The 56,988-nt window shown below is 50.2% G+C and carries 56 protein-coding genes and 1 tRNA gene (1 of these 57 cut by a window edge); 23 read left to right on the top strand and 34 right to left on the bottom strand.

Annotated features, from left to right (window positions below; all coding sequences use genetic code 11):
- The 3 genes from ACOQOZ_RS16485 to ACOQOZ_RS16475 form a co-directional block, all read right to left on the bottom strand.
- Positions 1–905, bottom strand: the 5' portion of a protein-coding gene (locus ACOQOZ_RS16485) for a DUF3137 domain-containing protein (protein ID WP_420589243.1). Its footprint begins 430 nt before the window's first position; 905 of the gene's 1,335 nt are visible here — the first part of the coding sequence; the start codon lies at positions 903–905; its stop codon lies off the left edge, out of view.
- 149 nt (positions 906–1,054) lie between these two features.
- Positions 1,055–2,257 (bottom strand): enoyl-ACP reductase FabV, encoded by a 1,203-nt coding sequence (gene fabV, locus ACOQOZ_RS16480; RefSeq protein ID WP_420589242.1) that lies wholly within the window; start codon positions 2,255–2,257, stop codon positions 1,055–1,057.
- 214 nt (positions 2,258–2,471) lie between these two features.
- On the bottom strand, positions 2,472–3,011 hold the full coding sequence (locus ACOQOZ_RS16475) for an NUDIX hydrolase (RefSeq protein ID WP_420589241.1): 540 nt from the start codon (positions 3,009–3,011) through the stop codon (positions 2,472–2,474).
- A gap of 314 nt (positions 3,012–3,325) precedes the next feature.
- On the opposite strand from ACOQOZ_RS16475, the gene ACOQOZ_RS16470 reads away from it, so the two are divergent.
- Entirely contained in the window at positions 3,326–5,029 is a 1,704-nt protein-coding gene (locus ACOQOZ_RS16470) for a methyl-accepting chemotaxis protein (protein ID WP_420589240.1), read from the top strand.
- A gap of 123 nt (positions 5,030–5,152) precedes the next feature.
- Positions 5,153–7,159 (top strand): alkyl/aryl-sulfatase, encoded by a 2,007-nt coding sequence (locus ACOQOZ_RS16465; RefSeq protein WP_420589239.1) that lies wholly within the window; start codon positions 5,153–5,155, stop codon positions 7,157–7,159.
- A gap of 2 nt (positions 7,160–7,161) precedes the next feature.
- On the opposite strand, the gene ACOQOZ_RS16460 is transcribed toward ACOQOZ_RS16465, so the two are convergent.
- The 9 genes from ACOQOZ_RS16460 to ACOQOZ_RS16420 form a co-directional block, all read right to left on the bottom strand.
- Positions 7,162–8,166, bottom strand: a complete 1,005-nt coding sequence (locus tag ACOQOZ_RS16460; protein ID WP_420589238.1) for an AraC family transcriptional regulator — start codon at positions 8,164–8,166, stop codon at positions 7,162–7,164.
- Between the two features lie 6 nt (positions 8,167–8,172).
- A complete protein-coding gene (locus ACOQOZ_RS16455) occupies positions 8,173–8,994 on the bottom strand; it encodes a hypothetical protein (RefSeq protein ID WP_420589237.1) in 822 nt (273 codons plus the stop codon).
- Between the two features lie 17 nt (positions 8,995–9,011).
- A complete protein-coding gene (locus ACOQOZ_RS16450) occupies positions 9,012–10,289 on the bottom strand; it encodes a dicarboxylate/amino acid:cation symporter (protein ID WP_420589236.1) in 1,278 nt (425 codons plus the stop codon).
- Positions 10,290–10,568: 279 nt separating this feature from the next.
- Positions 10,569–10,943: an SCP2 sterol-binding domain-containing protein gene (locus ACOQOZ_RS16445; RefSeq protein WP_420589235.1), complete on the bottom strand. Its 375-nt coding sequence runs from the start codon at positions 10,941–10,943 to the stop codon at positions 10,569–10,571.
- Positions 10,944–11,016: 73 nt separating this feature from the next.
- Complete coding sequence (locus ACOQOZ_RS16440; protein WP_420592428.1) at positions 11,017–11,559, bottom strand: DUF1415 domain-containing protein; 543 nt, start codon at positions 11,557–11,559, stop codon at positions 11,017–11,019.
- A gap of 17 nt (positions 11,560–11,576) precedes the next feature.
- On the bottom strand, positions 11,577–11,849 hold the full coding sequence (locus ACOQOZ_RS16435) for an HU family DNA-binding protein (RefSeq protein WP_420589234.1): 273 nt from the start codon (positions 11,847–11,849) through the stop codon (positions 11,577–11,579).
- 127 nt (positions 11,850–11,976) lie between these two features.
- On the bottom strand, positions 11,977–13,128 hold the full coding sequence (locus ACOQOZ_RS16430; protein ID WP_420589233.1) for an FAD-dependent oxidoreductase: 1,152 nt from the start codon (positions 13,126–13,128) through the stop codon (positions 11,977–11,979).
- Between the two features lie 79 nt (positions 13,129–13,207).
- Positions 13,208–13,372: a rubredoxin gene (locus ACOQOZ_RS16425; RefSeq protein WP_068655637.1), complete on the bottom strand. Its 165-nt coding sequence runs from the start codon at positions 13,370–13,372 to the stop codon at positions 13,208–13,210.
- Between the two features lie 43 nt (positions 13,373–13,415).
- Entirely contained in the window at positions 13,416–13,565 is a 150-nt protein-coding gene (locus tag ACOQOZ_RS16420) for a hypothetical protein (RefSeq protein ID WP_420589232.1), read from the bottom strand.
- Here ACOQOZ_RS16420 and ACOQOZ_RS16415 point away from each other — a divergent pair.
- From ACOQOZ_RS16415 to phoR (ACOQOZ_RS16400), 4 genes are all read left to right on the top strand, one after another.
- On the top strand, positions 13,552–14,085 hold the full coding sequence (locus tag ACOQOZ_RS16415; protein ID WP_420589231.1) for a chorismate--pyruvate lyase family protein: 534 nt from the start codon (positions 13,552–13,554) through the stop codon (positions 14,083–14,085). The genes ACOQOZ_RS16420 and ACOQOZ_RS16415 overlap by 14 nt on opposite strands.
- Before the next feature lie 12 nt (positions 14,086–14,097).
- A complete protein-coding gene (ubiA, locus tag ACOQOZ_RS16410; RefSeq protein ID WP_420589230.1) occupies positions 14,098–14,997 on the top strand; it encodes a 4-hydroxybenzoate octaprenyltransferase in 900 nt (299 codons plus the stop codon).
- 146 nt (positions 14,998–15,143) lie between these two features.
- Positions 15,144–15,842 carry a phosphate regulon transcriptional regulator PhoB gene (gene phoB / locus ACOQOZ_RS16405; protein ID WP_420589229.1) on the top strand — a complete coding sequence of 233 codons (699 nt, stop codon included), beginning with the start codon at positions 15,144–15,146 and terminating at the stop codon, positions 15,840–15,842.
- A gap of 6 nt (positions 15,843–15,848) precedes the next feature.
- Positions 15,849–17,213 carry a phosphate regulon sensor histidine kinase PhoR gene (gene phoR, locus ACOQOZ_RS16400; protein WP_420589228.1) on the top strand — a complete coding sequence of 455 codons (1,365 nt, stop codon included), beginning with the start codon at positions 15,849–15,851 and terminating at the stop codon, positions 17,211–17,213.
- A gap of 45 nt (positions 17,214–17,258) precedes the next feature.
- Here phoR (ACOQOZ_RS16400) and ACOQOZ_RS16395 read toward each other — a convergent pair whose 3' ends face one another.
- Both ACOQOZ_RS16395 and cysZ read right to left on the bottom strand, forming a co-directional pair.
- Positions 17,259–18,173, bottom strand: a complete 915-nt coding sequence (locus tag ACOQOZ_RS16395) for a response regulator (RefSeq protein ID WP_420589227.1) — start codon at positions 18,171–18,173, stop codon at positions 17,259–17,261.
- Positions 18,142–18,969 (bottom strand): sulfate transporter CysZ, encoded by an 828-nt coding sequence (gene cysZ / locus ACOQOZ_RS16390; RefSeq protein ID WP_420589226.1) that lies wholly within the window; start codon positions 18,967–18,969, stop codon positions 18,142–18,144. Before cysZ ends, ACOQOZ_RS16395 begins: the two co-directional genes overlap by 32 nt.
- A gap of 156 nt (positions 18,970–19,125) precedes the next feature.
- Between cysZ and trmH the strand changes: the two genes are divergently transcribed.
- On the top strand, positions 19,126–19,827 hold the full coding sequence (trmH, locus tag ACOQOZ_RS16385) for a tRNA (guanosine(18)-2'-O)-methyltransferase TrmH (protein ID WP_420589225.1): 702 nt from the start codon (positions 19,126–19,128) through the stop codon (positions 19,825–19,827).
- Positions 19,828–19,872: 45 nt separating this feature from the next.
- Here the strand turns inward: trmH and ACOQOZ_RS16380 are convergent, their stop codons facing one another.
- Entirely contained in the window at positions 19,873–20,670 is a 798-nt protein-coding gene (locus ACOQOZ_RS16380) for a hypothetical protein (RefSeq protein ID WP_420589224.1), read from the bottom strand.
- Between the two features lie 671 nt (positions 20,671–21,341).
- Positions 21,342–21,662: a DUF3392 family protein gene (locus tag ACOQOZ_RS16375; RefSeq protein ID WP_420589223.1), complete on the bottom strand. Its 321-nt coding sequence runs from the start codon at positions 21,660–21,662 to the stop codon at positions 21,342–21,344.
- Between the two features lie 163 nt (positions 21,663–21,825).
- On the opposite strand from ACOQOZ_RS16375, the gene ACOQOZ_RS16370 reads away from it, so the two are divergent.
- The gene (locus ACOQOZ_RS16370; protein ID WP_420589222.1) at positions 21,826–22,323 is read left to right on the top strand and encodes a hypothetical protein; all 498 of its coding nucleotides are present in this window, start codon (positions 21,826–21,828) and stop codon (positions 22,321–22,323) included.
- 168 nt (positions 22,324–22,491) lie between these two features.
- Positions 22,492–22,788, top strand: a complete 297-nt coding sequence (locus ACOQOZ_RS16365; protein ID WP_420589221.1) for a hypothetical protein — start codon at positions 22,492–22,494, stop codon at positions 22,786–22,788.
- 233 nt (positions 22,789–23,021) lie between these two features.
- Here the strand turns inward: ACOQOZ_RS16365 and ACOQOZ_RS16360 are convergent, their stop codons facing one another.
- The 8 genes from ACOQOZ_RS16360 to ACOQOZ_RS16325 form a co-directional block, all read right to left on the bottom strand.
- Positions 23,022–23,480 carry a hypothetical protein gene (locus tag ACOQOZ_RS16360; protein WP_420589220.1) on the bottom strand — a complete coding sequence of 153 codons (459 nt, stop codon included), beginning with the start codon at positions 23,478–23,480 and terminating at the stop codon, positions 23,022–23,024.
- Positions 23,481–23,489: 9 nt separating this feature from the next.
- Positions 23,490–24,035 carry a Panacea domain-containing protein gene (locus ACOQOZ_RS16355; protein WP_420589219.1) on the bottom strand — a complete coding sequence of 182 codons (546 nt, stop codon included), beginning with the start codon at positions 24,033–24,035 and terminating at the stop codon, positions 23,490–23,492.
- A 286-nt stretch (positions 24,036–24,321) separates the two neighbouring features.
- Positions 24,322–25,014 (bottom strand): Lin1244/Lin1753 domain-containing protein, encoded by a 693-nt coding sequence (locus ACOQOZ_RS16350; RefSeq protein ID WP_420589218.1) that lies wholly within the window; start codon positions 25,012–25,014, stop codon positions 24,322–24,324.
- Positions 25,011–25,349 carry a helix-turn-helix domain-containing protein gene (locus ACOQOZ_RS16345; RefSeq protein ID WP_420589217.1) on the bottom strand — a complete coding sequence of 113 codons (339 nt, stop codon included), beginning with the start codon at positions 25,347–25,349 and terminating at the stop codon, positions 25,011–25,013. Before ACOQOZ_RS16345 ends, ACOQOZ_RS16350 begins: the two co-directional genes overlap by 4 nt.
- A gap of 10 nt (positions 25,350–25,359) precedes the next feature.
- On the bottom strand, positions 25,360–25,569 hold the full coding sequence (locus ACOQOZ_RS16340; RefSeq protein ID WP_420589216.1) for a helix-turn-helix transcriptional regulator: 210 nt from the start codon (positions 25,567–25,569) through the stop codon (positions 25,360–25,362).
- 96 nt (positions 25,570–25,665) lie between these two features.
- Positions 25,666–26,367, bottom strand: a complete 702-nt coding sequence (locus ACOQOZ_RS16335) for a hypothetical protein (protein ID WP_420589215.1) — start codon at positions 26,365–26,367, stop codon at positions 25,666–25,668.
- Between the two features lie 52 nt (positions 26,368–26,419).
- The gene (locus ACOQOZ_RS16330; protein WP_420589214.1) at positions 26,420–27,670 is read right to left on the bottom strand and encodes a tyrosine-type recombinase/integrase; all 1,251 of its coding nucleotides are present in this window, start codon (positions 27,668–27,670) and stop codon (positions 26,420–26,422) included.
- 190 nt (positions 27,671–27,860) lie between these two features.
- Positions 27,861–27,936: transfer RNA gene (locus ACOQOZ_RS16325), tRNA-Thr, on the bottom strand.
- Between the two features lie 187 nt (positions 27,937–28,123).
- On the opposite strand from ACOQOZ_RS16325, the gene phoB (ACOQOZ_RS16320) reads away from it, so the two are divergent.
- Positions 28,124–28,810 carry a phosphate regulon transcriptional regulator PhoB gene (gene phoB, locus ACOQOZ_RS16320; RefSeq protein WP_420589213.1) on the top strand — a complete coding sequence of 229 codons (687 nt, stop codon included), beginning with the start codon at positions 28,124–28,126 and terminating at the stop codon, positions 28,808–28,810.
- Between the two features lie 38 nt (positions 28,811–28,848).
- Positions 28,849–30,117, top strand: coding sequence for a phosphate regulon sensor histidine kinase PhoR (gene phoR / locus ACOQOZ_RS16315; protein WP_420589212.1), 1,269 nt, complete (start codon positions 28,849–28,851; stop codon positions 30,115–30,117).
- A gap of 18 nt (positions 30,118–30,135) precedes the next feature.
- Here phoR (ACOQOZ_RS16315) and ACOQOZ_RS16310 read toward each other — a convergent pair whose 3' ends face one another.
- Together ACOQOZ_RS16310 and ACOQOZ_RS16305 are read right to left on the bottom strand one after the other, a co-directional pair.
- The gene (locus tag ACOQOZ_RS16310) at positions 30,136–30,489 is read right to left on the bottom strand and encodes a VOC family protein (RefSeq protein ID WP_420589211.1); all 354 of its coding nucleotides are present in this window, start codon (positions 30,487–30,489) and stop codon (positions 30,136–30,138) included.
- Positions 30,490–30,614: 125 nt separating this feature from the next.
- Positions 30,615–31,460, bottom strand: a complete 846-nt coding sequence (locus ACOQOZ_RS16305) for a metal-dependent hydrolase (RefSeq protein ID WP_420589210.1) — start codon at positions 31,458–31,460, stop codon at positions 30,615–30,617.
- Positions 31,461–31,631: 171 nt separating this feature from the next.
- Here ACOQOZ_RS16305 and ACOQOZ_RS16300 point away from each other — a divergent pair, with 171 nt between their 5' ends.
- On the top strand, positions 31,632–32,654 hold the full coding sequence (locus ACOQOZ_RS16300; RefSeq protein WP_420589209.1) for a helix-turn-helix domain-containing protein: 1,023 nt from the start codon (positions 31,632–31,634) through the stop codon (positions 32,652–32,654).
- A gap of 8 nt (positions 32,655–32,662) precedes the next feature.
- On the opposite strand, the gene ACOQOZ_RS16295 is transcribed toward ACOQOZ_RS16300, so the two are convergent.
- On the bottom strand, positions 32,663–33,904 hold the full coding sequence (locus ACOQOZ_RS16295; protein ID WP_420589208.1) for a metallophosphoesterase: 1,242 nt from the start codon (positions 33,902–33,904) through the stop codon (positions 32,663–32,665).
- A gap of 66 nt (positions 33,905–33,970) precedes the next feature.
- Between ACOQOZ_RS16295 and ACOQOZ_RS16290 the strand changes: the two genes are divergently transcribed.
- Together ACOQOZ_RS16290 and ACOQOZ_RS16285 are read left to right on the top strand one after the other, a co-directional pair.
- On the top strand, positions 33,971–35,245 hold the full coding sequence (locus tag ACOQOZ_RS16290; RefSeq protein WP_420589207.1) for an AAA family ATPase: 1,275 nt from the start codon (positions 33,971–33,973) through the stop codon (positions 35,243–35,245).
- On the top strand, positions 35,235–35,648 hold the full coding sequence (locus ACOQOZ_RS16285; RefSeq protein WP_420589206.1) for a hypothetical protein: 414 nt from the start codon (positions 35,235–35,237) through the stop codon (positions 35,646–35,648). Before ACOQOZ_RS16290 ends, ACOQOZ_RS16285 begins: the two co-directional genes overlap by 11 nt.
- A 61-nt stretch (positions 35,649–35,709) precedes the next feature.
- On the opposite strand, the gene fusA is transcribed toward ACOQOZ_RS16285, so the two are convergent.
- On the bottom strand, positions 35,710–37,797 hold the full coding sequence (fusA, locus tag ACOQOZ_RS16280; protein WP_420589205.1) for an elongation factor G: 2,088 nt from the start codon (positions 37,795–37,797) through the stop codon (positions 35,710–35,712).
- 353 nt (positions 37,798–38,150) lie between these two features.
- Here fusA and tuf point away from each other — a divergent pair, with 353 nt between their 5' ends.
- On the top strand, positions 38,151–39,374 hold the full coding sequence (gene tuf / locus ACOQOZ_RS16275; protein WP_420588580.1) for an elongation factor Tu: 1,224 nt from the start codon (positions 38,151–38,153) through the stop codon (positions 39,372–39,374).
- Between the two features lie 207 nt (positions 39,375–39,581).
- On the opposite strand, the gene rpmE is transcribed toward tuf, so the two are convergent.
- A complete protein-coding gene (gene rpmE / locus ACOQOZ_RS16270) occupies positions 39,582–39,791 on the bottom strand; it encodes a 50S ribosomal protein L31 (protein ID WP_420589204.1) in 210 nt (69 codons plus the stop codon).
- A gap of 146 nt (positions 39,792–39,937) precedes the next feature.
- On the opposite strand from rpmE, the gene ACOQOZ_RS16265 reads away from it, so the two are divergent.
- The 8 genes from ACOQOZ_RS16265 to ACOQOZ_RS16230 all read left to right on the top strand — a co-directional run bounded on the left by ACOQOZ_RS16265 (position 39,938) and on the right by ACOQOZ_RS16230 (position 47,421).
- Positions 39,938–42,169: a primosomal protein N' gene (locus ACOQOZ_RS16265; RefSeq protein WP_420589203.1), complete on the top strand. Its 2,232-nt coding sequence runs from the start codon at positions 39,938–39,940 to the stop codon at positions 42,167–42,169.
- 106 nt (positions 42,170–42,275) lie between these two features.
- Entirely contained in the window at positions 42,276–43,058 is a 783-nt protein-coding gene (locus ACOQOZ_RS16260) for a CZB domain-containing protein (protein ID WP_420589202.1), read from the top strand.
- A gap of 83 nt (positions 43,059–43,141) precedes the next feature.
- A complete protein-coding gene (locus ACOQOZ_RS16255) occupies positions 43,142–43,666 on the top strand; it encodes a phosphatidylglycerophosphatase A (protein WP_420589201.1) in 525 nt (174 codons plus the stop codon).
- A gap of 25 nt (positions 43,667–43,691) precedes the next feature.
- On the top strand, positions 43,692–44,039 hold the full coding sequence (locus ACOQOZ_RS16250; protein WP_420589200.1) for a NifB/NifX family molybdenum-iron cluster-binding protein: 348 nt from the start codon (positions 43,692–43,694) through the stop codon (positions 44,037–44,039).
- A 40-nt stretch (positions 44,040–44,079) separates the two neighbouring features.
- A complete protein-coding gene (locus ACOQOZ_RS16245; protein ID WP_420589199.1) occupies positions 44,080–44,598 on the top strand; it encodes a TRAP transporter small permease subunit in 519 nt (172 codons plus the stop codon).
- A complete protein-coding gene (locus ACOQOZ_RS16240) occupies positions 44,591–45,967 on the top strand; it encodes a TRAP transporter large permease (protein ID WP_420589198.1) in 1,377 nt (458 codons plus the stop codon). Before ACOQOZ_RS16245 ends, ACOQOZ_RS16240 begins: the two co-directional genes overlap by 8 nt.
- A gap of 163 nt (positions 45,968–46,130) precedes the next feature.
- Positions 46,131–46,547, top strand: a complete 417-nt coding sequence (locus ACOQOZ_RS16235) for an acyl-CoA thioesterase (RefSeq protein ID WP_420589197.1) — start codon at positions 46,131–46,133, stop codon at positions 46,545–46,547.
- A 73-nt stretch (positions 46,548–46,620) separates the two neighbouring features.
- Positions 46,621–47,421 (top strand): class II glutamine amidotransferase, encoded by an 801-nt coding sequence (locus ACOQOZ_RS16230; RefSeq protein WP_420589196.1) that lies wholly within the window; start codon positions 46,621–46,623, stop codon positions 47,419–47,421.
- Positions 47,422–47,438: 17 nt separating this feature from the next.
- Here the strand turns inward: ACOQOZ_RS16230 and ACOQOZ_RS16225 are convergent, their stop codons facing one another.
- The 5 genes from ACOQOZ_RS16225 to ACOQOZ_RS16205 are packed head-to-tail and all read right to left on the bottom strand — an operon-like array spanning position 47,439 to position 56,974.
- Complete coding sequence (locus tag ACOQOZ_RS16225; RefSeq protein ID WP_420589195.1) at positions 47,439–48,131, bottom strand: hypothetical protein; 693 nt, start codon at positions 48,129–48,131, stop codon at positions 47,439–47,441.
- Between the two features lie 10 nt (positions 48,132–48,141).
- The gene (locus tag ACOQOZ_RS16220; protein WP_420589194.1) at positions 48,142–48,615 is read right to left on the bottom strand and encodes a chemotaxis protein CheW; all 474 of its coding nucleotides are present in this window, start codon (positions 48,613–48,615) and stop codon (positions 48,142–48,144) included.
- Positions 48,596–49,630 carry a chemotaxis protein CheB gene (locus tag ACOQOZ_RS16215; RefSeq protein ID WP_420589193.1) on the bottom strand — a complete coding sequence of 345 codons (1,035 nt, stop codon included), beginning with the start codon at positions 49,628–49,630 and terminating at the stop codon, positions 48,596–48,598. Before ACOQOZ_RS16215 ends, ACOQOZ_RS16220 begins: the two co-directional genes overlap by 20 nt.
- 1 nt (position 49,631) lies before the next feature.
- Positions 49,632–56,090 (bottom strand): Hpt domain-containing protein, encoded by a 6,459-nt coding sequence (locus ACOQOZ_RS16210; RefSeq protein WP_420589192.1) that lies wholly within the window; start codon positions 56,088–56,090, stop codon positions 49,632–49,634.
- Entirely contained in the window at positions 56,087–56,974 is an 888-nt protein-coding gene (locus ACOQOZ_RS16205) for a CheR family methyltransferase (protein WP_420589191.1), read from the bottom strand. Before ACOQOZ_RS16205 ends, ACOQOZ_RS16210 begins: the two co-directional genes overlap by 4 nt.
- Between the last annotated feature and the right edge of the window lie 14 nt (positions 56,975–56,988).

Genomic DNA, 56,988 nt, shown 5'->3' with positions numbered 1-56,988 from the left:
TAGGTTTTGGTGGTCGTACGAGTACGTAAGTCACCGTTCGAGTTGGTGTAGGTGGACGAGGTGCGTACGCTGTAGCGGTACTGGCAAACCCGGTAAGCAAAGCCCTGCTGCTCACCATCAAAGTAACCGTGGAACAACTTCATCACTTTGCGATCATCGTTACCGCGACGGAAATCCTGAAAGCGTTTTAATAACGACGCGGCTTCCTGAGTGCCATTAATATCCATCTCGGTCAGGCCGTTGTTAAATAAAGCATCACGCTCACTGATTCGGTCCGACAGACGGTCACGCCAGTTGGCCTGTCGGCGCAATGTATAAGCCAGCCAACCTGCTGCAATCAGCATCATCAGAGTTAGCGCGGAACCCGGATCGCCGTAGCCCGACAACGAATCAAACGGCGATATCCAGGCCGCCAGCGTTTGTAATCCCACCCAGTAAAAATATTGCCACTGTGGAATAAAAGTTAATGCCAACACCACGCAGCCAACCAGCAACGGTCCCTGCCAGGCAGCACTGAAGGAACTAAAAACCTGAAACGGACGGCCCTGCTCACTGTTCCAGAAAGCAATGCCAGCCACCAGCAAGGCCGGAGCCCAATGCCCTGATAACTGCAATGGCAGCAACCAGGGTTCGAGCTGCGCCCCCGCCAGTGGTAATGAATAAAAACCCATGGAATAGGCAAGCACGGTGAAAAATGCGTAGCCCGCCAGCAATCCACATACGGTCAGAAAACCCACCAGTATCCACCAGTGCCTGAAGCGATAGTCCAACGGACCCGGGTGGTGTTTTACCTTGTTGATTAATGCCAGCAAATCATCCTGCGATCCGGCATTCTCAACGTCGTTAGCCAGGGCTGAAATATTCTGCCCGACTTCAAGGTTGTGCATATCAAAATCCAACTTCATTAATGACCTGATACATTTTAGTCAGGAATAAAAATAACGATGGGATAATGCACCAAAACCTGACCATCTGAACAGTCAAACAGACACAAAAAAGCCCCGGTTGGATTACAGCCAGGGCTTCTTCAGGTGCTGGTCAGATATCAGCTATCTCAGATCTCAACGACATCAAATGGTACCAGCGGATTTACGTCCGCGTCGTAGTCGATACCTTCGATACCAAAGCCAAACAGTTTCAGGAACTCGTCTTTGTATTCCTGATAGTCGGTTAACTCACGCAGGTTGTCGTCGGTCAGAGTTGGCCACAGCGCTTTGCAGTGGGTCTGAACATCTTCACGTAATTCCCAGTCATCCAGACGCAGACGGTTATTGTCGTCCACTTCCGGCGCAGCGCCGTCAGTACGGAATAAACGCTCGCGGAACATACGGTTGATCTGTTCGATACAGCCTTCATGAATACCCAGCTCGCGCATTTTCTTAAACGACATAGCGATGTACAGCGGCATCACCGGAATCGCTGAACTGGCCTGGGTCACCACACTCTTCAGTACTGCAACGTTGGACGAACCACCGATCTTTTTCATCTCGGCATCAATCGCATGAGCGGCACGATCCAGATCTTTTTTCGCTTCACCTAAAGCACCGTTCCAGTAGATCGGCCAGGTGATTTCGGTACCGATATAGCTATAGGCGACGGTCTTACAACCTTCCGCCAGTACACCAGCTTCTGCCAGGGCTGACATCCACAGTTCCCAATCCTGACCGCCCATGACGGTTACGGTATCCGCAATTTCTTGCTCGGAAGCCGGTTCTACTTCGGCTTCGAACAGGGTGTCTTTGTTGGTGTCGACGGCGGTGGCTTTGTACACATCACCCATTGGCTTCAGCGCCGAGCGAATCACTTCACCGGAATCCGGCAGCTTACGTACCGGGGATGCCAGCGAATACACCACCATATCCACCTGACCCAGATCTTCTTTAATCAGCTCGATGGTTTTGGCTTTGGCTTCGTGGCTGAAGGCATCGCCGTTTAAGCTTTTGGAATAAAGGCCCGCTTCGTGCGCCAGCTTGTCGAACGCCGCCGAGTTGTGCCAACCGGCGGTACCGGCTTTTTTCTCAGTCGCCGGTTTTTCGAAGAACACACCAATGGTGGCGGCACCGGAACCAAATGCTGCGGTGATACGCGAGGCCAGGCCGTAACCACTGGAAGAACCAATCACCAGCACCTTCTTCGGGCCGTTAGCCACTTCGCCCTGGGCTTTGGTGATATTAATCTGTTCCTGAACGTTGGCTTCACAGCCCACAGGATGAGTGGTGGTACAAATAAAACCGCGAATCTTTGGCTTAATAATCATGCTATGTCCTTGTGAAACTAAATTGCTGACACTCATTGGGTAAAAGTGATGGCTGGCAGTGTAACGCCCAGCTGTGACAGTTTTTCATCAATGCGGCCAGCTTATAGCAGACATGAGCCGACGAGAAGTCCAAACAACTGTTCCCGCACGTCAATTGTGGATAGGAACCGGCGATGCGATTTTATCGTTGATCAGTCCGCCCGGTCGCAACGAGTCAGCCGGGCAGCAGTTCTTCCGCAATCACCTTCAGCATAAAGGTCTCACGGTCGATCGACAGACCCTTCTTCGGGCTGCTGGCAATCACGTCTTCGTTATGGGCGATCGCCTCATGGATATTCACCCACACCGGCTTCATGCCGTTGCTGACTTCGTGGGACTCAAACGCGGTATCCCCTAACTCATCATCGATTTCACAGGTAAAACAGTGAGAAATCATATGGATGATATCGGCATCGGATTTATACCAGGGACGGTATTCATCGTAACGCGCATAGTGCTGAACATTACGGATATTCTGCGCACCGGTTTCTTCCTGCAGCTCACGGATTAAGCCCTGAATTTCATCTTCGCCGTCATCGATACCACCGCCGGGCAGGCTGTAGTCGTGATAACGCTCTGTGTATAACAGCAGGATGTCATCACCACGCAGAACGATGGCTCGTGCTGCGTGGCGTTCAATCAGGGTTAACTCGGAGGATTGTGATATATCCGCAGGTGATATCTCTGGGTGGAAAGCGGTTTTCAGCAGGCGCATGGTTCGGGTGTCACGACAATTTAATTAAGCCAAATATTATATTCGTTCGAACATGCCTGAACCAAAGGGCATACAAGTCCTTTATGAAAAACCACAAATTCCATGATGGATCTGACTAGATATCTACCGCTCAAAAGTCGACCAAATTGTCGACTTTGTCCTTGTGCAACTAAGAAGCTCATCTATAGTTTCTTTATCAATAAGTAAAACCTTTGACGTAACCCCTGCACCGGGATGTGCTGCGCCAGCCTCAGATTTACTGTCTCCGCTCCCCCTGTACGTTTACTGCAAAGCTAAGTTAACGAGAAACAATTATGTTAAAGAACAAGGTCATAACGCTGTTCAGCAGCATATTTATTACCATGCTGATCGCTGTCTGGGCATCGGAACACGCGGCAACGTCGAGTCAGGAACTGGCCGCCACAGCGAAGCAGCGCTACCTGTCTTTCCAGCTGGCCGATGAGTTTCGGCACTCGTCGATGAACCTGACACGTCTGGCCCGTACTTACGTATCGACCGGTGATGACCGCTACCGTCAGCAGTACTGGGATATCGTGAAATGGCGTAATGGTGAAATCCCTCGCCCGGCGACGGTAAATAAAGATCTGTACCCGGGTGAAAGCCGCAAGCAGCGCGACATCATGAAAGAGCTGGGCTTTACCGATGCAGAATTTGCTCTGCTGAACGAAGCAAGCAATAACTCCGATGCGCTGATTGCCACCGAAAGTCAGGCAATGGCCATCATCGAAAAAAATCAGATTGTTAATGGTCCTTTTCAACCCCAAGCCGGTGAGAGCTTAAACGCCTTTGCGTTACGCATTCTGTTTGATTCGAATTATCACAACGAAGTCAGCAAAATCATGACGCCGGTAAAACGCTTCTTTAATGAACTCGATAACCGCACCAGCGCTCAGGTTGCCACCGCTCAGCAAGACGCCGAACGCTGGGCAGCCATCGCCACCTGTTTACAATTATTGGTGGCTGCGGCCACCGCATTCGCTGCGTTTCTGGCGGTAAAAATGATCTTCGCTCCGCTGCAGCAGGTGGTGGATGCGATGCAGGATATTGGTCGTGGCAAAGGCAGCTTAAACAGCCGCTTACAGGCTAATGGTCAGAACGAGCTGGCGATTCTGGCAAAAGGCTTCAACCGCTTTGCTGAAAATATTTATCAACTGGTGATAAAAGTGCGCGACACCACTCAGGGGGTCAAAAGCACTTCTGAAACCATGACCTCGATGACCAGTGAAACCCGCACCTCGATTCAGGATCAGCAGCGTATTTTATCCGGTTCCGCCGACGCCATGGCCAGCCTGGTGGATATCTCACAAAACGTTGCCGGTAATGCCTCCAGTGCAGCCGAAGCCACTACCGATGCGGATCAGAAATCCAAGCACGGTTTATCAGTGGTACAAAGTGCGATTAATGGTATTGATCAGTTATCTCAGGATATTGAGCAGGCCTCCGATGCAATTCGCACGGTGGAGAACGATTCCAATACCATCGCCACCATTCTTGATGTGATTCGTGGTATCGCCGACCAGACCAACCTGCTGGCATTAAACGCAGCGATTGAAGCCGCGCGTGCGGGCGAACAGGGTCGAGGTTTTGCCGTGGTTGCCGACGAAGTACGCTCTCTGGCTTCGAAAACTCAGGAATCCACCACCGAAATTCAGACCATGATTGAGCGCCTGCAGGCTGGTGCGGTTTCCGCCGTAAACACCATGCAGTCGAGCACCGACCAGGCCGAGATCTGCGTCAGTAAAGCACGTGAAGCCGGTGATGCACTGAACAGCATTTCGGCCTCCGTTGGCGACATTAATCGTATGAATTCTGATATCGCCAGCGCCGGTCGCCAGCAGATGGATATCATCGGCAATATCAATCAGCAGCTGCAGGATGTGGTGAATCAGGCCGAGAGTATCCAGGCGCATGCGGACCAGGTTTCTGCCAACGCGAACGATATCAGCAGCCAGACCTACACCTTAAATGATCTGGTGGGTCAGTTTAAAACCGACTGATCAAAAACAAAAAGGTCTGGCCGTTTCAGACGGAAAGCTGGCCAGATCAAACCACAGCCACTGTGCTACCGTGACATAGACTGGTGTTATCAGAATAAGAGATAACATCAGGATATCAGCAGCATGAGATCAGTCCGCCCTTTCCGTATCTTCCGCCAGACCAGCGTTATCGCTATTTCACTGGCCATCTTGGCCGGTTGCGATAACAACCAACAGAACTCGGCCAATGTCAGCCTGACTGCTAACAATCCGGCAAGCCACTTTACCCTGGCGGCCAACCAGGCGGTGGCCAGTCGTTTGCCCATTGCAGACCAGCAGGATTTTCGACAAGCCAACCGTGGCTTGATCGCCAAACCTGAATCATTAGAAGTGCGCAACGATCAGGGGGAAATCATCTGGCGTATTGCCGATTACGATTTTGTTCAGGGGGACGCGCCAGCCAGTGTTAACCCAAGTTTATGGCGCCAGGCCAAGCTGAATAACATTCACGGTTTATTCGAAGTACAACCCGGCATTTATCAGCTGCGTGGCTTCGATTTATCCAATATGACGCTGATTGAAGGTAAAAGCGGCTGGATTGTGATTGATCCGCTGACGGCAAAAGAAACCGCCAAGGTAGCGATGGATTTTGCCATGCAGCATCTGAGCGAAAAACCCATCTCTGCGATTTTATTTACCCACAGCCATATCGACCATTTTGGTGGTGTGCTCGGTTTAATCGACCGTGCCGCCAATGAAGATATTCCAATTATTGCCCCGGACGGTTTCCTCGAAGAAGCCACCAGCGAAAATATTATTGCCGGTACCGCCATGAGTCGCCGCGCCAGTTTTATGTACGGTCGTGAGTTAGAGCGCAATGAAACCGGCCACGTGGGTTCCGGGTTAGGCAAAAGCCCGGCATTCGGTACCTTTGGTGTGGTGGAACCGAATACACTGATCAGTAAAACCGGCAGTGAATTAACCATCGACGGTGTGCCTTTTATTTTCCAGTACACCCCGGAATCCGAAGCCCCGGCAGAAATGACTTTTTACCTGCCCAAACACAAAGCCTTTTGTGGTGCTGAATTAGTGTCGCGCAATATGCACAACCTCTACACCTTACGCGGCGCTAAGGTACGCGATGCACGCAAATGGAGTGCGTATATTAATGAAGCCAAGGATTTATTTGCCGACGCCGATACCTATTTTGCCAGCCACCACTGGCCAATCTGGGGGCAGGAAAAAGTACAGACCTTCCTGAGCCAGCAACGCGATACGTATAAATACATTCACGATCAAACCGTGCGTTATTTAAATAATGGGTTAAATGGTGGTGAAATTGCTGAACGTATTCAATTACCAGAAACCTTGGCGACCAACTTCTCCAACCGCGGTTATTACGGCACGTTAAAACACAACAGCCGCGCTGTGTATCAGGCTTATATGGGCTGGTACGACGCCAACCCGGCGCACTTAGACCCACTGCCTGCCAGTCAGAGCGCCAGCCGTTATGTTGAATTGGCCGGAGGTGCGCAAGCCTTATTAACCAACGCACAGAAAAGTGTGGATAACGGCGAATACCGCTGGGCGGCGGAAATCTTAAATCACCTGGTATACGCCCAGCCGGATAATCAGGCAGCCAAAGATTTATTAGCCGAAGCTTATGATCAGTTAGGCTTCCAGGCGGAGTCCGGTCCATGGCGTGATGTGTATTTATCCGCCGCCAAAGAATTACGCCAGGGCACCAGTCAGAACGGTCTGGATATCACTAAAATGAAAGACGTGATGATGCATTCGCCGGTGAGTAACTTTTTCGACTCCATGTCGGTGCGGTTAAAAGCCGAAGATGCAGTGGATAAAAACTGGCGTATTGCCATTAACTTCCCGGACCTGAAAGAAGCGCATTTATTGTGGCTGGAAAATTCAGTAATGCATCACCGCGCGTTGCGAACCAATGATAAAGCCGATGCCACATTAAACGTCGAGCATGAATTATTTGTTGATATGTTATTGGGTGCAGCGGGAATTAAAGAGACGTTATTTTCCGATCGCCTGACCATCGATGGCAGTGCGTTGGATTTAGTGCGCTTTTTTACCTTATTCGAGAAACCGCAGAATAATTTCCCGATTGTAACGCCAGTACAGTTGTAACTTTATCTGCTCTTAAATTCACCGGGCTTTTGCCCGGTCCAGCGCAGAAAGGCCCGGCTGAAGTTACTGCTGTCACTGAAGCCGGCGCGCAACGCAACCTCGCTTATACTCAGCCCCTGCTCCAATAACCGACACGCCAGTTGCTGGCGCACCCGTTGTAAACATTCACGGAAACTGGTGTTTTCATCACTGAGATAACGGCGCAACGAACGCTCACTTAAATCAAACTGTTTCGCCAGATCTTCCAGGCTAGGTTCACCCGCTTCCAACCGCGCCAGAATGCTTTGCTCAACTCTGGCTCGCCATCCCAGCGCCTGTAATTCATGCAGGTATTTTTTCACCAGGGTTTCATTGGTTTCACGTAGTTCGGCGTTACCCATCACCTGGGCATCATTTAATTTCTGTCGGGAAAACCATAAACAATTGGTGCTGGCAGCAAAACGTACCTGATCACTGAAAATCTGTTGCCAGGGCTTGGCACTGCGCGGCTGGCTGCGAATAAGTTCAGCACCAACAATCAGGTTCGATTGCCCGGTTAACTGCCGCGCAAGATTCGCCATGGTGGCAAAAAAGGCTTCCGTCGCCATCGGGCTGATTTCAACTTCCGCTAATGGATCAACGGCAAAACCCAACCGGTCCGGCTGATGCACCAGTCGCACATTCACCGTGTTAGACACCAGCGCATGGTATTCCGCCAGCTTTTCGATAGCCTGCAACATGGTGTCGCAAGTCATCACCACCAGCCCTAAGGCACGAAAATGCATCGGCTGGGCAAAGCGTGAGACTTCAAGGCCAAAAGCCGGATTAGCCGTTGCGGCTTCAGCCAGCTGCCAGAGCTGAGTCATACGCTGAATTTCAACCCGGCCATCAGGGTTTTGTTGCAGTTGCTCGCGGTTAATACCCGCTTGCTGAAATAAAGGCTGGGGATCGATTTGCTGCTGCTCTAATGCCTGAGCAATCGCCAGTGGCCAGGCGGCAATCGTCGAAAACGACTGTGCTCTGGCCATCAGAAATCAGGAATCCTGTTGCCCAGCAGGCTGCTGTGGCAAAGATTGTTTAACCGCCGCCAGCCATTGCTGCAGCGCCTGGTTCTGATACAGCGAGGTTAATTCACGAATGCCGTCATTCGGAGTACGGCGGTAGGTGTATAACAGGAATTCCTGTACTTCGTTTTGCAGAGTTTGCTGCCAGTCTTCCGCCGGTTTCCAGCCCTTCAGTACCGCCTCCAACTGAGCGTAGACGGAAGCACGGGTCAGCAGCATAAATTCAGAAAAGCGCATCGCTTTATCCAGCTCCTGAACCAGCGCTAAACGTGCAGCGCCCGGGGGCTGTGCCCGTAATTTCTGCACATAAGCCTGAAACTCTGCACTGCCCTGATCGGATACCGCACTGCTTTCTTTAGCGCGGGCATCCTGCAGACGGGCGTCGTTCAGTAATTGCTGCAAGGCAGCCAGATCTTCGTCGCTTGCGCTTTCCAGCGCTTGCTGCAGCTGACCTTCAATTAATTGCGGATTCCAGAATTGAGCTACACGACTGGCAACCTGATACTGATATCCCAGCTGCGCCTGTTGCTCGTTCAGCGTTTGTTGCGCCAGATTACGGGCCTGCTGACTTAAACCGGTCAGACCAGACAGTTGCACAATATCGCTGCGCAACAACTGGCGTTGTTCCTGAAGCTGCTGCTCGGCCAATTGTTCAGGTGTTAGCTGCTCTGAAGTTGCTTCAGACGCTTGCTCTGTCACTGGTGAATCAATAACCGCGACATTCTGCTGTGCGTTTACCAGAGACACGGAAGCAGCCAATAAGGCTGCTACCAGAGGTTTAACAATATTCACATTTGCTCCGAATCGAATCACTTAGCGACCCCGGCCTGCGGGTCGTTAAACACGTCTTTATCGATGCCATTATCACTGTTAGCAACGGTGACCGATACCATGGCATCACCGGTGACGTTCACCGCGGTACGAATCATATCGAGAATACGATCCACACCAATAATCAGTGCAATACCTTCAACCGGCAGACCAACCTGCTGCAGCACCATCGCCAGAGTTACCAGACCAACACCCGGTACACCAGCGGTACCGATAGATGCCAGCATGGCTGTAACAATCACCAGCAGGTAATCCGTCATCGCCAGATCCAGACCAAAAGCCTGGGCAATAAAGACGGTGGCAACGCCCTGCATAATCGCTGTTCCATCCATATTGATGGTTGCGCCTAATGGCACAGCAAACGACGCGACACGGTTTTCAACACCGAGGCGCTGCTCAACGGTACGCAAGGTAATAGGCAATGTGGCATTACTGGAAGCCGTGCTGAAAGCAAACAATTGGGTGTTACGCATCTTGTGCATAAAGGTTACCGGCGACAGACCAGTAAAGGTTTTCAGCAGCAGTGGATAGACCACAAACGCATGTACTGCCAACGCACCGACAACCGTCATCATATAAATCGCCAGATCGCCAATGGTACCTAAACCCTGCTTTGCGAACAGGCTGAATAACAGAGCAAACACGCCGTATGGCGCCAGTGACATTAACAGGGTCACCAGCTTCATCAGCACTTCATTCAAGTCGTTGAACGCGGCTCCAATACGATCGCCCACCTCACCGGCACGGCCAATTGCCAGACCAATCAGCAAGGCAAAAACAATCACCTGCAACATTTTGCCTTCAGCCATAGCAGCGATTGGATTGGTTGGGAAAATATCAATCAGAACCTGCTTCAGTGAGGTTTCTGCTGGTGCTTTGTAGTTGGCTTCGGTTTCCAGAGAGACGCCTGCACCTGGTTCAAACAGGGTGGCAAGGAATAACGCCAGAGAGATTGCCATACCTGTGGTCAGAATATACAAACTAATGGTTTTTAAACTCAGCTTACCTAAGCTGCTCTGGTCTTTCAGATGGCAGACACCACACACTAAGGATACAAACACCAGTGGCACCACCAGCACTTTTAAGCTGGCGACAAAAATTTTGCCGAGCACAAAGAACACACCATTGGCGAGAATATCGTCGAGGATATAACGCAGGATTTCATTCAGCGTTTCATCCGCAAGCAGAACCTGAGTGATACTGCCGAGCACCACCGCCAGTAGCATGGCTATCAGAATTCGTTTGGTCAGATTCATATCAGGTTCCTTGTTGGTCTGTTTTTTATTTTTCGACTCTATAGATAACTAACGATTATTTTTCAGCCGCCGGATCAGTGGGCCATCCATGGCCCTTGATCCTACCGCAACATCCTGTTGCTGCTTTGAAAAACAATCATCAGTCATCTATCTCGTAAAGCGTAAGCGAAGATGCCAGAACAAGGCATAAAATTCGCGAGCAAGCGCAGTTTATAAGCCATAAATGAGCATTGGGAGCGAATTTTTAACGCAGTAATGGCGATGCAGCTAGCTTTACAATTATTTCTTCTTTTTCGGCTTCAGGTACTTGGAGATCCCCTGGAACCACATTACCAGAGACAGGTCACCAGAGATGACAATGTTCTTGTCCTGAATACCTTTCATAAATGCATTTTTGTCTTTAGACGTCAGAATGGCCAATCCGGTTTCCGCATCTTTAAAACTAATGGTGAATTTTGGCTCTTTGTGAGCTTTGCCCTTGGTTTTCACCTTGTTGTCTTTGATCACGTACTGGCGAACGATACCAGCGCCTTCAGTTTGCAGCTGAAACGCGAAATCTTTACCTTCCAGTTGCTTCTGGAAGTCCGGGTTGTTTTTAGCGCCTTTTTTCATCAGCAGGCCTAAAGCCCACAATAACAGACGGAACTTAATCATCAGGAGTTTTCCTCAATTACATCGGAATGAGTTGTCGCTCGTTAGCCACCAGGCTGGATAGAGAGTTTCGACATCAGTGGTGGTCGTCAAACACCCGTGATTTTGCCAGAGCAGGCATAGCCTTTAACAGCCCTTCTCGACCTAAACGACGCATATGTTGGCGATTTCTTTCAGGAATTCGCTCTGGTTTGCTGATACTGGCCAGTGCTTCTTCCATTTCGGCTTCGCGAATGATGTGTAATGTCGGGAATGGCGCACGATTGGTGAAGTGACTCATATCGTCATCGTCTTCGCCATCGAACAGGTAATGGGGGTGGAACGTTGCCAGTTGCAACAAGCCTTCGTAACCCATCTGAAACAGCAGGTTGTCGCAGATTTCGACCCAGTTCCAGAACTCATCAAAACTGTCGAGAACGTTTGGGCTAACGAATAAGGCGGTGGGGATGTGTTCGGGATCTGCTTCTGCAACGTGCTGCAGCAGCGTCATAAATTCAGCAGTGACCGTTTCCAGGTCGTCGCTGGCGCTGACTTCAATCAGCATGGTGGAGAAAACCGGATGAGCGAAGGGACAGAGCCCCTCGCCTATCACCAGCTGCTTAACCCATTCACGGGTCAGCAGCTCGGGTTCAGTACTTATTGTACTGCCTCTTTCAGAGCCTTACCGGCTTTGAATGCAGGAACTTTAGCAGCCTTAATAGTGATAGGCTCGCCAGTCTGAGGGTTTTTACCCTGACGCTCTTTACGGTCACGTACTTCAAAAGTACCGAAGCCGATCAGGCTTACAGAATCGCCTTCGCTCAGCGCTTTTGCGATCTGATCAGTAATCGCAGTGATTACTTCAGATGCTTTTTCTTTGCTCAGGTCAGCTTGTTCTGCGATGGCGGCTGCCAGTTCTGGTTTACGCATGGATCAAATCCTTATTGTGTTTTGTGTCTAACCCCGCCGGAGCGGAGCATCAATATCAAGTAACGCGAATCTGGCTGCTACGTACATATCACAGCCACACCACTGAGTGCTTTTTAACCACTAATCCTTATGGCATCAACGGTGGTAATTCTTTGTTGAGCGCTACTTTATTCATAACCTTGGCTCCGGTCAAAGCATACCCGAGCAATTGGCCGTCAGAATTGCGAAATTCTGCCTGTACATCGTTACCTTGTACATCAATTGACCAACTTCCTTCGCTGTCAGCGGCGACCGGGGCAACAGCCACAGGAACTACAGGGGTTTTTACCGTTACCGGCATTACGCCATAACTGACCGCAGTTGCTTCACCGTTCAGGGTTTTCGCCAGCGCACGAGCCGACGCCATCAGTGGCAATACGTACAACAGCACACGACCTTCTACCTCGGCACAATCGCCCAGCGCGTAGATATCCGGCTCGCTGGTTTGCAGCTCACGGTTAACCACAACCCCCTGATTCACCTGCAGACCGGCTTTCACCGCCAGATCCAGGCGCGGACGTAAACCAATCGCTGACACCACGATATCAGTTTCGATTGTCTGACCATTGCTCAGGTGCGCAACCAGAGCGTCGCCTTCTTTGCATACGCGGGTAACCAGCGGGCCTAAATGGAAACGAACACCCAAACCTTCCAGACCGTTCTGTACTGCATCCGCGGCTTCAGCCGGTAACAGCGACGGCAGAATGTGCTCACACGGTGCAACCACATCAATCTCGAAACCGCCGGTCGCCATATCGTTCGCGAATTCAGCGCCAATCAGACCAGCACCCATAATCAGAACGCGTTTCTTGCCTTCCGCTGCAGCGCGGAATTTCGCGTAATCTTCCAGATCATTGATGGAGAAGATGCTATCGCCAGCATCACCTTCCATGCGTGGGCTCACCACTTCGGCACCCCAGGCCAGAACCAGCTTGCTGTATTCAATCGGCTCTTCGCCAACAAATACTTTTTTCGCCGCAGCATCGATATTGGTCACACGGGTGTTGGTACGAACCACCAGATTGAACTGCTCCGCCATATCAGCCGCGGATGCCATCGCCAGATCGGCAGCGGTTTTGTTTTTGCCAAAACCGGTGGACAGCATAGGCTTGGAGTAGTTACTGCCATCGTCAGCAGTAATCATCATAATTTCTTGAGTCGGATTCAGTTTGCGCAGTTCCTTAACCAGATTGTATCCGGCCAGACCGCTACCGATCACGATAACAGGTGCATTGCTCATAATGTCTTTCCTGGGAATTTGAAGAGGTGTGGTGAGTAATGCCAGCGCCGGGCGGCACTGGCTTAAGCAGGCTTGAGGATCAGATTTCCACCATTTCGAAATCTTCTTTACCTACGCCACAATCCGGGCAGATAAAGTCATCCGGTACGTCGTCCCACGCCGTACCTGGTGCAATACCTTCTTCCGGTGCGCCTTCGGCTTCATCATAAATCCAGCCACAAACCACGCATTGCCATCTTTTCATTATCTTTATCCCTCTATACATGCCATCAAGGAGGGCGGTAAAACTACGCACCTGAGGCGTTAAAATCAACGGTCTTTTCCGGGCAAATGCTGGGTAAAAAGGCGTCAGCATGGGCCTGATCACTAAAATACTGCGCTTTCCCTTGCGAAAACAGTGCCTTTGGCGCATCCTGCGCGGCGATGAACAGCAACACTCTCAACTCCATTCTGCACCCTCTGGTTCCCGACTGGTCAACCCGCAATCATATGGCGGCTTGCTGCCTGCCTGCGTTCTGGCGTGACTGGTTACTCGACACCGGGTCACTGACCGCCAGACTGTGTCGCCTGGGCAATTTCCGGGTCGAAATTCTGCGTGAGTTTCAGGGCACACCAACCCAACTTGAGCGCCAGCGCTTAGCACTGAGTCATCAGGCCAGAGTCTGGGTACGGGAAGTGGTGTTGAAAGTGGACGATGTGGCGCTGGTATACGCCCGCACCGCGATACCTCAGCAAACCCTGCAAGGCAAAGAAAAACGCCTGCAACATCTGGGCGAAAAGTCGCTCGGCAGCTATTTGTTTCAACAGCCTAATCTGCAACGCCAGCCGCTGGCGGTGTCCCACTGCAATCCCAATCAATTAGGGCTAGAATGGTGCCGCCATTCAGTATTCACCCTCGGCCACAAACCGTTAATGGTATCCGAGGCATTTACTGCCCAATTACACGACTTTGTATAACGGCTAACGCCCATGAATGCTCTGACACAACCGTTGCGCCAGCAACTGGATCGCCATTTGCCACGCTGGTTTGACTGGGTACAACTAACCCGCATCGATAAACCGGTTGGCTCCTATCTGCTGTTATGGCCAACTTTGTGGGCATTGTGGGTAGCCGGAGACGGGCAACCAGACTTCGCTAATGTGCTGATTTTTGTCCTTGGTGTTTTTCTGATGCGCTCCGCCGGTTGTGTCATCAACGACTTTGCTGATCGTAAAATTGATGGCCATGTTAAGCGTACCAACGGTCGCCCTCTGGCCACCGGCAAAATTACAGCGAAAGAAGCACTGATCACCTTTGCCGTATTAATTCTGCTGGCGTTTGTGCTGGTGTTGTTCACCAACCAATTCACGGTATTGCTGTCATTCGGTGGCCTGGCTTTAGCCTCGCTCTACCCTTTTATGAAACGCCATACTCACCTGCCTCAGGTGGTGTTGGGCGCCGCGTTTTCCTGGGCCATCCCTATGGCTTTTGCCGCCCAGAGCAACGAATTACCCGCCGTAGTCTGGCTGCTGTATATGGCTAATTTAAGCTGGACGGTGGCTTACGATACGGTATATGCCATGGTCGATCGTGATGACGATCTGAAAATCGGAGTGAAATCCACCGCAGTGTTGTTTGGCGACCTGGATATCGCCATGGTTGCGATACTGAAAGGTCTGGCGGTATTTGCATTACTGCTGGCTGGCAGTCAATTAGAAATGAGCTGGCCGTATTATGTATGCCTGCTGGGAGGTGCTGTATTTATGGCCTGGCAGGTATGGAGCATCCGCTCGCGCGAGCGTGATATTTGCTTCGCAATCTTCCGTCAGAGCCACTGGTTTGGCCTGATTATCTGGATCGGTTTTGTCGCCCACTATCTGCTGAAATAACCGTCAGCAGATACCCGCTTTGCCCACCCAATAAGACAGTATTGTTGCGAAAATAGTAAGTAATAACGCCCCTGTCACATGCTTGTAACATTACCCCAGTGTAATACCGCCGCATTATCGATTATTACACTTGCGTGACCAAGACTATGAGCAAAGCAGGTAAAACCGTACTGATCGTCGATGACGAAGCACCTATTCGTGAGATGATTGCAGTAGCACTGGAAATGGCTGGTTATGAATGCCTGGAAGCAGCGACCGCTCAGGAAGCCCATGCACACGTTGTTGACCAGAAACCCGACATGATTCTGCTGGACTGGATGTTACCCGGTACCAGTGGCGTTGAATTCGCCCGTCGCCTGAAGCGCGAAGAGCTGACCGCTGAACTGCCGATTATTATGCTGACCGCCAAAGGCGAAGAAGATAATAAAGTGCAGGGACTGGAAGCCGGCGCCGATGATTACATCACCAAACCTTTCTCACCACGTGAGCTGGTTGCCCGTCTGAAAGCGGTGTTACGTCGTGCCACGCCTCAGGGTATCGAAGAGCCGATCGAAGTCGGTGGCCTGGTGCTGGATCCGGTTTGTCACCGCGTAATGTCTCATGAAGATCCAATTGATATTGGCCCGACTGAATATCGTTTGCTGCAATTCTTTATGACCCACCAGGAACGTGCCTACTCGCGCGCTCAACTGCTCGATCAGGTCTGGGGCGGCAACGTTTACGTTGAAGAGCGCACTGTCGATGTTCATATTCGTCGCTTACGTAAAGCTCTGGGTGATGCCCATGATCACCTGATCCAGACTGTACGTGGCACCGGTTACCGCTTCTCCACCAAAGCGTCATAACGCATTATGAATCCGGTATGGCGCAGGGAGCTGCGCCGTATATTGCTGTTGCTGGCCACCGCCCTCGGCGTTGGTTATCACTTCAATCAGATGGAACTGGCCTTCGCCATCACCTGCAGCGTTTATATCATCTGGCAGTGGCTGCAACTGTATCGCCTGCAGAAATGGCTGCAGCAGGAGCAAGCCGGCCAATTGCCCTCCACCATCGGAATCTGGGGCGGCATCTTCCGCGAGACCCAACGCCTGCAGCAACGCAGCCAGAAACATCAGCAACGCCTGCAAGCCATAATTAACCGCATTCAGGACTCGACCGCAGCGCTACAGGATGCCGTATTGATGGTCGACAGTCAGGGCAACCTGGAATGGTGGAACCGCGCGGCGGGAGATTTTCTCGGGTTACAGGCGCCGGTGGATGTTGGTCAACCAATCACCAACTTAATTCGTAACCCGTTGTTTAAAGACTACTTCGATGGTGTTCATTACGACGAGCCATTGTCCATTCCATCGCCGGTTAATCCACAACTGCAGCTGCAATTTAATATCACCTTATTTGGCCGCAAAGACCGCCTGATGCTGGTACATGACATAACCCGGCTGAAACAGCTGGAGGAGATGCGTAAAGACTTCGTTGCCAATGTCAGTCATGAGTTACGAACACCACTGACGGTAGTGTCAGGTTACATCGAAACAATGGATATGGCGGCTGAGAGTTTGCCACCCCGCTGGGGACGCATGATTTCGCAAATGAGCCAGCAAAGCCGACGCATGGAAAATCTGATTACCGACTTACTGATGCTGTCGCGGCTGGAAACCAGCCACCAGCAACAGCCAGATCAGGTAGCCATTACGCCGATGTTGCAGTGTATTGCTGCTGACGCCCGGGCTTTGAGTGGTGAACGTGAGCATCACATCACCCTGGATATCCAAAGCGACGACCAGATCAAAGGTTATGAAGATGAGCTGCGCAGTGCCTTCTCGAACCTGGTATTTAACGCGGTAAAATACACCCAGGACGGCGGTAACATCCGGATTCGCTGGTTCCATAACGATGACGGAGCCTGGTTCTGCGTCAAAGACGATGGCCCCGGTATCGACCAGCATCATATTCCGCGTTTAACCGAGCGCTTCTATCGCGCAGACCCCAGCCGCAATAACCAAACCGGGGGCACCGGCTTAGGGCTGGCGATTGTTAAGCACGTATTGTTGCGTCATCAGGCAGAACTGGAGATTCACAGCGAATTGGGTCAAGGCAGCGAATTCTGCGGCCATTTCCCGGCTGATCGTTGTGAGTATGGACCGCTGGTGAAAGAGCAGAATCCGGGGTTATTAAAGGAAGATATTTCTGAAGATTGCTGCGAAGGCCGATGCTGAACGACTTCAGCTAAACCGGCCTGCCGCTGACGGGATCATCGGGTTTCAGCGTACGCTGGCGATGTATTTCGAGAGTGTTGCCATCTTATCCGGATCATCGTCAACGTAGCGAATCAGCATCTGAATCGTTTCTGCATCCGCATGGGGTTCCTGAGCCTGCATCATACGTACATAACCATTAATGCGGGCCACTTCACCACCTTCTTTGTCGACGATATCGAGTACCACTTGTTCCAGCAGCGCAGGCAGGCTGCCTTCACGACGGAACACCCCTAGCATTTCCTGCAGATTAATATCCTTAATCACCAGCTTGGCAGTACCACCAGAACCAAAGCGCACACTGACAATCCCTTTGACCCGCGCTGCCGGCTTTTTACTGGCCTTCGCTGGCGCCGATTCATCCACCACCTTGGCTGATTTGGTATTGCCCATCAGCACTGATGCACCGCCCATATCCTGGGCTGCGGCTGGTTTTGCTTCTTTGGGATTGGGTTTGGCAGTGGCTGCTGCCAGAACATTGGCCGAATCACCACCCAAACCGGTCGCATGCTGACGTGCATCTTGGTTGGGCTTGATCTTCAGGTGTTTGAATACCAGCTTGCTCAGCTTGGCGACAAAATTCTCGCGAGTGAAGGGTTTGCCGATGTATTCCGACACCCCGGCTTCCACCGCTTTAATAACATGATCACGTTCACCCCGGCTGGTGATCATCATAAACGGGACTTTCTTGTAACGCTCATCGGCACGCATCCATTGCAGTACCTCGATGCCCGAACATTCAGGCATCTCCCAGTCACATAACACCAGGTTTATGTCCTGTGCATTCATGATGCTGATGGCCTTACGACCATCAATGGCTTCGAATAACTCGCAGCCAGGGTAGGTTTCTTTTACGGCTTTTTTTACCAGGTCACGGATAAACGCCGCATCATCCACGACCAGAATTTTCAGTTTTGCCATCAGTCAGCCTGAGAGGATCAGTATTACTGTCAGCATAGTTCACTGAGTCATCTTTGCCTGATTTATCAGCAATTGGGTTACTAAGCGGCATCTGCTCCATCCGCAGTAAGGTTGCACCAATCACCGCAGCAGGCATGACAAACCAGTTAAGCACCGGCACCATCATTAACAGGGCAACGGTTGCACCAAAGCCCAGTACCGTAAGCGGTTGAGTGGCCAGCGCAGCACGCATGTCAGCAAAGCTACGAACATGGTTATCAAACGAGTAATCAATGTATTGCAGCGCCACAATCCAGCTGCCGAACCAGAACCACAAAAACGGGCTGGCGAGATTCAGCCCGGGGATAAAGCTCAGAATTAACAATCCCAGATAGCGCGGCAGGATGTATTTCAGCTTGGTCCACTCACGAGCAAATGTGCGTTTTACAATACTGGCCACACTTTCATCGGCAATCTGCACACCCCGCTGGCGCTCCACTTTCTCACTCAGCATGCCATTAAACGGACTGGCGATGGTCACCAGGATAGCGCTGAAAAAGTAGGCAAAAATTAATAACAGGGTGATGACCGCCAGCGGCATAACAATCCAGTAGAGCCACTCCAGCCAGGATGGCAAATAACCGACAACGCCTTCAATCGCACTGTTGAGCCAGCGAATACCGGAATAGCTCAGCGCCGAAACCAGCAATGCGTTAATCAGGATTGGCAGTGCAACAAAGCGTCGCAGACCCGGCTGACCAATGTTTTTTACGCCTTGCCAGACATATCCCCAACCCAGCAGTGGATTACCTTTCATCTGTTAATTCCTTTGTTGTTGCGAACCTGGATAACGTGGCTTTTGTATCAGTGAACAGATGCAACGCAGCCACAACGTGCATCAATCGCGCGGCTTTTATACAATGCGTGCCCCGCAAATACTACACCCGTCATTTTCAGCCGGAGATATTGCCGCATGACACCCGAACGCCTGCAACGAATTCAGGAAACCCTGGCCAAGCGTCAACCGGATCTGACCGTATTAACCGATGAGGTGTATAAGCCCCATAATCTCGCAGCCATCGCCCGTACCTGTGATGCGGTAGGGATTCCGGAAGTGCACTGCGTTTGGCCACACGATGAGTTTCGTCTGAAAACAGCAGCGCTGGCCGGGTCGGATTCCTGGATTGAGAAGCACACACACCCTGATATTGAATCGGCTATTAAAGGCTTTCAGGCCAAGGGCTATAAAGTGTGTGCCGCTCATCTGAGTGATGAAGCGATGAACTATCGCGAATATGACTTTACTCAGCCAACCGTTCTGATGATGGGCACAGAAAAAGAAGGCATCAGCGATACCGCAGCTGAGCTTGCAGATCACCATCTGATTATCCCGATGCAGGGCATGGTTGAGTCGTTTAACGTGTCGGTTGCTGCTGCCATTATTCTTACCGAAGCTCAGCATCAACGTCAGAAAGCCGGTTTATACGACGAGCGTCGCCTTGATGATGAGACTTACAACCGCCTGATGTTTGAGTGGTGTCGTCCGGTCGAGCTGAAGCTGTGCAAGAAATACAATCTGCCGTATCCGCCTTTACGTGAGGATGGTGAACTGGCCGACCCACAAGCATTTTCCAGGCTGATTAACTCGCCGGAATTTCAGCAAAAGAAAAAGTAGCAACGCAAAATGAGTTGTCAGCGACGTATAGGAATACCTGCGTCGCTATAAACGCTCAAAGCCAAAGCGGTATTCACCCGTCGGCCATACCATCTGCGCCAGAATGGATCTCTGATAACGGAAGTCCATGCGCCAGAAATCACAAAACTCAGACTTCAATGCCGTAGAAACCTGCGCGCCAAGTAACGCCGCCTTTAAAGCCTTAGGTGGCAACCGCAATAAGCCCTGCTGACGGCCATCCAGATCGATAAACTTGTCCAGCTGATCTTTCTGTAGCAACAAGCGATATTGCTGTAACGGCGCCTGATCCATTGGTGCCGACATCAATCGCTCGCTGTAACGGGCGGGCTGATCATCACGATAACTAACCGGCAAAATCTGCGCTTCCAGCTGAGTACGATCAATCGCCAGCCAGATTGCTCCATAGCCATTGTGATTATGCTGCCAACTGAGACTCTGGTAGGGCTGTGAGTAAAACGATTGCTGCAGCCAGACAGATGGGTCTGGCTGCTTAGCCTGCTGTTGCAGATCACTCGTTTTACGTATTGCCGCTTCGATCTCGCGACGTTTAGACTGCGCCTGCTGCAGGAACTGATCGAAGTTCAGCAGCCCCTTCAATGAATCCGGCAACTTGCCGAATTCCCGCTCCATATGAGCCAGGTATTCTTTTTCGCTGACCTGGGTCCGGACTTGCGGCGCAGGTTGTAACAACCATGGGGCATAGTCCACCGATAGTGGCTGAAGCGGTAAAAAACCGCGCTTCAGCAACGGTATCGCCTCAGCCCCAAGTGCTAAGTAGATCCACTGTGGTAGTAACACTTTAGGTTGTAATGCTTCTGCCATAGAACACCCTGCAGACTTTCTCCCAACTGCGTGTGCGATATATCTCACAAGGTAGTGCGACATATCGATAAAAGTACTTCGTCAATTTGCTGGTTTCGACCGAGAAATATCGTCAAACCCTTGTTTTTAAAGGCTTTTATGCAACAGTAAATTTCGGAACACTTTCACAGTATAGAGAAATTGTCCTTTCCCGCTGCCCTCAATTTGCTATCTTTTATCTCGCAGGACGCAACGCCGACAAGGAGTTGGCTGATCAGGATGATCACACGGAAGGTTGAAGCGGAGCTTCACAAGGACCCGGGGCAGGAGCTCCAAATGGATCCGAGGCAGGAGCCTCAACCGGACACGGCAATGATTGCCGCATGGAAGATCAGCAGGATGCTGTAAGGAAGAATGGAACCCAGCCGGGATGGCTGTACTGAAGGATCAGGCGCAACGGATTGCGGACATGGAATGAGCGCTGGGAAGCGCAGGGACGATCAAACGCTAGGGAAGCAGTCAGGGAATGATCAACCGCTAAGGTAAGGCGGCAGGGAAGATCTTAAACCAGGACGGTTTTAGGGTGCTGTGGCGGCCGGACAGGATGTCCGCGCCGCCCGATTTATTTTCAGGCCCTGGTATTTCTTTTATCTTCTACCAACATTTATCCCCCACCGACAAACGCTCTGTTTTTACACCTTCTTCTGTTTTTGCGCTAACAAAGCAATTGCAATAAAAGCCGTGATAACAAGCAACAACATCTGCCAACCGGGCAAGCCACGTAAGAAACCCTCCAGTACCGGGGTTAACCATACCGCGATGGCTCCATACCCCAGAGTACACAGGGCAATAAATGCCACCAGCCTCAGCCACAGCGGCTGCCGCTTTACTAAAAAACGTAACAGTTCATTAATGTGATCACCAAAAATGACCAACGCTGTGGCAATCATCGCCACCGCAATATCGTCAATATGAGGTCGCAGCTGGCCAACCAGCCAGTTCACTAACTCCATAAACTGTACCTGAATCAACTAGTTAGCTGAAAAGGCTAGTCATCAACCGGTAGATAAGCGAGGCGGCGTTACGAAACGCTACGCAAAGCAAACCAATTGCAATGGTGATTCCGCAACGATATGCCATTCTGAATACCGTATTCAGAAATGAGACAGACTGGCTATGAAACGGAACAATCCAGGCTCTGCCCTGCCCGGCGACCCACGCCAGCGGTTAGGACAACTACTGCTGAAGCAGCAGCTGATTGATCAGACCCAATTGCGCCAGGCGCTCGATTGCCAGCGTCAGAGTGATCAGAGGCTGGGGGAAATTCTCGTTAAGCTTGGCTACATCTCACAACAAACTCTGAAACGCACTCTGAGCAAACAACGCTGGTTACGCCCATGCGCGGCTTGTTTTGCACTGATGAGTCCTTTCTCCGATTGTTTTGCCAGCGATGACCCACATGCCGATATCCAGCCATGGTCGCAGACCAGTCACTGGAGCTATTCCGCCTACGAGCGCGTTGGTGCTTCATCTTCATCCCAAGACATTATGAAATTTGCAGCCGAAGCGGCGTGGGATATTTATCAGGGAGAACCCCAGAAAGGCGAATGGCGCTACTCATTAAGTGTGCCGCAACAGGACAGTTACAGCCTTGAACTAACGATGCGCTTCTGAATAACAGGCATAAAAAAGCCCGTACATTGTACGGGCTTTTTAATATGGTGCCACCAAGAGTCGAATGTACTCCTGAGGGTACTATTCAAACTGGGCTTATAGTTATTACCGGGGAATAAATACCCCCAAATATACCCCCAATTTGAAAAGTGACCCGGAGAATCCGATATGAATGAGCAACAAAAATCCAATGACTTAGCAAAGCCTGACTGCTACACCATCCAACTAACAGTTGAATACCTACCCGGCATGAAGTTAATAAGTCATGCTTCCATCGAGTTCAGCGATGAGGATATTGCCCGCAAATCGCTGGCCCACATACAAAAGAAATACCCAGAAGCACAACTCAGTAGTCAGGCCTGGTTAGACGACAGTGACGAGCTGAATGCCTGGAGAGACGAAACAAAGCGACGTACCGACTTAATCAGAGAGCAGCTTGATGCTCTGACACCAAAGGATACATAGGCTCTCATTCATCTGACTCACCTCGATCAGGCTGCGGCAAACTTTCTCTATCTCGATGCAGGCTCTGCTTCCAGTAGCCTGCTGTTGTGGCTCGTATGGCCAGGGCTGGCTGGTGGCCACACTATTCGTCATGCCTGAAACAGGCAAAGGTGGGGGCGGGTCAAAAGTTCAGAGTTTCAGGTACAGAGACCGTTGGCCTCAGTCGAATTTTCACACCCGCGAAATTAAATTTTTTATGGGTCCTTAGGCTCTTGAAAAAGAAATCTTAATACAGTGATAAACAAGCCTAATACTGTTGCAGTTGTAGTCGTCAAAAGGGTGACAAGGACGGTATCAGACAACTCAAATGGTAAGCAGCGAACACCAGAAGCAACTGTAATTGCAGTCACTGCAGCCAGCCAGCTCAAACTTAACCAGAAAATTTTAGAAGCGTAACTAACTCGCTGCTTATGCTCTTTCTTCCGCTGCTTCAACCGCTGCTTAGCACTAGCTAACTCATTGTCTTTAATTGCCTGCTGGTATGCTTTTTCCTGAAGCTCAAGGTCTTCGTACTCTTGACGAGTTAAATTATCAGGCTTGTTACTTGAGTCAGAAGGCGGGGATAGATTGAGTATAAGGTCTTTTAAACCTTCGATGCCTCCCCCGCTGAATAGGTTCTTTTGCTCAGAACCACTGCTTCCTTGCTCACTCATTGATATGGCTTACTCTACTCTTGTTGCAGCACCGATGAGGGCTTGTGCTTGCGCGAGCTCCATTTTGAAATGATTCCGAATAATTTCTATATCGATATCAGTATTCCTTGGAATATTACCGCCATGAGTATCAACGGTAATTTTCCATGGTGTATTCTCTTCATGCGTCATATTTGACAGCGCAACACCAGTAAATCGGCCATATTGGCTCCAAATCCAATTCAACAGAGGCATCACTGCACTTCTTTCACTTGAAGAGAGTAGCTTCGGCTGCCAGGATGGAATTCCATTACTGCACATCGCAGGTGCAAGTAGGTACTGAGAAATAGAGCTGTTACCGAACATTTTTGCAGCATGATAGATACTGCCAACGACCGGCCCATATTGCCAAGCTTCTACCTGCTCATCAATTAACGACTCATCTGATACTGCCAAATTCCATCCATGTGCGAAGTAAACCAGCTTTTGAAGCTTCATTGGCGTAAGGTCTGTGCAACCATTTTCCTTCCCCAAATCAATGAAAGCATTTGCGATAGCTATTGCGCTGATTGCCATTTTGCCCCCTCAATTTAGTTAATGGTAGAAGCGATACTGGTTATATAGACAGTATTGTTGTGTTCACTAGTATCGTATAGGACGTCCTAGGACGCAAATATTATTCAATTATGAATAAACGACGGGCCAGGATTTAACCAGAAATTATCATTTTCATAGCCATATCATTCAGCGCTCTTCCGTCATAAAGCATCGACTATTTTAAGTTTTTCGGCCTTCCACCAGCTGCTGAGCAAACCGATTATTTTGGTGCTCATGTCGCTGGCTGATGTCTGACTGAATGCTCCTACAACAGAGTAGTTTGCAGTTTTTCCAACTGATTAAATAACCAGTCTTCCGGCAAAGTGCTCGCCAACTGCTGGATAAGCTCATCAGGCACTAACCATTCACCTGACCGGCACTGATACCGGTATTCGCTTTTGAGAGATGGCCCTGAATTATCCACAACACAGCGTACGACCGAACCGCCTCTACTGCTGTTATCTGCTCTCAACTTTTCTGAACTATTCTCATCTGCTCTGATGTTATCTGTTCTAATCTCTTCTTCTCTTATCTGTCCTGACCTGGTCATGACGGGGTCAGGATTCGTCATGACCTTGGGCTTTGCCGCAGTTTCGTGGCCGTGCTCCAATCGCAGTGCATCGACAAAATTACGCATGCTGTGGTTGCACTGGGACTTATCAAATCGCTTAGCCAGCTGGTGGCAGACCAAACAGGAATCCGGACCAACCTGCAGTAAATTCAGCTCCACCATGTAGCCAGTTATTTCAGATATGTCGTTTTCCCCCATATCACAATCAAGCGCCAGAGTTTCTATATCATCTTCAAGCGCCAGGCTGGTATTGCCTGGCTCACACTCGGTCATAATGCGTTCAAGTATGTACCAGTACACGCCTACTGCAGCCATACCGTGACGCCTGCGCAGTTTCTTCAGCTTGGCATCCTGACTGGCATTACTTTCGTGTTTGAACCACTTCATGCGGCCGCCCTCCTGCCTTTGTCAGAACGTTCTGCCAGTCGTTGCTGGTGGCGCTCAGCTGCTCCGGAGTCATTCAGGTAATAACGAGCATGAAAACCGCCCTCGTGTGGCTCTTGCTGCGTGGTAATCGATATTCCGGCCTTTTTCAGCGTATGGATAACGGCAGCTAAACGCCAGCAGCCACAGTGTGCCATTGCATCACCGGGTGTCATGCTCCGATGCTTAATCAGATACGCTAAAACCAGTTCCAGCTTAGTTGGTTGGTGTTTATACTGAGCCTTGTCAGGACAGGACACGGCAGCAGCATCTTTCGGGGTGTTGCTGTTTTTCTTCATGCTCTCCCCCTTATGCAGCCTGGTACTGCTCAGCTTCTTTTGCTTTCTGCTGGATCCACTGCGTAACCAGTGACTCAGGCCAACCAACAGAGCGGCTATTAGGCCCACCCAGTTTAATAGGACGCGGAAATTCACCGGCCGCCATGCGGTCGTAAAGGGTTGTGCGGGATAAGCCCACCAGCTTTTGAACTTCTGGAAGACGTAAGATTCGCTCGGTCATTTTGGATGCTCCATGTACGTTATCGGACGTTGCAGGAGCTATTGAACTGTTTCAGAAAAGCAGAGAACAGGAAGTAAACTTCGTTTTTTATTAGGTTTACTTTCCAGCTTTTAAGTGAGGGTAATAAACCCCCTCGAAAGACTTTTTACTTTGGTCATCAGCTTCGATGTTTTCAGCCATTGTTAAAACTTGATCGAGTTTTAAATCCAATGCGAATACTCCCGTTGCCAGCTGGCACACTATACTCGGCCAGTCGTTGGTTACTGGTTTTATTAAGGCCGACAAAGAGCGAACAAAGTATGACCTGTTTGCATATATTGAGTTTGGCTTGAGAGGGGTTACTCCCTGCTTATATGAAGTCGTGAGCAGTGATTGAATCATAGTCTCAATTGAATCATGAGGTAGGAGAGCAGCTTCAATACCCTCATTATTCAGAGCTTCCTCTGAGACCTGCTCAATCATAAATGCTGACTGCAGCCCCGTAATACGCTCAGCTTCTGCTTCGCCAAATTTTCCCCACCATTGCATGTATTGATCTGGAGTATTTCTTACCAAACCTTGTAAAACTTCCAGTTGCTTCAGCACAGTCTCACGCCACTTAATAGCCTCATTGGGAGTTGAAGCTGTTTGGTAAGTTAAGGCCCCACGCACCGCCCATGATAAGTAGTGCTGACCTTTCAGAGGGTCATCACACCACCATGACTCAGCAGCTTTCCATGCTTGGGCAGTTTCTGGCGCTGAAGCCGAAAGAATGACGCGTTCAACCCATTCTTTAGAGCCGATAACAGGCCATTTCATTACTTGGCTTGCCCAGCTTTCGATGTGCTCCCTAAGCTCAGACCGGATACAATCAAGCACTTACAGAACTCCTGAATTCACCCGAAACCACATTACCCGCCACAGTCTGGCGCTTCAGGCTATCCAGGTAGTCCGCCCAGCGTTGCATCATGTCGATACGCTCCGGCAGGTGCTTCGTCCGGTTGTACGCATTACCCAGGGCATCTTTCACTTTGTGGGCTAACTGATGCTCGATCCACTCAATACGCAAGCCCAGCTGCTCATCCAACATGGTTCTGGCGCTGGCACGGAAACCGTGGGCGCATTGCTGGTGGCGAGTGTCATACCCCAAGTTCCGCAATGCTTTGTTGAGCGCTTCCCGGGTGATGGCTTTCTCATGGTTACGCTGGTTCGGGAAAACGTATTTACCGTGGCCGGTCAGTGGCTGAATATCGCGGAGCAATGCCTGGGCCTGCTTACACAAAGGCACTATGTGGTCGCCTTCGGTTTGGTTACGTTCCTTTTTCTTTTCGCGCGGAATCGTCCAGAAGCCCTGTTCTAAGTCGATTTCCGACCATTCCATACCACACAGTTCACCAGGGCGCTGAAACAGTAACGGGGCCAATGCCAGCGCCGTACGGATGATATGAGTCCCCTGATACCTCTCAATATCCACCAGCAGCCGACCAAACTCAGCAGGCGTTGTAATCGCCGCCATGTGGCTGACCTTCTGCGGGGGAATGGCACCAACCAGGTCAGAAGCCGGGTTGTGCTCCAGTCGCCCGGTCTGCTTGGCAAAGCGGCATACCTGATTCATTACCTGGCGGGCCTTATGCGCCGTCTCCAATGCGCCACGGTCAACAATACGGTTGAGGCAGCCCACCAGCTCAAAGGTCTGTAGTTCCGCAATTGGACGCTTACCCAGATACGGCAGAATGTCATTTTCTAAGATGGCCCAGATACGTCGAGCGGTAATCGCTGCCCAGGTGGTTGATTGGCGCTCGTGCCATTCCCGGGCAATAGCAGCAAAGCTGTTTTCCGCTTCCAGCTCACGCTTAGCTTTCTGATGCTGGCGATAAAGGCTTGGATCGATGCTGTTAGCCAATTGCTCTTTGGCTTCATCACGCACTTTGCGGGCGTTTGCCAGTGACACTTTAGGGTAGACACCAACGGCCAATAATTTCTCTTTGCCTAACCAGCGGTATTTCATGCGCCAGTATTTGGAGCCATTGGGGTTTACCAGGATGAATAGGCCCCCGGAGTCAGAGACTTTGAACGGCTTTTCACGGGGTTTGAGAGCTTTGATTTTGGTGTCTGTCAGCATGATTTTTCCCGGTTTTCGTCCATGAATTGGGGGTATCTGACAACGGGGTACGAACTTATACCCCCAGAAATACCCCTAAATTGTTCGGATGAGGGGGTATCTTTTCGGACGTTATGGGAACTAAGATATGGCTGAAGCCTAGAAATGACAAGGGCCTCCGTATTTCTACGGAAGCCCTCGGCATTGTATCTGGTGCCGCCACCAAGAGTCGAACTCGGGACCTACTGATTACAAGTCAGTTGCTCTACCAACTGAGCTATAGCGGCTAAGTGGCTGCGAATACTAATGACCAAGTGACCATCCGTCAACCATTTTTTTCGCTAAGTTTATGAAAAACTTCAATTTATCTTCCCTGACCAGCATTCGGGCAAAAGTAGCAGATAGACACTGCAGGGTCTTAATAAAAATGTCACAATTGAATCCGGACTTTTCACGTAAAATCGGGAGCCCTGCATGAGTGGCTACATTCTGGTCGTGGACGACGAACCAGCCATTTCAGAAATGATTTCGACCAGCCTGGAGATGGCTGGCTTTAACGTTAAGTTATCAGCCAATGGGGCTCTGGCGCATCAGATGATCATTAATGATCGTCCCGATCTGGTGCTGCTCGACTGGATGATGCCAATGATGTCAGGCATTGAATTAACCCGTAAGCTGAAGCGTGACGATCGTACCGCGGATATTCCGGTGATTCTGCTGACTGCTCGTGGTGACGAAGATGACCGTATTTCCGGCCTGGATGCCGGTGCCGACGATTATGTGGTGAAGCCGTTTTCTCCACGCGAGTTAATCGCCCGGATCCGCGCAGTACTGCGCCGTACCAATACCAGCGGTGACGGCATGTTAAGCGCGGGAAAAATTGAGCTGGATCGTTCCAGCCAGGGTTGTAACATTGCCGGTAATGACGTTTCTCTTGGTCCTCTCGAGTTTCGTTTACTGGAATTTTTCATGCTACATCCGAATCGCGTATACTCGCGCGCCCAATTGCTAGACCGGGTATGGGGCGGCAACGTTTACGTTGAAGACCGCACAGTGGATGTCCATATCCGTCGCTTACGGAAGGCAATTTCAATCGAAGATCAGGACAAGCTGATTCAAACCGTGCGTGGCGCCGGTTATCGCTTTAGTCCGGATGAATAATAAAGGCGGTTAAGTCCGTCTGTTGTGAGGCTTGAACATTGCACCAATCTGCTTGGCAGGGTGAATTAACCAAAACCGGCGTGGTAATCGCCCTGGGTCTGGCCTCTGGCTGGACGGTGGAACAACCCCTGTATGGTCTGCTTGCCGGCGTCAGTATTGCGCTGGTCATTTCGTTGCGCACGATGGGGGCTCTGTATAAATGGAGCTATCGCCAGGGTGCTGCACCTCAGGACAGTGGTCTGATTGGCTATAGCGTCGACAAACTGATCCGTCGTGAGAAAAACCTCAAAGGAAAACTGGCGCAACAAGCCAAGCAATTGCGTCGTTATAACCAGGGCATCGAGTCGTTACACGACGGTGTTGTGGTTATCGATAAAGAAGGTTACATCACCAACTTTAACGCCGCGGCCAGTCGCTTGCTGGCGTTACGAAAAGAAGATACCGGCCAGCACATCAAAAACCTGATCCGGACGCCACGTTTTATCAAATACTTTGATAAAGGCGATTATTCAGACTCTCTGCAGTTCGACACCTACAACATCACCCAGCTGAGCGTTCAGGTTCAGATCACCCAGTTTGGTATTGATCAGAAGGTCATGCTGATTCGTGACGTCACCGAGCGCAAGCGTGTCGAAACTATGCGTCAGAACTTCATTGCCGATGTTTCCCACGAGCTGCGTACTCCTCTTACGGTTATCACCGGCTATCTGGAAATGTTCAGCGATATGGAATTGCCAAACAGTCTCAGCAAAGCCATGGGGCAGATGAACAGTCAGGGCCAGCGCATGAAAAGTCTGGTAAACGATCTGATCGAATTATCGAAGCTGGAGAGTGCCAACACTGAGCGTGCAGGTGAGCGCCTGAATCTGCAGAATCTGGGACACTCGGTGGTTGACCAGCTGCAGGAATACGGCGAGTCACAAATCCTGTTCCAGTGTGATAAAGAATTTACCATCGACGGCTTTAATGATGAGATGAGTTCGGTGCTGAGCAACCTGATTACCAACGCTGTGAAATACGGTAATGGCAGCGACGTACAGTTCCGTATTGAAGAAAACGACAACGGCATTCGTGTCAGTGTTTCCGATCAGGGTATAGGCATTCCTCCGGAGCACATTACCCGTCTGACAGAACGTTTTTATCGGGTGGATGATTCACGGGAATCAACCGTGGGTGGTTCAGGCCTGGGGCTGGCCATTGTTAAACATGCGCTGGAGCATCACGATACCTGGCTGGAAGTAGAATCGGAGATTGGCAAAGGCAGTACTTTCAGCTTTGTGATTCCTCAGGAGCGGGTTATTCATTAACCCGCCCGGCATCTCTGCTCAGCAATCGCTCCAGACTGCCAGCTCATTTCCACTGGGCTCGGCAAAGTGAAAACGCCTTCCTCCCGGAAACTCAAAAATATCCTTAACAATATGACCACCGGCTTTTTCGATGGTGGCTTTGGTTTGCTCCAGATTCTGACTGTACAGCACAATCAGAGCTGCGCCGTTTTGCGTGCAGGAGCGTAAGCTGGCACGGAAGAAACCACCTTCAATCCCCTGACGAGAGAACGCCATATAATCCGGGCCAAAATTCTGAAACTGCCAGCCAAAGGCATCAACAAAAAAGTCGCGGGTGGCTTTCATGTCGCAAGCAGGAAATTCGACGTAATTAATTTTTTCGTGTTCGTTCATCACAGGAACCTCAATAATCTGGCTCCAATATAGCAAGCGCCCCCGGAATGAGTAGGGGGCGCTGCTGGAACGGTTTGGTGATAACAGGCAACAGACGGTTTCTTTACCTGTGTGTGAGATGATGCTTACATCTGCAGTTCAGCCACGTCCGGGAAACGCTCCTGCCAGCCATCAATCAGTTCAAACTGATCAATATCCCAGGGATGGAAGCCGGTTTTAAAGAAAGGCAGCAGCGCTTTTAAGGTATGACGCATCATGCCGTGTTCCTTATTCCAGAAGAAGTGAAACGCCTGTTTCCATTCTTTCCAGCTTGGCCGATGCTTCTTCGCTTTTAGCAACATGCGCTGATATTTCGCCAGGCGGAATAACAGGCTGCCGACTGCCAGCACCATCACCCGCTTGCGCATAAACTCGTTATTCACAAACTGGCGATACACATCAAAGGCCACGGCTTTATGTTCGATTTCTTCCACTGCGTGCCAGATCAGCATCTTGCGCAGCGTTGGATCAATATTGGCGTAATACTCCGGATTTTCGAGAATCTGTTCAGCCAGAGTTGCGGTAAAGTGTTCCATCGCCACGGTGACAGCCAACTGCCGCTCCGGAGAGAACTTTTTCAGAAACTTCACCCGGCTATCCATTACCGCCACAATTTTATCCACCGGAAAGCCCATACCAACCAGCTTATCGTTCAGGCCTTCATGAGAATGACCGTGATGGGCTTCCTGACCAATAAAGCCGCGGATCTGCTCTTTTAACACCGGATCTTTTACCTGGTCACGGTAATGTCGTACCGAGTGAATAAAAAAGCGTTCACCCTCGGGAAACATCGCCGACAGGGCATAAAAGAAAGTGCTGATCAGCGAGTTGTTTTCGATGGCGTATTCACGCATTGGCTCATCCAGATCAAACGCCATACGACGGGCTTTGATCTCAACCTGGCGCTTATCTTGAGTATCGTTACCAGACATAGTTATCTGCCTTGTGTTGTTATTATGGCAACCAGTGTGGCACAGGGAAGTTACCCTCGCCCGGTCAGATTGCTGCAGCTGCCGGTGATTTTCCATCACAACCACGACACACCTCTTCTGCCCCGTCGCTAAGGGCTTGATTCTTATGAATTTCGGCAGTAGCTTGCGGGCATGACAATAAAAACCATCGGTCGTGGTGACCACTACATATCATCTGACTATCTGATACTGCTGGCAGAAATCGCCTTTGAGCACGGCATTGCGGCTTCTGAGCTGTTTGCTGACACAGGCCTGGATGAGGCCTTGCTGCTGCAGCCAAATACGCCGGTCGGCCATGAGTCCGGGCTGAGCTTTGTCGAACGCTTTTGTCAGCTGACGGATGACATCACCGTTGCGATCGAGTTTGGCAAACGTATGACCCTGTCAAAACACGGTGTTTTGGGTTACGCCGCCCAGTACAGTGAAACCATGGTGGATGCCGGTGATAAAATGACCCGTTTTATGGAAACACGTGCACAGCTGTTCCGGATGGAAAAGGCCTCCGATAATCAGGTACGCAGACTGATTATCACGCCACGTTTCGCCAGCGAAAAAGCGGTGCCCTTTCTGATTCTGGCCTTTCTCACCAGTATCGAGACCATTTGCCGAACTCTGCTGGGGGAGCGAGGGAAATCCACACCAAGTGAAATCCGCATTGCTCTTGGGCAACCTTGCCCGGAACTGGAAAACCAAAACTGGCTGCCTAATTGCCGGATAAAAATCACCGATGAAAATATGTTGCGCTGGCCAGCGGATTCCTTCTTTTCGCAGTTGCCGTTTTTTAATCCACAGATGGAAAGCGTGACTGAGAAGAAGTTGCAGAAAATCCTTTCTCTGGTCAAAGAGCCGGATTCATTAACAGAAAAAGTAGAACAACTGTTACGCCAGGATTTAACCCGACTGCCAACAACAGAAACCATGGCTGAGCGGTTGCATATGTCTGCAGCGACGTTAAATCGTAAGTTAAAAGCGGAAGGCATCAGCTTTCAGCAGGTTAAAGACAAAGTTCGCTTTGAGCAGGCCAAAGAATTATTAAATCAGGATATTTCACTCGACGCCGTCGCGGCACAACTGGGATACAGCGACGCCAGTAACTTCACCAAGGCCTTTAAAAACTGGGCCGGACAGTCTCCGGCTCAGTATCGAAATAAATAAGTTCTGTCTTATCGATTTGCGAAGTTAAAGCTCACTTCGTGCACCACCTCACCACTTTCATCATTTGGCGTGGTGAACATATCCACCCGGGCATTGGTTTTATCCAACTGAATATGACTGAAGCCCCAAACCATCCCTTTTAACCACAACTCCCGGTATGTTGGGTTATTGGCTTTTTGCCACTGCTGAAACCTCGTATGAATAGCGCGTTGTTTTGCTGCGGCACCAGAAATAATCAACGGCAGTGGTTTCGCCCCTTCTCCTTGCTCGCCCTGGCAAGTATCCAGATGCACCTCCAGGTCATGTTCGTGGCCGGCAAAATACATATCCGCATATTCACACAAAGACGGTAATAACAACCGGCGCAGGACCTTAGCTTCTTCAAACTTACTGCCACCGGATGACCAGATCGTGTGATGTCCCATCACAATCTTCCAATCAGCATCGGAGGCTTTTAACTGATTTTTTAACCACTGCAATTGTTGGTTATCTGCCTCGGTAGGCTTTTCCCAGCTTTCCGGCTGATTCAGCTCATTATGCTGTTTTGGGCTACCATCCGGATTCAGTTGATCATCAAGGACATTTTGTCCTTTTAATAACAGGTTGGTATCAAGAACAAAAAATTCAGCGGTTAAATCACCCTGCTGACGCTTAAAAGTAAAGTAGCCGGGTTGCTGCATGGTGATTTTTGTATCGTGGCGTTGAGCATAATCAACCTGAGCATTTCGCCCAAGGCGCGATGTATTCCAATCATGATTACCTAACGCCGCGTATAACTTAAAGCCTTCAATTCCAGCACCAAGAGACTTATAAGGCTGCTCAAATATCTTATCGAAGCGCTCATCATCGTTTTTGCCATCCGCACCATCCGGGTAGATATTGTCACCCAGCATAATGCCAAACTCACATACCGCCTGCTGACAAAAACGGGTCATGGATTTCGCGGTTGCGTGCAACCCCGTGCGTTCAACAGCAAACTGGCCACCTGGTAATAAGTGCATCGGTGGTGCGACAAAATCTTTTTCCGGGCGATGTTGTTTCAACCACTTCTTTAACTTTTCAGCCTGAAATTTCGCCGGTGTTTGCGGGTTTTTCTGTAGTTTGGGTTTCAGATAATCATAGTGATAACCGCTGTCGCCGAAGGCAAGAAACTGAATTTTATCAACCTGATCATCTCTGAAAGAATTGACCGAGCATGCCGACAGCGAGGCGGCACAAGCCAAGGATAAGAATAAATTGAGCGGCTTCATCACTTTTACACCTGAATTTAAAACTGGTGTTATTGTGAGTGACAGAAGCCAATTGAGGCAGGGTTAATGGAGATCAAGCATTTAAGTCATTTTGCGCCACCCAGTGTACAAATCCAAACCAACTTCTATAATCAGCTTCTGCCAAATTTGGCAGAAGTTGATTATCTCCCTTTCAATTCGCAGGATTTCAGCATGTTTCTCAAGTATGGCGGTCGTAACTTCTACTGCTTTAAAGAAGACTTCGATATCGATTTACGCCTGAATAAAAATTGTCCGAATGAGATCTCACATGGCAGAGATGTGAGCTCGGCTCTCTGCATCAAAGGGGCAAATGCAGCAGGTAAGACAAATGCACTTAAGGCATTGTCATTCCTTCTTGATTTCATCACTAATTCATTTGCTCTAAAGCCTGAAAGTACGATACCTGCAGAATCATTTTTCCATAACAAAAATGATGTATTTCTTTATTGTGAGTTCAGAACCGTTCAAGGGGACTTACGCTATGAAGTCACTTTCAACGGCAGCACTGTTATAAGAGAAAGCCTCAGTAACATTAGTCAGAAAGCAGCTCCTATCTTATTGTTTGAGCGCGCCCAAAATGAGATTTTAACCATTCATGAGTCATTTGAAGAACTGAATGATGTTCCCAATATAAGAAGCAATGCTTCAATCATAAGCATTGCAAACCAATATGAAATTGGTTGTATTGAAGAGATCTATACGACTTTTTATATTCGTGCGATCAGTAATGTAGGTAAAATGGGGTTTCGAGATTTCTCAGATGCCGATGTCCACGAATTTTATAATGTATTTCCTGATGCAGTTGAATTTAGTACCAAGCTTCTTAAAAGGTTCGATACTGGCATTCATAGTTTTGAAATAAAAAGCCAAATAAATGAAGCGGGTACTGAGGTTTACTACCCAGAATTTAAACATGCGACCGAAAGTGGAGTGGAAATTCTCCGATTAAACCAACAATCTAGTGGTACCAAAAGGTTATATATACTACTCGCATACTGCTATTTAGCGCTAAAAAACAAAGATAGCTACTCGTACTTCATCGCCGATGAATTAGATTTACACCTACATTCAAAAGTGCTTGAAGAGATCATCACTCTCTTTGACATGAGTGAAAACACACAATTAATTTTCACCTGTCAGAATGATTTGATAATGGATCAAATGGGAAAATACCGAACGGTATTCATTAATAAGACCGAAAGTGAAAGTTACTCCTATCGTTTAGATGAATTGCCAAGCGATTTATTACGAAATGGCCGGCCCATAACTCCCCATTACCATGCTTCCAAAATAGGCGGAGTACCGAACATTGGCGAATAAAAGGAAAGGCAACTTCTTTGATAAGCACAAAGAAGAAAACAAGGATGTAAACAAAACAGCGTTCGAGCTTTACCCTAAATTTTCATTTGAGTTTGCAGTTAATCATTCTCGTTCACTGGAGAAACTATCGAAAGATGATGCAAGTAATTGTATTAAAAAAATAACTCAGCTCAGCAAACAAACCTGGCGGGAAATTTCTAATCTTCCTCGCAAACAGGGTTTCGAAAAAATACCTAAAACTTCATTCAAATCACTTCCTAGTCCTCCGCATAAGTTCAAGGAATTCAATCAAATAGACGTTTTTAGGTTACCTGCGAAAAGTGGAAGATTGATCGGATACATAGAGGATGAAGTCTTCTATGTTGTGTGGATTGATACAAAGTTCGATATGTATAACCACTAATACAAAAACAAAAAACCCGGCCTGAGCCGGGTTTTTCTGAAGTTCAGTAATTAAGGATTAATTACTTAGCTTCTTTAGCTGCTTTTGCTTCAGCCATTACAGTTTCTGCAATGTTCTGAGGGCAAGGCATGTAGTGGCTGAATTCCATAGAGAACTGACCACGACCAGAAGTGATGGTACGCAGGTGACCAATGTAACCGAACATTTCGGACAGAGGTACGTCAGCTTTAATACGAACGCCAGTTACGCCAGCTTCCTGGTCTTTGATCATGCCGCGACGACGGTTCAGGTCACCGATCACATCACCCACGTTGTCTTCTGGGGTGAATACGTCAACCTTCATGATTGGTTCCAGCAGCTGTGCGCCTGCTTTCGGCATAGACTGACGGAATGCACCTTTTGCAGCGATTTCGAATGCTACTGCAGAGGAGTCAACCGCGTGATAGCCACCGTCGTGTACGTCGATTTCAACGTCTAACACTGGGAAGCCAGCCAGAGGGCCTTCAGCCATCATAGCCTTGAAGCCTTTTTCGATCGCGGGGAAGAATTCCTTAGGAACGTTACCACCAACAACAGATGTGGTGAATACGAAACCAGTACCTGGCTCACCTGGCTTCATGGTGTAGTCGATCTTACCGTACTGACCAGAACCACCAGACTGCTTCTTGTGCGTGTAGCTGTCTTCGATCGGCTGAGTGATAGTCTCACGGTAAGATACCTGAGGCTCACCTACTTCCAGCTCAACGCCGTAAGTACGCTTCAGAATGTCTACTTTAATGTCCAGGTGCAGCTCACCCATACCTTTCAGGATGGTTTCGCCGGAATCTTCGTCAGTTTCAACGCGGAAAGATGGATCTTCTGCAACCAGTTTACCAATCGCAACACCCATCTTATCAACAGCGCCTTTGTCTTTCGGCTTAACTGCGATAGAGATTACTGGCTCTGGGAATACCATGGCTTCCAGAGTACATTCGTGCTTAGGATCACACAGAGTGTGACCAGTCTGTACGTTCTTCATACCAACAACAGCAACGATGTCACCGGCTTGTGCAGAAGTCAGCTCAGACTTGTCGTCTGCCTGCATTTCTACCATACGACCGATACGCTCAGTTTTACCGGTAGCAGAGTTCAGTACGGTATCACCCTTGTTCATTACACCAGAGTAGATACGGATAAAGGTCAGGGCGCCGAAACGGTCGTCCATGATCTTAAACGCCAGAGCACGCAGCGGCTCGTCAGCAGAAACGATTGCGTGCTCGCCAGTTTCGTTACCTTCTTCGTCAGTCAGAGGCTGAGGATCAACTTCGGTTGGCGACGGCAGGTAGTCAACAACTGCGTCCAGAACCAGCTGAACACCTTTGTTTTTGAATGCAGAACCACAGTAAGTTGGGAAGAAGTCCAGCTTACGGGTACCTTCACGGATGCAACGCTTGATGTCGTCCATAGACGGCTCTTCACCTTCTTCCAGGTAAGCCATCATCAGGTCTTCGTCTTGTTCCAGAGCAGTTTCAATCAGCTGCTCGCGGTACATTTCAACGTCGTCCTTCATGTCTTCAGGAACTTCTTTGATTTCGTAGTTCTCTGGCAGACCAGTGTCATCCCATACGAACGCCTGACGGCTCAGCAGGTCAACAACACCTACGAACTCATCTTCTTCACCGATTGGCAGAACCATAACCAGTGGGTTTGCGCCCAGTACTTTCTTAACCTGATCAACAACGCGGTAGAAGTTGGCACCCAGACGGTCCAGCTTGTTCACGAAGATGATACGGGATACTTCAGATTCGTTAGCGTAACGCCAGTTAGTCTCAGACTGAGGCTCAACACCACCAGAACCACAGAATACACCAACACCACCGTCCAGTACTTTCAGAGAACGGTATACTTCAACGGTGAAGTCAACGTGTCCAGGGGTGTCAATAACGTTCAGGCGGTGACCAGCCCATTCACAGGTAACAGCTGCAGACTGAATGGTAATACCACGCTCAGCTTCCTGATCCATGAAGTCAGTAGTGGATTCACCATCGTGAACTTCACCAGTCTTGTGGATCTTACCAGTGAGCTTCAGGATACGCTCAGTTGTAGTGGTCTTACCGGCATCAACGTGAGCGAAGATACCGATATTTCTGTATTTGCTTAAGTCAGTCATATCGTTACTCAAAAAGGTAAGGTCAAAATCGCGCGCCATTCTACAAGGTTTGCTCGCCGAAAGGTACTGTCTTTGTGTGGCAATTTTCATTCGTTATCAACGACCACTTTTAAAGCACCTTTTTGCGCCGGTTTTGTGGCTCAAACTGTGGCTTAACGAGCCCGTTAAAAAGGCGATCTGCTGTTACGCCAATATGACAGTTGACCAAACCTCTCAACAGGGATATTGACTCCCATCTCCAGAACATTAATATTGCCCACTTTATTTCGCCCTGAAACAAGTGTGGAAACCCGATGTGGTCTGACTTGGTTGGGGTTTCAGTTAATACTTATATTGTTTTGAGGGCTGTAATTATGGCTAAGGAAACGTTTGAGCGTTCCAAACCGCACGTAAACGTTGGCACCATCGGTCACGTTGACCATGGTAAAACTACTCTGACTGCTGCACTGACTCGCGTATGCGCGGAAGTATGGGGCGGTGAACTGGTTGCATTCGAAGGTATCGATAACGCACCAGAAGAGCGTGAGCGTGGTATCACTATCTCGACTTCTCACGTTGAATACGAATCCCCAAGCCGTCACTACGCACACGTAGACTGCCCGGGACACGCGGATTATGTTAAGAACATGATCACCGGTGCTGCTCAGATGGACGGCGCTATCCTGGTATGTGGTTCTACTGACGGCCCTATGCCTCAGACTCGTGAGCACATCCTGCTGTCTCGTCAGGTTGGTGTGCCGTACATCGTAGTATTCCTGAACAAAGCTGACCTGCTGGCTGAAGACTGTGGCGGCGCAGACTCTGAAGAATACGCAGAGATGCTGGAACTGGTTGAAATGGAACTGCGTGACCTGCTGTCTGAATACGACTTCCCAGGTGACGACACGCCAATCATCCCAGGTTCTGCTCTGATGGCTCTGAACGGCGAAGACGACAACGAAATGGGTACTACTGCTGTTAAGAAGCTGGTAGAAACTCTGGACGAGTACATCCCAGAGCCAGAGCGTGCGATCGACGGCGATTTCATTATGCCAATCGAAGACGTATTCTCTATTCAGGGTCGTGGTACTGTTGTAACTGGTCGTGTTGAGCGCGGCATCATCAATACTGGTGAAGAAGTTGCGATCGTTGGTATCAAAGAGACCACTACTACTACCTGTACTGGTGTAGAGATGTTCCGTAAGATTCTGGACGAAGGCCGTGCAGGCGAGAACGTTGGTGTTCTGCTGCGTGGTACTAAGCGTGACGAAGTTGAGCGTGGTCAGGTTCTGGCTAAGCCGGGTTCTATCACTCCTCACACCAAGTTCAAGTCTGAAGTATACGTACTGGGTAAAGACGAAGGTGGCCGTCACACGCCATTCTTCAAAGGCTACCGTCCACAGTTCTACTTCCGTACTACTGACGTAACGGGTGCTGTTGAGCTGCCAGAAGGCGTTGAAATGGTAATGCCAGGCGATAACGTAACTCTGGAAGTTACTCTGATCGCTCCGATTGCGATGGACGAAGGTCTGCGTTTCGCAATCCGTGAAGGCGGCCGTACTGTAGGTGCTGGTGTTGTTGCTTCTATCGTTGAGTAATAACAGCTGAGTAAGGCTTAAACGTCTTATTCAAAAAACCCGCTTCGGCGGGTTTTTTTTCGCCCAGAGTTTGGTCGACCGAAAGTACAACACCTTGCTGCTTATATCGAAAAACATTCGGGCTGAGGCGAATGCCTTGAGTAAATGACAGCCACAAAAAAACCCGCGATCCTGATCGGATGGCGGGTTTTTTCTGAGCGGTTTCGATTACTTCTTGAAAGCACCGAAACGCTTCTGGAACTTATCGATACGACCACCGGTATCAACAACTTTCTGCTTACCAGTGTAGAACGGGTGACAAGCAGAGCATACGTCCAGAGACATGGTGCCTGGCTTAGTAGACTTAGTGTTGATGGTGTTACCGCAAGAACAGGTCGCAACCAGCTCTGCGTATTCTGGATGAATTTCGTTTTGCATGACAAACCTCTTAATCTTCATGCCGCCACTGTCAGAACTTCTGTCAGCACCGCACTACTGATTGCTTAGTTAGCGAATAAAATGCCCTTGCATGGGCAATAAGGACGCGCATAATACCAGAGCCAACGTCAGCAGCAAGCCTTTTCATGTCCTTTTTTGTAGTCACCATCGCCCTGCCCGTGCCTCTGCGCCGCAACTTCGACTATTTGCCGGTTTTGGGCGAAAGCCGTGAGCAGTATCAGCCAGGACAACGCATCAAAGCTGAATTCGGCCGCCAATTGCTGACTGGTATTGTGATTGGAACAGCCGATCAAACCGAAGTTCCGGCTAACAAGCTCAAACCCTTACTGGAGCGGCTGGACGACGAACCTCTGGTCGACTCACAAACCCTGACCCTGTGCCAATGGCTGGCCGGTTATTATCATCACAGTCTTGGCGAAGTATTAGAGCTGGCGTTACCAACCATGCTGCGCCGTGGCTGCGATCTGACCGAGGCCGATGAAAAGGTCTGGCTGAAGCAAACGAATACCTCAGAGCCGGAATTGAAAGGCGCCAAGCAACAGTCGTTATGGCAGCTGTTTCAGCAGCAAATGCAATGGGCACATAAAGAGCTGACCTCCCGTGGTTACACCCTGGCACAGCTGAAACGCCTGGCTGAACTGGATCTGATTCAGGAAAGCGAACAACTGCCGTTACCCGCTATTGCCGAACAAAGCTCCCAACCACTGCCTTTAAACAGCGAACAACAAAAAGCGGTCGATCAGATTGGTAGTCACTTGGGGAGCTTTAAACCCTGCTTGCTGGAGGGCGTTACCGGCTCAGGTAAAACCGAAGTTTATCTGCAATTAATTGCCAAAGCGCTGGCTGATAACAAACAGGTGCTGGTACTGGTACCGGAAATTGGCCTGACTCCACAAACCGTTGGCCGCTTCCGTGCTCGTTTTGATGTTCCGGTGGCATTGCTACATTCCGGCTTAAACGATCGCGAACGCCTACAAGGCTGGCGCCAGTGCCAGGAAGGCAAAGCACGCATTCTGATTGGCACCCGCTCGGCAATTTTTACCCCTCTGCCGGATCTGGGGCTGATTATTCTCGACGAAGAACACGACGCCTCATTTAAACAACAGGATGGTTTGCGCTATTCCGCCCGCGACTTTGCACTCGTACGCGGTAGTAAAGCTCAGGTGCCCGTAGTACTGGGCTCCGCAACTCCGGCACTGGAAACCCTGCATAACGCACTCACGGGTAAATATCTGCACCTGAAGTTATTACGTCGTGCCGGCAACGCCAAACCACCAGCAATGAAGCTGCACAGTATCTTGCATCAACCGCTTACCGCCGGTTTTGCCCAACCGGTGCTGGCGAAGATGCAGCAACATCTGCAGAACGGCAAGCAGGTGTTGGTGTTTATTAACCGTCGCGGTTTTGCGCCACTACTCGCCTGCCGTCAGTGCGGCTGGATGGCCGAATGTCGTCGCTGTGATGCACGCTTAACCTTGCATCAACACCCGGCACACCTGCATTGTCATCACTGCGATTTCCAGCAAGGTATTCCCGGCCATTGTCCGAGCTGCCACAGTGCCGATATTGAACCTGTTGGTCAGGGCACGGAAAAAGTCGAACAGCAATTACAGGATCTGTTCACAGGCTTTCCGGTACGCCGGGTAGATCGCGACAGTGTGCGCAGCAAACAGGCCTTTGATGAGCTATTCGACGAAATTCATAACGGCGGTCCCTGCATTCTGGTCGGCACCCAGATGCTGGCCAAAGGCCACCACTTCCCTGATGTCACCATGGTGGTGGTGCTCGACAGCGACTCCGGTCTATTCAGCGCCGATTTCCGTGGTATGGAGCACAGCGCCCAGCTGATTCTGCAGGTTGCAGGTCGTGCCGGGCGAGCGGACTCTCCCGGCGAAGTGTGGATTCAGACTTTGTATGCCGACCACCCACAATTAAATCTGTTATTAGATAGCGGTTATCACGCCCTGGCGCAGTCCATGTTGCAGGAGCGTAATTCGCAACAATTACCACCGTACAGCTTTATGGCGTTATTGCGCAGCGAGTGTGAAGATCGCCATCAAGCGCAACAGCTATTGCAACAAGCACGTGGTTTTATTCAGGAATTTCAGCGCCAGCATCACCAGCAACATGATCGTCAGGGATTACGCCTGGCGCACGAAGGTGTGAATCTGATGGGCCCTTTTCCAGCCATTATGGAACGGCGTGCCGGGCGCTTCCGTCAGCAGCTGCAGATATTCGCCAAAGAACGGGCAGCGTTGCACCGAGTCGCTGCCGCCTTAGTGCAGTTCCTGGAGCAACAGAAAGGCTTTCATAAGGTACGCTGGCATCTGGATATCGACCCACTCGACACGCTTTAAAGTGACGCACTTAAACGCCAAAGAACAGCAACAGCACCCACGTCTGGGGGAGCGTCTATACTAATCGGATCGCATCTTGTGTTCTAGCCGTCAGCCAGAGGCCACTATGGAATATCTCAGCTTCCGCCATGGAAAGCAGCACTACGCTGTACCAATTGCCAGCGTCCGCTTTATCACCGCCGACAATAATCTGCACTGTACCCGCGTTGCGACCGGCAACGGCAATCAACACGATATGGTCGATTTTGATGGCCAGTCCTGTGTGGTGTTGTCTCTGGCGAATTTGCTGGGAGAAGACTCAGCCCAGCGCGCGATGAGCGAACTGATCGAACTATTACGTGCGCGCGAACAGGATCACGTCGACTGGCTTGATGCATTGGAACAAAGCCTGATCAGTGGTGCTGAATTCACCAAAGCCAGAGATCCGGATCTGTGTGCATTTGGCCGCTGGTATAAAAGTTTTCGCAGCGACAATCTGATGCTGCAACAGCTGCTGGAAAAGTTTGATGCACCCCACCGCCGCATTCATGCATTAGCTGACGAATTGCTCGAAATGCGTAATCAGGGTGAAACCGACGCCGCGATTGAAATTCTCAATGAACACAAACGCACAACACTGGTACGTCTGCAGGAGTTGTTCAGTGATGCCCGCAATATGGTCGGTTCCAGCGTTCGCCCGACGGTTATTATGATTCAGAACGACAACGACCAGGTTATTGGTCTTAAAGTGGACGATATTGGTGAAGTCTTCAGTTGTCGAAATGAACAACAAGATCTCAGTGCCGATGAATTTTTACCTGAATTTGCTCAGGCTTGGCTGAAAGACATCGAACTGAGCGAAGGCAAAGCCACCGTGATGCAACTGGATCCTAATCGTTTGATGCATTGACCCACGCTTCGTATCTTCAGGCGCACACTTCCGCAACAAGAGCTGCTAAACTGCAGCTCTTTTTTTGTCTGAGCGAAACTGCAGTGTTATCTCTACGCCCTGACCCGACTTTACGCCCTGACCTGAAAGGGCTGAACCTGAAAAACCCGATTCATTTGCTGGCCTTTGGCCTAGGCTCAGGCCTGCCGAAAACGGCTCCAGGAACCTGGGGAACACTGGCGGCACTGCCGGTATGGCTTATATTTCTGCAGGGAGTGCCCACCTTGCCGTATATCGGCGTATTGCTGGCAGGGTTTGCTCTTGGTGTTGTAGTGTGTGAATTCACCTCCCGTGACTTAGGTGTACACGACCACGGAGGCATTGTCTGGGATGAGTGGATCGGCCTGTGGATTACGTATTTATGGTTGCCACAATCTTCTGATGCCAGCACCAGCTGGGGCTGGATTTTGTATGGTTTTTTACTGTTCCGGCTGTTCGACATTGTCAAACCCTGGCCAATTAAATGGCTGGATAAAAAAGTTCAGGGCGGCTTTGGCATTATGATTGACGATGTGCTCGCCGGTGTTTTTGCTTTTATTGCTTTGCAGCTTACCGCTGCATGGATTTAACCCGAATTATTTCTGAGAGTTATCTATGAAAATTGCTGTAGCCAGCTTAAATGGCGAAACCGTTTGTGGCCAACCAGGGCGTTGCCGCACCTTTATTTTGTTCGATACAGACGGATTCGAAGTGTTTGACGAGGAAAAAATCGAGTTCAGTGAAGATTATGTTCTGCAGGGTTTTAATCCAGACAAGACACACCCGGTAGATAAAATTGATGTGCTGATTGCTTCCGCGATTGGTGAAGGGCTGGTCAACCAACTGCAACAGCGAGACGTCATTGCCGTGTCAACCACGGTAAAAGATGCCCGCGAAGCAGCGCAGCGTTTCCTTGATGGTGACTTGCCGATTAAAGACGCGAAAAAGAAGAAAAAGAAATAGCTGCAAACGCTCACCTCAGGGAACCGGAAACTGCTCAGCCATGTTAGAAAAATTACTCCTTATTGACCGCTTTACTGCACAAACAGGGAAAGCCGTACGCTGGCTTTCTTTGTTGATGGTGCTGTTTTCCGTTGCGGTAGTGGTTTTACGTTACGCTTTTGAAATCCCTTCCATCGCATTGCAGGAAAGTGTGATGTATCTGCATGCATCGTTATTTATGTTGGGCGCGGCCTACACCTGGCAACAAGGCGGACACGTGCGGGTTGATGTTTTCTACCGTAATTTTCCCCGCAAGCAGCAAAACCTGGTCGATCGTTGCGGCATTGTTTTCCTGCTGTTACCGGTTTGCATTTTTATGCTCTACAGCAGCTGGAATTACGTATCGGTTGCCTGGCAAATCGGAGAAAAGTCTCAGGAAGCCGGCGGCTTACCCTTTGTTTATCTGTTAAAAACGCTGATTTTATTACTGCCATTTTTAATGATTTTGCAAGCTATTGCCGAGTTCGCTAAAACCTTCCTGCCCGCTCAGGCACACGCAGAGGAGATTCACCATGGCTGAGTGGATGCCTCTGATCTTATTTATTTTTGTTTGTCTGGTGTTAATGGCCGGCTTTCCGGTGGCATTTACCCTGGCGGGTACATCGCTGTTATTTGCTGGTGTTGGGGTTATCAGCGGAACATTAGATAGCGCCTTCCTCACCGCACTGCCTAACCGTTTATTTGGCATTATCAGTAATCAGATTTTAATCGCGGTGCCGCTATTTGTATTTATGGGGGTAATGCTGGAAAAGTCCCGAATTGCCGAGCAATTGTTGCGCAATATGGGGCTGTTGTTTGGGCCTCTGCGGGGCGGCCTTGGCTTCTCCGTCATCCTGGTGGGTATGCTGATGGCTGCCAGCACCGGCATTATCGGCGCGACGGTTGTTACAATGGGCTTAATTTCCCTGCCAACCATGCTGAAACAGGGTTATAGCCCGGCATTAGCTACGGGGAATATTTGTGCCACAGGAACATTGGGGCAAATTATTCCGCCTTCCACTGCGCTGATTATTCTCGGTGATGTGTTATCCAGCGCGTACCAGCAAGCACAATTGAAAATGGGAATTTTCACACCGGAAACCGTTTCGGTTGCAGACTTGTTTGTTGGCGCATTAATTCCCGGGCTCATTCTGGTAGCCGCGTATTTATTGTATGTCGCTTTAGTTGCCTTCTTTAAACCAGAAGCAGCACCTGCGGTTCAGGACCGCCCACCTCTGTCGAAAGACTTTATTGCACAATTATTAAAAGGTTTGATTCCACCACTGGCATTAATTATTGCGGTATTGGGTTCTATTCTGGCAGGCATCGCAACACCGACTGAGGCAGCTGGTATTGGTGCTTTTGGCGCTACGTTACTGGCGATCTTTTACGGCGAGTTCGATTTAAAACGCCTGCGTGAAGTCATGGATTCGACACTCCAGGTCACCAGCATGGTGTTTATGATTTTTATTGGGGCAGCTTTATTTTCACTGGTGTTCCGCGGCTTTGGTGGTGAAGAGCTGGTTCACTCGGCGTTCACGGATATGCCCGGCGGCGTCTTTGGTGCGATGCTGGTTGTGATGCTGGTGATCTTCCTGCTTGGCTTTATCCTCGACTTTATCGAAATCACCTTTGTGGTTGTTCCTATCGTTGCTCCGGTGTTATTAACCATGGGCGTTGATCCGGTATGGCTGGGCATCATGATTGCAATCAATCTGCAGACCTCATTCCTGACGCCCCCCTTCGGCTTCGCATTGTTTTACTTACGCGGTGTCGCGCCACCGAGCATTCCAACCCGAACGATTTACCGCGGTGTTATGCCGTTTATTCTGATTCAGATCGGGGTACTGATTTTGCTCGCTGCTTTCCCGGAATTAGCCACCTGGTTACCCGATAAAATCTATGGTTAATCGGCCTGATTCGCCTTGTGCTAAAGCGTGATGGCCGGGCAAATGCAATTATTGCCATAATTGCCATAAAGAGTTCCCGCATACCCTGATCTGAATGGGTGTGCGGCGTGCCAAAAAAGCAGTAAACTCGCGCCAGAATAATCACAATCTCAGGTCAATGCCGATGGAACCGCGTCAACCCCAAGACTCCAGCCGCGAAGATAACCAACCTAAGCCCGATGGCGAATTGTCGATGCGCCTGATCCCGACCCGGGCCGAAGCAAATATCCATGGTGATATCAGCAGCGGCTGGGTAGTTGCACAAATGGATCATGCTGCAGAAAGTGTTGTCAGCCGTCTGGCACAAGGCCGTATTGCCAATATTGCGATGGAATCGTTGTCATTTATGTCCCCGATCCGGGTAGGCGCAGCGGTTTGTATCTATACGCGTTTATTAGAGATTGGTACTTCTTCCGTACGTATCAACGTCGAAGTCTGGACACGTAACCCCAACGAAAATCACCGCCGCAAAGTCGTTGACGCCACCTTTGTGTATGTTGCAATCGATGAAAAAGGCCGTATTCGTCGCGTGCCGCGTTAAAACCTGATCTGTTACACCATGCCCGACGCACTCTCGGTTATCATATCGAGATCAACTGACAAGACGATGAGTTATGTGCGAACTACTGGGCATGAGTGCCAATACCCCAACCGACCTGTGTTTCAGTTTTAGTGGCCTGACCCGCCGTGGTGGCGAAACCGGCCCTCATGCCGATGGCTGGGGAGTCGCCTTTTATGAAGGTAAAGGCGTTCGAAGCTTCCATGAATCCTGTGCCAGTGCCTCCTCAGAAATTGCTCAGGTGGTGGAGACCCATCCGATTAAAAGCGAAACGGCAATTTGCCATATTCGCCAGGCTAACGTTGGTAATGTTTGCCTGGCGAATACCCATCCCTTCACTCGTGAGATGTGGTGCCGTTATTGGGTATTTGCCCACAACGGCCAGATTAATAATTTCAGTTATCAGCCCGGACTGTATCAACCGGTTGGCGAGACCGACAGCGAGCAGATTTTCTGTGACCTGATGAATCGTCTGCGTCAGAACGCAACAACCACAGATACCCCGGAGCAGCTGTCCGGTATTCTGGTTGAACTGGCCGGTGAATACGCCCGTCAGGGGGTATTCAATTGTTTACTGAGCAACGGCGAATGGCTGTTCACATTTTGCTCCACCAAATTAGCCAGCATCACACGGCGCGCGCCCTTTGGCCCAGCACAGTTAAAAGACGCCGATGTAACAATCGACTTTGAAGCGGAAACCACACCGAATGATGTTGTCAGCATCATAGCAACAGAGCCACTGACAACCGATGAGTCATGGGATATTTATCAACGAGGTGAATGGAAGTTATGGTCTGGCGGAGAGGTTATCACCTCCGGTCAGGTTCAACTGCCTGAGCCGGAAGCGAAGAAATAGGTATCAGAGACGATTAATCAGACTGGCAGTAGCGAGCGGATCTTATCGGTGGTTTTCATCACAATAAAGGCTGCGGACTGCTGGTTGTAAGCGAGCAGTGTCTTTTCAATAAAGCGCCATTTCGCTTCAATCGCTTTGCGGTTCGTGTCGTGGCCAGTGATTTGTGCCACAGAGTCGCGGAAAGTTGCTGCATTATCTGCCATGCGCGAGTTGGTTACAGCATGACCACCAAAGACATTGATGTTGTAGTACATGTACTCAGCAACCATCTGCTCCAGTGCAATCATGGCGACTAAGGCGGCTGCTTCACTCTGATTCAGCTCTTCAAGGCTGAGCTTTTCTTTAGCCTGCTGAATTTTCTGGTAGAGCTTGTTTTGCACAGCCTCCAGATCGTTAGTGAAGTTAACGTCAGAATTAGCCGCAGCAACAGCTCTTTCCTGCTGCACAAACTCCGTAGAAACCTGCCATTGGCGGGCAACGGTTGGCAGATGACCACGCAGGCGCTCTGCCACAGCATTACCAGAGGAAATGGTGTTATCCAGGCGGCGCTGGTAACGCTGCCCACCCTCTTGCAACGCCAGGATGCTGATATCAGCTGTCAGACGGTATGCGTGAGCCTCCAGCGTCAGCAGATCTTTGGTATTTTCAGCAGCAGCCCAGAGATTAAGGCTGAACAAAGGTAAAAACAGCGCAAACAGCCACTTCAGCATGATTACCTCACTAGATGTATTTTATTAGTTCTTGTTCTATCAAATCTAAATTCGGAATGATGGCCGGGTCGCGATCAACCGTTACTGCAGTTTGATCAAACTGACCCATATTCATAGCTTCCACGGTTTGGATGTCATCCTTATTAACGTGGGTCAGCCTTGGAATACCTTGTACTAACATCGCATAAAATGGCATCTCGGCATAGTCCCCAACGCCGTTAATTACGGCAAAACGAGCTTCGGGATTTGGCGCAGGAGCACCCTGAGCGGATAACATCTCGTAGCACAGCACCGGAATAGGTACGCCACGCCAGTCAATTCGGCCAAGAATCCAGTCGACACTGGATGTTGTGGTCAGCAGGTGTGAAAACGGCACAATCTCAGCCACAGCAACGTTAGGCAACAACAGGTTCTTATCCTTCAGTGGAATCAGAAGACAATCAACCTGGTCAGGCGCGTTGGTTTTAGTCAGTGATTGACTCATTGTTTTTCACCCAATTGTTTTTAATATGATTTACCAGTTGCAGCGCCAGTTGCTGCGGGTCACCAATATAACGTACCCGGGAGGTTTCTATCGCACTTTCCGGCATTGACGCATTGGCGCAGGTTTCTGGCTTCTGTGCCCAGATCTTTTGCTGATTCTCCGGCAAGCTGACAATCGCTTCGGAACCATCATTGCCCATGCCGCTGAACAGGATGTAACCGGCACGATCCCCATAGCAGGCATGAACGTTGAGAATCACCTGATCGATTGATGGTCCATAAGGCCCCGGCCAGCTCTCACCGTGACAATGCATCAGGCCATCATTAAAGCGGAATTCGTTTTCAATCGGCGCCACCAGCACTTCACCACAACGCAAACCATCGCCTTCGGCAAAGGCGCGTAAGCGATATTCCGCATGGCGACCAATGGTATTTGCAAGGGTATCTTCAAAGCGGGGATCAATATGCTGGGCGTAGATAAATGCGATCGGTAACCCACCAGGCAAAGCATCGAGAAACTCTTTCACCGCCCCCGGACCACCCAAAGATGCCCCTAACACCCAGACCTGGGTTGCCGTGCGATCGGAAAAATCCAGATCATTAAACATCGCCGGCAATGCAATTTTGCCGCTGCCAGTGCTGGCTGCAAGCTTCTGTAATACGGATACATCTTCCGCCATTACCGGTGTCGCTTTAACCATTTCACGAAGCTTACTGTAAAGCCGCTTCTCCCATTTAGGAAAGGTCGCACAGTTTTTATTCGGAGCCTGCTCGACGCCCATCAACACGGGCGCATCGCCATCCAATAACTTGTCGAGCCAATGAAGATGTTCGCCATCTTCATCGCGTAAGTCGATCAACCAGGCATCGAGATGTAATTCATCAAGATTCAGCAAATCCATGCGCTGAGGGTCAGCATTCACCACCACATCAAAACCAAAATGCAGCAACGCTGCTTTCAGCAGATGTTGCTGCAACCGGTCATCAGCCAGAATGCCGACTTTCGGCAACGCCATATCAGTGTTCCTTACGACCCAACAGGCGATTCATAGTGGCCAGCAGGTTATCCTCCTGGAACGGCTTACCCATATATTCGTTCACACCAATCGATATCGCCCGCTCGCGGTGTTTATCACCGGTACGTGAAGTAATCATAATGATCGGAATATCTTGCAGACGAGAATCGTGACGAACCTGAGACGCAACCTCGAAGCCATCCATACGTGGCATTTCAATATCCAGCAGCATCAGATCCGGCTTGTGATCCTGCAAGGTCGCCATGGCATCCACACCGTCTTTAGCCGTGAACACTTCCATGCCATTACGTTCCAGCAAACGCGTGGTTACCTTGCGTACAGTCACCGAGTCATCGACTACCAGGATACGCGGCAGACGGTTTTCCAGCTCGTGACGGCGTTCAGCATCCTGAACATCCAGTGCTTTCGCCTGTTGATACTCAAGGCTTGACTGAGTACGAATCATTGCAGGTAAATCGAGAATGATTACAACGCTACCATCACCCAAGATGGTACCGCCGGACACCCCCATCACCGAAGCAAACTGAGGACCGAGAGTTTTTACCACAATCTCACGTGAGCCCAGCAACGAATCTACCTGCAAGGCAAATGGCACAGCACCACGAATCAACAGTACCGGCAGCGGTAAATGCTGCGCCGCGAACTTAGGCTGTGCTTCGTTATCCAGCATGTTGCCGAGATACTCAAGGCGATAGTCGTTGCCGGCGTAGCCATAGCTGCGCTCTTCGGACGGCAGCTCATACAGCTTCTCCAGCTCAGCAGCGGAAGCACGCACAATACCCTGAATATTGTTCAGAGGAACGGCGTACAGGTCGTCACCAACACGCACCATCAGTGCCCGGTTGACCGACACCGTAAACGGCAGACGGATAACAAACTCGGTGCCAACACCCTGTTGCGAACGAATGGCAACACTACCACCCATCTGCTTAATCTCACTGCTCACAACGTCCATACCAACGCCACGACCAGAGATCTGAGTAACCTGCTCAGCGGTAGAGAAACCAGCCTGCAGAATAAACTGGGTAATTTCGTCGTCTGACAAATCGGCATCCGGTGCCATCAAGCCACGTTCAATCGCTTTTTTGCGTACGGCTTCGAGGTTTACACCACGACCGTCATCACGCAGCGTCAGAACGATATCACCACCATCGCGGGAGATATCCAGCTCAATATTACCAACGTCAGATTTACCAGCTTCACGACGCTGTTCTTCGGTTTCCATACCGTGGTCAACGGCGTTACGAACCATGTGCTCAAGTGGAGAAATTAACCGCTCGAGAATCGTACGGTCCATCTCGCCATCGGCATTAAATACTTTCAGCTCAACCTGCTTGCTTAATTCCAGGCTGATCTGACGAACAATACGGCGCAGACGCGGTACCAGACGCTGGAACGGTACCATCCGGGTCTTCATCAGACCTTCCTGCAGCTCGGTATTCACCCGGCTTTGTTGCAGCAGCAGAGTTTCAGCATCACGGGTTTTGTTCGACAGTGTATCTTTCAGGTCGAGCAAATCCGATGCAGATTCAACCAGAGCCTTCGACAGCTGTTGCATCGCTGAATAGCGGTCCATCTCCAGCGGGTCAAAGTCTTCGTATTGCGGGCCCTGACGCTCCTGACGGAACAACACCTGAGCTTCGGTTTCCATATCCAGACGACGTAACTGGTCGCGTAAACGATCCAGTGTCATGTCCATTTCGTCGAGCGTATAAGAGAAGTCTGTTACCTGCTGCTCCAGACGGCCTCGACCAATAGAGGTTTCACCCGCCAGGTTTACCAGGTTATCCAGCAGATCGGCGGAAACCTTAACCAGTTCCTGAGGTGCTTTACGAACGGTAGACTGAGGCTGTGCTTGTGGTTGAGCTGGCGTTGCCGGAGCTGGCTTTTGCTCTGCTACGTCACGACGCAGCGGCACAACGTTGGTCTCGGTTCCTGCTTCATCGCTCTGCTCGTCGGCGGTTTCGACAACAACAGGCACATCGATGGCATCAGCATCTGACTCAACAACTTCCACCATCGGCGCAGATAATTCATCGGCGTCGACCAGGATGGCTTTTTCACCCAACGATACAAAACCATCCGATTCCAGACTTGCGGCAACGGCCTCGATCTTCTGGGTCAGAGAGTCATGTACCTTGTAGTATTGCTTGAACAGCTCAGGATCAATAATGATCTGACCCTGCTGCGCCTTGAGGATATTGGCTTCGAAGTCGTGAGCCTGATCACCAATATCAGTCAGACCCGCTAATCGCGCACCACCTTTCAGGGTGTGTAATACCCGCTGAGCCTCGGCGGCATGAGCAAAGTTTTCGTTTTCCTGCGCCCAGTCATGCAGTGTTTTATCCAGCTGCTCCTGAAGTTCATGAGCTTCTTCCAGGAAGATCTCGAGGATTTCCCGGTCGGATTCATCCAACGCTTCGACAACCGGCACATCAGCCACCACAGGGGCAGCCATATCGGCTTCCGAGTTTGCTTCTGTATCCAGCGAAGATTCTGTTACCTGAACATCGCTATCGTCGCTAACGGCAGAGAATTCGCTGTTGCCACCACGGGCAAACTGCAGAATTTCATCAATCAGTGGTTGTTCGTTTGCGGCTTGCTGGCCCTGGCGTACTGCATCCAGTTGCGCGGCCAATGCATCATGACTGCGCTGTAGCAATGCAAATAAGTCGCTACTGACGGACAAACGACCATCATTTACTTTTTCGTAGAGGGTTTCTAATTCATGGCACAGCTCAGCAATTTCCTGCAGCTCTGCCATACGTGCACCACCTTTCAGGGTATGCAACTCCCGCTGGAGCTGAGCGACATCAAGCAGGTTATCAGGCTGTTGTTGCCAGCGCTCCATCGCGCTTTCAATCGCTTCAGAAACCTCTTCCGCTTCCTCGAGGAAAATTTCGAGGATCTCGTCTTCATCCTCTTCGATAACATCAGCAACAGGAGGCAGGTCTGCCGACAACGAATCATCGACTTGCGGCTGGTTCTCAGACTCAACGTCGGTATCTACCTCGTCGATCTCCAGTTCAATCGCGTCGTCTTCAATCAGCAGCTCAACATCGCTATCCTGATCTTCATCGACATCAACAACGGCAGCCGCTGGTTCTTCAACAACATCAAGCTCAAGTTCGATCTCTTGTTCTTCGACGCTGTTAAATTGCCAATCGGTTAACGCTTCTATCAACTGATCGGCTGGCTGAGTTTCCTGGCCCGCGGCCAGGCAGTCCATCATTCCCAGCAATGATTCCTGTGCCTGAGCCAACAGATCCAGTGGAGATTCGGCTGCATCTGCTTTTTCAGTCAGCATGCGTCCGTAGAAAACATCCAACGCATTTGCCAGCGCTTCGATATTTGGCAGTTCTGCTTTTGCTGCACCACGAGCAACCTGATCAAGATCTTTACTGAGGTTCAGCAAAATGTCTTCATCGGCCTGTTCCTGCCACTGTTTCAACAGCGAGTCAGCGTCCAGCAATGAATCCATGCCCTGGGCAAGGAAGGTCGCAATGGTCTGTGGTGTTGGCCCGATGCTGCCGGTCTGTTGCGCCTGAATCAGCGGCTCCAGCAACAGCTTTTCCATTTGCTGAATACGATCAACAAAGTCTTCGGTACCGGCAATCTGCTCCAGCGCCATTAAAGAGTCGTCAGCCAATCCGGTGCGAATCAGCTGATCGCCTTCTTCCACCAGATTCACAATGCCCGGGGAGTTTTTAACCTGATAGGCACGCAGTTCTTTAACCAGTTTCTCCAGCGGTGCCGCAACATCAGCGATGGCTGCGATGCCCGCCATATGTGCACTGCCTTTGAGAGTATGCAGGGCACGCTGCAGCTGGTCGCTCAACGGGTTAATAAAATCTTCATCGCGCGACTGTTGCAGGAAGGATTCAACGGTCTGTAGATGAGTGTTAGCTTCGTTAACGAAAACTTCCAGCAACGCCGCATCTTCGTCTTCTTCCGTCTCAGCAACTGGCTCTGCAGCAGCTTCGGCCTGTGGCTCCGCCAACAGTTCAGCGAATGGCTCAACCACTTCGTTAGCAGCCAGTGAATTGGCGTAATCCATTAACGGCTGGGTATCGATCGCTGATTGACGGCGATTACGGAAATCATCAAGCAGCTCCGGCAGGCAGCTGATTACGTGATCAACCAACGCAACCAGGTTGTCGGAAATACTGATGGTTTCATCCAGTACCCGGTTAAACATGTTTTCTACCGACCAGGCCAGCTCGCCAATCACGGCAGCCTGAACCATACGGCCACTGCCTTTGAGCGTATGGAAAGCACGACGAACTGTGGTCATGGCTTCCTGATCATTACGATCCGCTTTAAATTGTGGCCAGTATTCGTCGAGAGTTTCGGTAACTTCCTCAGCCTCTTCGAGGAAGATTTCGATGATCTCATCATCAATCAGATCATCGTCATCATCTTGTACCGCAGAGCTTTCTGCGACAGCTTCAACGACCGGCTCTGGCTCGGCAGCGTCTTCGACATCGGTCTCTGCTACAGCCTCAGTGAGCGCAATCTCTTCTTCTGCGTCTTCTACAGCAGCATCGTTGTGCAGCACTGCAATATCAGCAACCGTTTCCTCGATTGCCTGAACGTCTTCAGCGCCCAGCTCAATTTCTTCGCTGACCTGATCCGCTTCTTCAGTACCAGTGTCAGCAGCAACTTCCACTTCGGCAGCTGCATCGCTGGCGGACAGATCCAGAGCATCACCAAATGACGTAACCGCAACTTCGCCTAATGAATCATCGATATCGAGCTCGATATCATCGATGGCGTCGCCCAGCGGCTCAGTTGCCGGCAATTCAAGCAGCGATTCTTCAGCGCGCTCAAGCAGGTCTTCACCGGCATTGTTAGGCTTCTCAGAGTAGCGCTCAATAAAGTATTCAACACCGGTCAGAACATCCGCCAAAGTATCGAGTACTGACCACTGAGGTTTTAATTCTTCATCAATCAGCTGGTTTTGAACGAATGCCGCCGCACGTGACAGGATGCCAGCAACGCGTGGCAGCGGAATCATGCTTAACGAACCTTCGATGCTGTGTAGCAAAGACGGTACATCCGTTAGTTCCTGCGCTGACCATTGCTTGGCAATGTATTCAACAATCGCGTCTTTAACCTGCTCCAGCACGTTACGCGCTTCACGTAACACCGCTTTCTGAGCGTCGGTCAGAGAACTCTCGGCGACCTGAGCATGCAGATCACCTTCACTCTTCATTCCACCCAGTGTCGCTTCGACGTACAGCAGCGCACCGGCAATATCCATCAGATGACGATCTTCAATCGCCTGACCTTCATCGATCAGTCGAGTCACCTCACTGTGCTGCTCCTGCAACACTTTGCGCGGCATGCCCAGACCAAGAACCGACATGGTGTCACTGATCTGTTTCAGAGCAGGAGACACTTCAGTCAGGGTCGCGGCGCGATCTTCATTACCGCGTACCAGTAAATCCAGGCGATCTTTAACGGTGGCAATTTCTTCCACCAACGCATGCAGAACCTGATCAACCGTTTCTTTATCCGGACCAGCCAACTCGGCACGCTGCTGTGCAACATCTTCTTCACTGACCAGAGCCTTGGTCAGTGCAAATTGCTGACGAACTTTGCGAATCGCTTCGCCATTCACATCGGATTCGGCGATAAACAACAATAAACTGCGGATCAGCGCATCATCCGGCGCGCGATTAACAGCCGTAGCACCCTCTTCAATAGAGGAACGTACTAATCGCTCAAGTTGACCAAGAACCTTTTTGGCGTCATCGGTCAGTTCATTCTGTTTTTGTAGCCACTCGGCAAATGCCAGTGCAGGCAACCAGATCAGTCCCTGCGGTGTGGCGTGTAATGCTTTGTGCAGACGGGCAAACACCTTGGTCAGGTATTGCTTGGCAACTTCAGGTTGTTTGTTCTGAATCAGCTGCAACATCGCAGCCTGCAACATCTGGCGAACTTTTTTCGCCCACAAACGGAAATCTTTGCCGTTATAAGTGGCTGCTTGCTTGGGAGTTAACAGGGAATTGTGTTTGATAACCGGAGTGAACAACGCAGCTTCCGGCAAATAGGTTTCACCACGGGCAGCACGCAATTCATTCAGAATTGGCAACAGCACCACTGGCAAATCACGACGTCCGACTTTAACGTGCTGCAGATAGTGAGGCAGCTGCAGAATCGCCTGCATCAGCACTTCCAGCGCACGTTCGTAATCGGTTGTACCATTAGCCAACGCGGTAGCCACCGCTTCCATTTCTTCCGCCAACAGCGCCGCACCATAAAACTCCACCATTTGCAGAGTGCCATGGATCTGGTGCAGATAACTCAGGCAGAACTTGAGTCGGCTAGTGTCCTCGGGGTTCTCCACATAGGCTTCCAGCGCTTGCTGTGCCTGCTGCAGCGTCTCTTCGACTTCCCCTTTTACCCATTCCAGGGCGATGTAGTCCTGGCTCATCGCCTTGTGGTCTCCCCTGTCGGATTCGTTTTCTTACGCACGAATGCAGATACCTGACTGCTACGAACCGGCTCTAACAGTGGATGTTGAAAATCCACCATCTCTCCCAGACCTATAACCAAAATGCCTCCGGGAGCCAGTCGTTCGGCCAGTACATTTAATATTTCCCGACGGCGCCACCGACGGAAATAAATCAATACGTTCTGGCAGTAAATCACATGCTGAGAGTTCAGCGGACAAGCACTCAGGTTGAGGATATTCACCTGACTGAAACAACAACGCTTGCGTAAATGATCACTGATTTCTATTTCGTTAATGCCACTGGTTTTGAACGAGCGGGCCAGGTATTCCTGTGGTACCCAGTCCAATGCGCGGGGCTGGTAACGTCCGGCCCGGGCTTTGCGCAGTACAATAGTGGAGATATCGGTTCCGGTAATGGCGTAGCGCTTGTTAAATGGTGTCAGATAGCGATCTGCGACCATCGACAAGCTGTACGCTTCTTCTCCGGAAGAACACCCGACACTCCAGCATTCCAGTGTTTCATCAGCATCCATTTCAGCCGCTTTTTGCTGGATATACTGATCCACAAAAGCATAAGCATCCGGGTCACGGAAAAAGCGCGTTTCCTGCACGGTTAACCGATCAACCAGCGTGCTCCATTCAATGGCTCCGGTCGGGCCATTAAGAACGCGGTCATAATATTCCTGGTAACTCTGACAGCCGACTTCCTGCATGCGCAGACCCAAACTGGTCTGTAAAAAGGAACGCCTCTGACTGGGCAGGCACATACCTGTGCGCTCTTCCAGCAGATTCTGCCAGCGTCCGAACTGGACATCGTCCAGCTCAGGAACCGTTGTTAACCCGGATCGATACTGATGAGACATAGAGGTTCAGCAGG

The organism is Bacterioplanoides sp. (genome assembly GCF_965219715.1).
Classification (GTDB): domain Bacteria; phylum Pseudomonadota; class Gammaproteobacteria; order Pseudomonadales; family Oceanobacteraceae; genus Bacterioplanoides.
The sequence above is the reverse complement of the archived record's forward strand: the minus strand, read 5'-3'. Positions and strand labels throughout refer to the sequence as shown.

Excerpts from the sequence above, each read along its gene's own strand:
- fabV (WP_420589242.1), bottom strand. The coding sequence starts at position 2,257 with ATGATTATTAAGCCAAAGATTCGCGGTTTTATTTGTACCACCACTCAT.
- ACOQOZ_RS16475 (WP_420589241.1), bottom strand. The coding sequence starts at position 3,011 with ATGCGCCTGCTGAAAACCGCTTTCCACCCAGAGATATCACCTGCGGAT.
- ACOQOZ_RS16470 (WP_420589240.1), top strand. The coding sequence starts at position 3,326 with ATGTTAAAGAACAAGGTCATAACGCTGTTCAGCAGCATATTTATTACC.
- ACOQOZ_RS16465 (WP_420589239.1), top strand. The coding sequence starts at position 5,153 with ATGAGATCAGTCCGCCCTTTCCGTATCTTCCGCCAGACCAGCGTTATC.
- ACOQOZ_RS16460 (WP_420589238.1), bottom strand. The coding sequence starts at position 8,166 with ATGGCCAGAGCACAGTCGTTTTCGACGATTGCCGCCTGGCCACTGGCG.
- ACOQOZ_RS16450 (WP_420589236.1), bottom strand. The coding sequence starts at position 10,289 with ATGAATCTGACCAAACGAATTCTGATAGCCATGCTACTGGCGGTGGTG.
- ACOQOZ_RS16445 (WP_420589235.1), bottom strand. The coding sequence starts at position 10,943 with ATGATTAAGTTCCGTCTGTTATTGTGGGCTTTAGGCCTGCTGATGAAA.
- ACOQOZ_RS16435 (WP_420589234.1), bottom strand. The coding sequence starts at position 11,849 with ATGCGTAAACCAGAACTGGCAGCCGCCATCGCAGAACAAGCTGACCTG.
- ACOQOZ_RS16430 (WP_420589233.1), bottom strand. The coding sequence starts at position 13,128 with ATGAGCAATGCACCTGTTATCGTGATCGGTAGCGGTCTGGCCGGATAC.
- ACOQOZ_RS16425 (WP_068655637.1), bottom strand. The coding sequence starts at position 13,372 with ATGAAAAGATGGCAATGCGTGGTTTGTGGCTGGATTTATGATGAAGCC.
- ACOQOZ_RS16415 (WP_420589231.1), top strand. The coding sequence starts at position 13,552 with ATGAACAGCAACACTCTCAACTCCATTCTGCACCCTCTGGTTCCCGAC.
- ubiA (WP_420589230.1), top strand. The coding sequence starts at position 14,098 with ATGAATGCTCTGACACAACCGTTGCGCCAGCAACTGGATCGCCATTTG.
- phoB (WP_420589229.1), top strand. The coding sequence starts at position 15,144 with ATGAGCAAAGCAGGTAAAACCGTACTGATCGTCGATGACGAAGCACCT.
- phoR (WP_420589228.1), top strand. The coding sequence starts at position 15,849 with ATGAATCCGGTATGGCGCAGGGAGCTGCGCCGTATATTGCTGTTGCTG.
- ACOQOZ_RS16395 (WP_420589227.1), bottom strand. The coding sequence starts at position 18,173 with ATGGCAAAACTGAAAATTCTGGTCGTGGATGATGCGGCGTTTATCCGT.
- cysZ (WP_420589226.1), bottom strand. The coding sequence starts at position 18,969 with ATGAAAGGTAATCCACTGCTGGGTTGGGGATATGTCTGGCAAGGCGTA.
- trmH (WP_420589225.1), top strand. The coding sequence starts at position 19,126 with ATGACACCCGAACGCCTGCAACGAATTCAGGAAACCCTGGCCAAGCGT.
- ACOQOZ_RS16380 (WP_420589224.1), bottom strand. The coding sequence starts at position 20,670 with ATGGCAGAAGCATTACAACCTAAAGTGTTACTACCACAGTGGATCTAC.
- ACOQOZ_RS16375 (WP_420589223.1), bottom strand. The coding sequence starts at position 21,662 with ATGGAGTTAGTGAACTGGCTGGTTGGCCAGCTGCGACCTCATATTGAC.
- ACOQOZ_RS16370 (WP_420589222.1), top strand. The coding sequence starts at position 21,826 with ATGAAACGGAACAATCCAGGCTCTGCCCTGCCCGGCGACCCACGCCAG.
- ACOQOZ_RS16365 (WP_420589221.1), top strand. The coding sequence starts at position 22,492 with ATGAATGAGCAACAAAAATCCAATGACTTAGCAAAGCCTGACTGCTAC.
- ACOQOZ_RS16360 (WP_420589220.1), bottom strand. The coding sequence starts at position 23,480 with ATGAGTGAGCAAGGAAGCAGTGGTTCTGAGCAAAAGAACCTATTCAGC.
- ACOQOZ_RS16355 (WP_420589219.1), bottom strand. The coding sequence starts at position 24,035 with ATGGCAATCAGCGCAATAGCTATCGCAAATGCTTTCATTGATTTGGGG.
- ACOQOZ_RS16350 (WP_420589218.1), bottom strand. The coding sequence starts at position 25,014 with ATGAAGTGGTTCAAACACGAAAGTAATGCCAGTCAGGATGCCAAGCTG.
- ACOQOZ_RS16345 (WP_420589217.1), bottom strand. The coding sequence starts at position 25,349 with ATGAAGAAAAACAGCAACACCCCGAAAGATGCTGCTGCCGTGTCCTGT.
- ACOQOZ_RS16340 (WP_420589216.1), bottom strand. The coding sequence starts at position 25,569 with ATGACCGAGCGAATCTTACGTCTTCCAGAAGTTCAAAAGCTGGTGGGC.
- ACOQOZ_RS16335 (WP_420589215.1), bottom strand. The coding sequence starts at position 26,367 with ATGAAATGGCCTGTTATCGGCTCTAAAGAATGGGTTGAACGCGTCATT.
- ACOQOZ_RS16330 (WP_420589214.1), bottom strand. The coding sequence starts at position 27,670 with ATGCTGACAGACACCAAAATCAAAGCTCTCAAACCCCGTGAAAAGCCG.
- phoB (WP_420589213.1), top strand. The coding sequence starts at position 28,124 with ATGAGTGGCTACATTCTGGTCGTGGACGACGAACCAGCCATTTCAGAA.
- ACOQOZ_RS16310 (WP_420589211.1), bottom strand. The coding sequence starts at position 30,489 with ATGAACGAACACGAAAAAATTAATTACGTCGAATTTCCTGCTTGCGAC.
- ACOQOZ_RS16305 (WP_420589210.1), bottom strand. The coding sequence starts at position 31,460 with ATGTCTGGTAACGATACTCAAGATAAGCGCCAGGTTGAGATCAAAGCC.
- ACOQOZ_RS16300 (WP_420589209.1), top strand. The coding sequence starts at position 31,632 with ATGACAATAAAAACCATCGGTCGTGGTGACCACTACATATCATCTGAC.
- ACOQOZ_RS16295 (WP_420589208.1), bottom strand. The coding sequence starts at position 33,904 with ATGAAGCCGCTCAATTTATTCTTATCCTTGGCTTGTGCCGCCTCGCTG.
- ACOQOZ_RS16290 (WP_420589207.1), top strand. The coding sequence starts at position 33,971 with ATGGAGATCAAGCATTTAAGTCATTTTGCGCCACCCAGTGTACAAATC.
- fusA (WP_420589205.1), bottom strand. The coding sequence starts at position 37,797 with ATGACTGACTTAAGCAAATACAGAAATATCGGTATCTTCGCTCACGTT.
- tuf (WP_420588580.1), top strand. The coding sequence starts at position 38,151 with ATGGCTAAGGAAACGTTTGAGCGTTCCAAACCGCACGTAAACGTTGGC.
- rpmE (WP_420589204.1), bottom strand. The coding sequence starts at position 39,791 with ATGCAAAACGAAATTCATCCAGAATACGCAGAGCTGGTTGCGACCTGT.
- ACOQOZ_RS16265 (WP_420589203.1), top strand. The coding sequence starts at position 39,938 with ATGTCCTTTTTTGTAGTCACCATCGCCCTGCCCGTGCCTCTGCGCCGC.
- ACOQOZ_RS16260 (WP_420589202.1), top strand. The coding sequence starts at position 42,276 with ATGGAATATCTCAGCTTCCGCCATGGAAAGCAGCACTACGCTGTACCA.
- ACOQOZ_RS16250 (WP_420589200.1), top strand. The coding sequence starts at position 43,692 with ATGAAAATTGCTGTAGCCAGCTTAAATGGCGAAACCGTTTGTGGCCAA.
- ACOQOZ_RS16245 (WP_420589199.1), top strand. The coding sequence starts at position 44,080 with ATGTTAGAAAAATTACTCCTTATTGACCGCTTTACTGCACAAACAGGG.
- ACOQOZ_RS16240 (WP_420589198.1), top strand. The coding sequence starts at position 44,591 with ATGGCTGAGTGGATGCCTCTGATCTTATTTATTTTTGTTTGTCTGGTG.
- ACOQOZ_RS16235 (WP_420589197.1), top strand. The coding sequence starts at position 46,131 with ATGGAACCGCGTCAACCCCAAGACTCCAGCCGCGAAGATAACCAACCT.
- ACOQOZ_RS16230 (WP_420589196.1), top strand. The coding sequence starts at position 46,621 with ATGTGCGAACTACTGGGCATGAGTGCCAATACCCCAACCGACCTGTGT.
- ACOQOZ_RS16225 (WP_420589195.1), bottom strand. The coding sequence starts at position 48,131 with ATGCTGAAGTGGCTGTTTGCGCTGTTTTTACCTTTGTTCAGCCTTAAT.
- ACOQOZ_RS16220 (WP_420589194.1), bottom strand. The coding sequence starts at position 48,615 with ATGAGTCAATCACTGACTAAAACCAACGCGCCTGACCAGGTTGATTGT.
- ACOQOZ_RS16215 (WP_420589193.1), bottom strand. The coding sequence starts at position 49,630 with ATGGCGTTGCCGAAAGTCGGCATTCTGGCTGATGACCGGTTGCAGCAA.
- ACOQOZ_RS16210 (WP_420589192.1), bottom strand. The coding sequence starts at position 56,090 with ATGAGCCAGGACTACATCGCCCTGGAATGGGTAAAAGGGGAAGTCGAA.
- ACOQOZ_RS16205 (WP_420589191.1), bottom strand. The coding sequence starts at position 56,974 with ATGTCTCATCAGTATCGATCCGGGTTAACAACGGTTCCTGAGCTGGAC.